Raw genomic sequence first — 55,580 nt, 5'->3', positions numbered from 1 at the left:
ACCGCCAAGACCCGTGTGGGTCGTGGTGAGGCGTCCAAGGGTAAGACCGCAGGCCGTGGTACCAAGGGTACGAAGGCTCGTTACCAGGTTCCGGAGCGCTTCGAGGGTGGCCAGATGCCCCTCCACATGCGTCTCCCGAAGCTCAAGGGCTTCAAGAACCCGTTCCGCACGGAGTACCAGGTCGTGAACCTGGACAAGCTCGCGACGCTCTACCCCGAGGGTGGAGAGGTCACGGTGGCCGATCTGGTCGCCAAGGGCGCCGTGCGCAACAACCACCTCGTCAAGGTCCTCGGACAGGGCGAGATCTCCGTGGCGCTGCAGGTTTCGGTTGACGCCGTCTCCGGCTCCGCCAAGGAGAAGATCGCCGCTGCCGGCGGCACCGTCACCGAACTCGTCTGAGACAACTCGGACAGGGCAGTGACCTGAACACCCGACCGGGGATGCCTCTCATTTGGGGCATCCCCGGTTGGTCGTTCCTAGGGGGGCATGTCCGCCGGTAAGGTGGCGTGCGTTGTTGATGTGGTAAGCCCCGGGCAAGCGCCCGGGTTCCTTTGGCTGTTACGTAACCGTCGATCCTCAAGACCGTCACCTCACGCTTTTGCGCGGGGGTCGCAGGAGGCACCGTGCTCACCGCGTTCGCCCGGGCGTTCAAGACGCCCGACCTGCGCAAGAAGCTGCTCTTCACGCTCGGCATCATCGTGCTCTACCGACTCGGGGCGCACATTCCCGTACCGGGGGTGAGCTACGAGAACGTCCAGACCTGTGTTGACCAGGCCAGCAAGGGCAACAACAGCCTCTTCGGTCTGGTCAACATGTTCAGCGGTGGTGCACTGCTGCAGATCACGATCTTCGCGCTCGGCATCATGCCGTACATCACGGCCAGCATCATTCTTCAGCTGCTGACCGTCGTCATCCCCCGACTCGAAGCCCTCAAGAAGGAGGGGCAGTCGGGCACGGCCAAGATCACGCAGTACACGCGTTATCTGACCGTCGCGCTGGCCATCCTCCAGGGCACCGGCCTGGTGGCGACCGCCCGCAGCGGCGCGCTGTTCAGCGGCTGCCCGGTCGCCGACCAGATCGTCCCGAACCAGTCGATCTTCACGACCATCGTCATGGTGGTCACCATGACGGCCGGCACCGCCGCCGTGATGTGGCTCGGTGAGCTCATCACCGACCGCGGCATCGGCAACGGCATGTCGATCCTGATGTTCATCTCGATCGCAGCCAGCTTCCCCGGCGCCCTGTGGGCCATCAAGCAGAGCGGCAAGCTGGCCGACGGCTGGATCGAGTTCATCACGGTCATCCTCATCGGCTTCGTGATGGTCGGACTCGTCGTCTTCGTCGAGCAGGCCCAGCGCAGGGTTCCCGTGCAGTACGCGAAGCGGATGATCGGGCGCCGGTCGTACGGCGGTACGTCCACTTACATCCCGCTGAAGGTGAACCAGGCGGGTGTGATTCCCGTCATCTTCGCTTCTTCGCTGCTCTACATTCCTGCTCTAATCGTTCAGTTCTCCAACTCCACCTCGGGCTGGGCGACCTGGATTCAGGATCACTTCGTCAAGGGCGACCACCCGTACTACATCGCGACGTACTTCTTGTTGATCGTGTTCTTCGCCTTCTTCTACGTGGCGATCTCGTTCAACCCCGAAGAAGTCGCGGACAACATGAAGAAGTATGGTGGCTTCATCCCGGGTATCCGGGCAGGTCGACCTACTGCCGAGTATCTGAGCTACGTGCTCAACAGGATCACTTGGCCGGGATCGCTGTACCTGGGGCTGATCGCTCTTGTGCCGACGATGGCGTTGGCCGGCTTCGGCGGTGCGAACCAGAACTTCCCGTTCGGCGGGACGAGCATCCTGATCATCGTGGGTGTGGGTCTGGAGACCGTGAAGCAGATCGAGAGTCAGCTCCAGCAGCGCAATTACGAAGGGTTCCTCCGCTGATGCGAATCGTCCTCGTCGGGCCGCCCGGTGCCGGCAAGGGAACGCAGGCTGCGTTCCTTGCCAGGAATCTCTCGATTCCGCACATCTCCACGGGCGACCTCTTCCGCGCCAACATCAGCCGGGGCACCGACCTCGGCAAGCAGGCCCGTGCCTACATGGACGCGGGACAGCTGGTGCCGGACGAAGTCACCATCGCGATGGCCAAGGACCGCATGTCCCAGCCGGACGCCGTGAACGGCTTCCTGCTGGACGGCTTTCCCCGCAATGTGGGGCAGGCCGCGGCGCTCGACAAGATGCTCCTCAGTGAGGGCGTCAAGCTTGACGCGGTTCTTGACCTCGAGGTCCCCGAGGACGAGGTGGTCAAGCGCATCGCCGGCCGCCGTATCTGCCGTAACGACAGCGCGCACGTCTTCCACGTGACGTACAACCCGCCGAAGACCGAGGGCGTTTGCGACGCCTGCGGCGGCGAGCTGTACCAGCGGGACGACGACACCGAGGAGACGGTCCGTACCCGTCTCGAGGTCTACCACACGCAGACCGAGCCGATCATCGACTTCTACCGGGCCCAGGGCCTGGTCGTGACGATCTCCGCGCTGGGCAAGGTCACCGAGGTGACCGAGCGGGCCATGGAGGCCCTCAAGTCCGACGAGGGCTGACCCCCTCCGTCTCACCACTCCACTCAGCCGGCCGCGGCGCCCTCGGGCGCCGCGGCCGACTGTTTGCGCCGTATCGTTGAGTACGGCTCCAACTGTTCCCCTTCGTACGCAGAGAGGCGCCCAGCGATGGTGCAGATCAAGACCCCCGAGCAGATCGCGAAGATGCGCGAGGCGGGCCTCGTGGTCGCTGCCATTCACGCCGCGACGCGAGAGGCGGCCGTCCCCGGCGCCACCACGAAGGACCTCGACGAGGTCGCGCGCAAGGTGATCGCCGACCACGGTGCGAAGTCGAACTTCCTGGGCTACGGCGGATTCCCCGCGACCATCTGCACCTCGGTCAACGAGGTCGTGGTGCACGGCATCCCGGACGAGAAGACCGTCCTCAAGGACGGCGACATCATCTCGATCGACGCCGGCGCGATCATCGACGGCTGGCACGGCGACGCGGCGTACACGGCCTTCGTGGGCACAGGTCACGCTCCGGAGCTGGTCGAGCTCTCCCGGGTGACCGAGGAGTCCATGTGGGCCGGGATCGCCGCGATGAAGGTGAACAACCGGCTCGTCGACATCTCGAAGGCCATCGAGTCCTACATCCGCCGCCAGCCCCGCCCGGCGACCGGCAAGTACGGGATCATCGAGGACTACGGCGGCCACGGCATCGGCACCGAGATGCACATGGACCCGCACCTGCTCAACTACGTCTCGCGGAAGCGAGGCAAGGGCATCAAGCTCGTCCCGGGCGTCTGCCTGGCCATCGAGCCGATGGTGTCGCTGGGCACGGCGCAGACGAAGGTCCTCGCCGACGAGTGGACGGTCCTCACGACCGACGGCACCTGGTCCTCGCACTGGGAGCACTCGATCGCCCTCACGGAGCAGGGCCCGCTCGTCCTGACCTCCCCGGACTGCGGCCGCGCGAGGCTCGCGCACTACGGCGTGGAGGCGGCGCCGGACCCGCTGGGCTGAGGTCCGCAACCGCCCACCGGCCGGACCGTCCCCAGGACTGTCCGGCTGATCCGTGTCTAAGGATCAGGCCAAGTGGGCAAACTTGACGGATTCGTCTTTTGAAGTCTGCTGACGTAGACTGACTCGTCGGCTCTCGTGCATCAGTGTGTCCGTATGTCTGCACACCGGATGAGTGAGAGTCGATCAAGGTAGCCGATTCGAAGGGCGAAGCGTGGCCAAGAAGCAAGGTGCCATCGAAATTGAGGGCACCGTGATCGAGTCCCTCCCGAACGCCATGTTCAAGGTGGAACTCCAGAACGGTCACAAGGTCCTCGCGCACATCAGCGGCAAGATGCGGATGCACTACATCCGCATCCTCCCGGATGACCGGGTCGTCGTGGAGCTGTCTCCGTACGACCTGACGCGTGGCCGGATCGTCTACCGCTACAAGTAGATCTTGCCGCCATCCCGCTTCGGCGTGGTGAGGGCACTGACCCGGAGAACCTGACATCCCATGAAGGTCAAGCCGAGCGTCAAGAAGATCTGCGACAAGTGCAAGGTGATCCGCCGTCACGGCCGGGTCATGGTCATCTGCGACAACCTGCGCCACAAGCAGCGCCAGGGCTGACGCACGACCACCTGCATCTCGCAGCTCTTCGCGCGACGCACGTAAACGTATACGCAGATCCCGTCCAAGCTTCGGCTGACGACACCTCCGGCGGGGGCCGGGGACCCGGGCGTACCACCCACCCTCAGGGGTCGGGTCGGCGTTCGGGAGCGGTTCTGTGGAAGACCCCCGAAATAACAACTGGAGCCATTGAATGGCACGCGTTTCAGGTGTTGACATCCCGCGCGAAAAGCGCGTGGAGGTTGCCCTCACCTACGTCTTCGGTATCGGGCGCACCCGGTCCAAGGAGATCCTCGCCGCCGCCGGCGTGAACCCCAACTCCCGCGTTCGTGACCTGGCCGAAGAGGACCTGGTCAAGATCCGCGAGTACGTGGACGCCAACCTCCGCACCGAGGGTGACCTTCGCCGCGAGATCCAGGGCGACATCCGCCGCAAGATCGAGATCGGCTGCTACCAGGGCATCCGGCACCGTCGCGGTCTGCCGGTCCACGGTCAGCGCACCAGCACGAACGCGCGTACCCGCAAGGGCCCGCGTCGCGCCATCGCCGGTAAGAAGAAGCCGGGCAAGAAGTAGTCCTCAGCGGACGTACTGCGGGTGCCCGGGTCATTCCGGACGTCCGTGGAAACCAGCGGTCTTCGCTGTAGGACCGATCACCTCCCCTCTCCATCTGGAGTCAAGACATGCCCCCCAAGGGTCGTCAGGGCGCAGCCAAGAAGGTGCGTCGCAAGGAAAAGAAGAACGTCGCTCACGGGCACGCCCACATCAAGAGCACGTTCAACAACACCATCGTCTCGATCACGGACCCCTCGGGCAACGTGATCTCCTGGGCCTCCGCCGGCCACGTCGGCTTCAAGGGCTCGCGCAAGTCCACCCCCTTCGCCGCGCAGATGGCCGCCGAGTCGGCCGCCCGCCGCGCGCAGGAGCACGGCATGCGCAAGGTCGACGTCTTCGTCAAGGGTCCCGGCTCCGGCCGTGAGACCGCGATCCGCTCCCTCCAGGCCACGGGCCTCGAGGTCGGTTCGATCCAGGACGTCACCCCGACGCCGCACAACGGCTGCCGTCCGCCGAAGCGTCGCCGCGTCTGAGCCGCTACGGCCGGTGACGGCTGTGCGTCAGTAGCGTCGGATCCGGGCGGTATGTCCCTTCGGGGGTGTGCCGCCCGTATCCTTGTTACATCTGTCGGGCATCAAATAGTGGGTGCCCACGACTGAAGGATCACCACATGCTTATCGCTCAGCGTCCGTCGCTGACCGAAGAGGTCGTCGACGAGTTCCGCTCCCGGTTCGTGATCGAGCCGCTGGAGCCGGGCTTCGGTTACACCCTCGGCAACTCCCTGCGCCGTACCCTCCTCTCCTCGATCCCCGGTGCCGCTGTCACCAGCATCCGGATCGACGGTGTCCTGCACGAGTTCACCACCGTGCCGGGCGTCAAGGAGGACGTGACCGACCTCATCCTCAACATCAAGCAGCTGGTCGTCTCCTCGGAGCACGACGAGCCGGTCGTGATGTACCTGCGCAAGCAGGGTCCCGGCCTGGTCACCGCTGCTGACATCGCCCCGCCGGCCGGTGTCGAGGTCCACAACCCGGACCTCGTCATGGCGACGCTGAACGGCAAGGGCAAGCTGGAGATGGAGCTGACCGTCGAGCGCGGCCGCGGCTACGTCTCCGCCGTCCAGAACAAGCAGGTGGGCCAGGAGATCGGGCGTATCCCGGTCGACTCCATCTACTCCCCGGTGCTCAAGGTCACGTACAAGGTCGAGGCGACCCGTGTCGAGCAGCGCACCGACTTCGACAAGCTGATCGTCGACGTCGAGACCAAGCAGGCCATGCGTCCCCGTGACGCCATGGCGTCGGCCGGTAAGACCCTGGTCGAGCTGTTCGGTCTGGCGCGCGAGCTCAACATCGACGCCGAGGGCATCGACATGGGCCCGTCCCCGACGGACGCCGCGCTCGCCGCCGATCTGGCGCTGCCGATCGAGGAGCTCGAGCTCACGGTCCGTTCGTACAACTGCCTCAAGCGCGAGGGCATCCACTCCGTGGGTGAGCTCGTGGCCCGCTCCGAGGCGGACCTGCTCGACATCCGCAACTTCGGTGCGAAGTCGATCGACGAGGTCAAGGCGAAGCTGGCCGGTATGGGCCTCGCGCTGAAGGACTCGCCTCCCGGCTTCGACCCGACCGCCGCGGCCGACGCCTTCGGCGCGGACGACGACGCGGACGCCGGTTTCGTGGAGACCGAGCAGTACTGATCACCTCCGGCGGGGGCGCCCGGTTTTCCGGGGCGCCCCCGCCGGGGCCGAGGGCTTCGTCCTCGATCGCCGGCCGGGCTCGGACGAGCCCGGCCGGCAAGAACTTCCGTGTGGCGACCGCCGCACGGGAACTGACACCGGTACCTGATACGGCCGGTGCAGCACACAAGGAGAAAAACCATGCCTCAGCCCGCCAAGGGTGCCCGTCTGGGCGGCAGCGCTGCGCACGAGAAGCTTCTTCTCATCAACCTCGCGAAGTCGCTGTTCGAGCACGGCCGCATCACCACGACCGAGGCCAAGGCCCGTCGCCTGCGTCCGGTCGCCGAGCGTTTCATCACCAAGGCGAAGAAGGGCGACATCCACAACCGTCGCCTGGTGCTGCAGTCGATCACGGACAAGGGCATCGTGCACACGCTCTTCACCGAGATCGCCCCGCGGTACGAGAACCGCCCCGGTGGTTACACCCGCATCACCAAGATCGGCAACCGTCGTGGCGACAACGCCCCGATGGCCGTCATCGAGCTCGTCGAGGCCCTGACCGTGGCGCAGGCCGCCACCGGTGAGGCCGAGGCCGCCACGAAGCGCGCCGTGAAGGAAGACGCCCTCAAGAAGGACGAGGCTCCGGCCGAGACCGTCGAGGACGCCAAGCCGGCCGACGCCGCTGAGGAGTCCAAGGACGCCTGAGCGTCCTGAGACCCCGGTACGGGTCCGCACCACCCTTCGGGGCGGTGCGGACCCGTTCTGTTTTGAGAGGATGCGCGGGTGAGTGACGAAGCAGAGCCCGGATTCGTACGGGTGCGGCTGGACCTTTCCTACGACGGCAAGGACTTCTCCGGCTGGGCGAAGCAGACCAGCAGGCGCACCGTGCAGGGCGAGATCGAGGACGCGCTGCGCACCGTGACGCGGTCGTCGGTGACGTACGGCCTGACGGTCGCCGGGCGTACCGATGCGGGGGTGCACTCGCGCGGGCAGGTGGCGCACGTCGACCTGCCGGCCGGGGTGTGGGCCGAACACGAGGAGAAGCTGCTGCGGCGGCTGGCGGGGCGCCTGCCGCCGGACGTACGGATCTGGCGGGCGGCGAAGGCCCCGGCGGGGTTCAACGCGCGCTTCTCCGCGTTGTGGCGGCGTTACGCGTACCGGGTGGGGGACCGGCCGGGCGGGGTGGACCCGCTCCTCCGGGGCCATGTGCTCTGGCACGACCGGCCTCTGGACCTGGACGCGATGAACGAGGCGGCCGCCCTCATGGTGGGGGAGCAGGACTTCGCGGCGTACTGCAAGAAGCGCGAGGGCGCCACGACCATCCGTACGCTGCAGAAGCTGCACTGGGTCAGGGACCCGGAGTCCGGTGTGCTGACGGCGACCGTGCAGGCGGACGCCTTCTGCCACAACATGGTGCGGGCGCTGATAGGCGCGGCGCTGTTCGTCGGAGACGGGCGCCGGCCCGCCGCGTGGCCGGCCGAGGTGCTGGCGGCGAAGGTACGGGACCCGGGGGTGCACGTGGTGCGGCCGCACGGGCTGACGCTGGAGGAAGTGGCCTATCCGGCGGACGAGTTGCTGGCGGCCAGGGCCGTGGAGGCCCGCAACGTCAGGACGTTGCCGGGGGCGGGGTGCTGCTGACCGGCCGTCGGCGCAGGGCCCGCACCAGTCTGGCCAAGCTGTCCACGGCGAGCAGCGTCATCACGGTGGAGCGGAACCAGCCGATGTCCGGCGTCCACCAGGCGTAGACCGCCGTCGAGGTGAAGAGCAGCAGGGCCGCCGTGCGCAGCACCCACCAGCGGGCCGGGTGCGGTTCGGCCTGTGGTGGGGCTTCCGGGTGGACGCCGTCCTTCGTGGTGAGGGTGTCCCGCATGCCCGCGAGGAATCCTCGCCGGGCGAGTACCCGGGCGCCGGGAAGCCCCTCGAGGATCTCCTGCCTGCCGCCGTATCCGGCGGGCAGCGGCGGGAGGCCCAGGGCGGCGACGAGCTCGCTCTGGTGGCGGGCCGGGTCCCCGGCGGCCCGCAGGACGTGGGCCAGGGGGCGCGGGTCGGACAGGCCGTAGACACGGGCGAGCGCGGTGGCCGTCGCGGCCGCCCGGGCGTGGTCGGCGGCGGGCGCGGCGGTCTCCCAGGCGTGGTCCGCCACCTTCCTGCCCCGGTGCAGGAGGGTGAAGCTGCTGCGTTCCGGGGTGCGGTGGAGGACCAGCGCGGGCCAGTCCTCGCCCGTGGTGAAGTTGTCGGCCGCCGCGGTGAGCGGGTCGTCGGGGAGCAGCGCCGCGCGCCTGCCGCGTGCCGGGTCCGGGACTACCTCCACGTAGGTGTGGTGGCTGGCGGCCGGAGCGGTCCGGAGGCTGTGGCCGCAGATCAGGGCGGCCTGGGCCACCTCGGTGGGGCCGGTGGAGGCGATGGCGACCGAGCGCGGGGCCAGCTCGCGCTCCCAGTCCTGGGTGCCGGTGGCCGGGGGCCTTGGGGAGGGGCGGAAGAAGGGCACCTTCATCGCGAGTTCGACGCGGGTGTCGGAGCGGGCCTCCAGGAATTCGGCACGGGCCTCGCCGAAGTAGGTCCACGGGAAGGTGGTGGCGTGCACCCCGAGGCTGCGGAAGGCGGTGAGCGCCTCCTCGTAGCGGTCCATCGACCACAGGACCAGGGCCAGGTGGTTACGGAAGCCGGCGGCCTCCCGGTCTCCGGGGGCGTAGCTGTCCGACAGGGCCTGCGCGCGGGTCACCGCCGCTTCGGCGCGTTCCCTGTACGGGTCGGGGCCGGGCGTCTCCTCGTCGGCGATCAGGTACTCCACGACGGCCTGGAGCGGCAGCGCGTGGAGCCTGGACCCGGGAGGCGCCTGGTCCGCCGCACGCTCGGCGAAGGCGAACATCTCCTCGTGCGAGCCGTACCACTTGGCGCAGAGGTACTGGAGCGCCTGGACGTGGCAGCCCTCGTGGTGCGGGTCCCGGGTGTCCGCCTCGGCCAGATAGGTGTCGAAGACCTCGCGCGGGGCCTGGATGCCCCGCGCCTGGGTCAGCGCGATGCGCCACGGGACCGGGTCGTGGGGGTTGAGCTCGGCGGCGGCGGAGATGACCGGCACGGCGTCCCGCAGTACCGCGTGGAACGCCCGGAACTGGTCGGCCTCGACGTGCCTGGCCCGGGCGCCGGTGCGTATCTGCCAGGCCTGGAAGACGTACTGGTCGGCCTTGACCAGCACGGCGTCGGGGTCCTCGGGGGACACCTCCAGCCAGCTGTCCAGCCAGCCCGGGTGGTGCAGCGAGGCCCGTGCGAGCCGGGAGACGCAGGTGTCCCTGCGCTCCCACTGGGCGTGCTCACGGGTGGCGGCGAGCAGCTCGGCGGCCGGGGCGTGGTCGCCCGACGCGGCGGCGGCGAGGGCGACCCGCAGCGACGGGTCCGGGGCGTCGAGGACCACGGCGTCGTCCGGCGGAAGGTCGGCGCCTATCGCGTCGCTGTGGCGCAGGACGCGCGGGATGGTGAAGAGGGTGGTCAGACGCACGACGGCGGGTCCTCGTTCGAGGGGATGGACGGGACGGTGCGCAGGGGGAGGACCGGCGGGAAGTCAGGCGACGGGGGCGCCCGCGGCCGCGGAGGCCTGGACCTCTCCCCGGTGACGGATCTGGCGGAAGGCGAAGTCGGTCAGGTCGTCACCGACCGCGTACACGTCCTTGGCCGCCGTGGTGACGTTCTTCCCGCTGATGAAGCCGCCGACCGTGAAGTAGGCGTACCTGCCGTAGGAGTTGGCGGTACGCCGGCAGACGGATCCACCGCGGCAGAAGGTGGGGACCCCTGAGCCGCTGAGGGAGGCGAGACCGCCGGACGCCTGCTGGGCGGCCTTCCTGGCCTCCGCCTCGGTGCCGAACACGGCGAGGCCGACGGTGACCGCGATGCCGTCCTTGCTGTACGTGGCGCGGATGACCTGGTCGCAGCCGTTGCCGTCGAGGATCGAACCGAGGGCGCCCTGCGTCGTCGCCGCGCAGTTCGCCGTACGGGCGGTGGCGCCCTTGGCGTAGACGCGGTCGCCCATGGTCAGCTTCCTGCCGGGGAAGAAGGCGTCGACGGTGACGGGGGCCCTGTCCTTCTTCTCGTCGGCTATGTAGTCCTTCGGGTCCGGCGGGGGCGGCGGTGCGACCGAGGAGAAGGAGGGCCCCGGCGCGGAGGTCTCCGAAGGCAGGTCGGCGGGTGCCGGCAGCTCGCTCGCGTTCTTGTCCGACCCTGAGGCGCCGCCGTCGGCCGAGATGACGGCCGTGGCCACGATCGCGGCCACGGCGGCGGTGGCCAGTGCGCCGCCGCCGATCAGCAGCCACTTCTTGCGCCTGCCGCGCGCGGCGGACTCGTCCGCCAGCGCCGCCCAGTCCGGAGTCCGGCTCTCTCCCGGCCCCCAGGAGGGCCCCCCTTGCCCAAAGCTCATGCGGCGAATCCTAGACCGACCGTAATCCGGTTGGGCCAACGGTTCGCCTGCCGTGACAATGCTGTGCATGGGACATCTTGAAGCGGGCCACCTGGAGTACTACCTACCGGACGGACGGGTGCTGCTCGGCGACGCTTCGTTCCGGGTGGCCGATGGCGCCGTCGTCGCGCTCGTCGGCGCGAACGGGGCGGGGAAGACCACCCTGTTGAAGCTGCTCGCCGGGGAGCTCCAGCCGCACGGCGGCTCGGTATCGGTGAGTGGCGGGCTCGGCGTGATGGCCCAGTTCGTGGGTTCGGTGCGGGACGAGCGGACCGTCCGTGACCTGCTGGTCTCCGTGGCCCAGCCCAGGATCAGGGAGGCGGCGCAGGCCGTCGACGCGGCCGAGGAACGCATCCTGAGCGTGGACGACGAGGCCGCGCAGATGGCGTACGCGCAGGCGCTGAGCGACTGGGCGGAGGCGCGCGGGTACGAGGCCGAGACGCTGTGGGACGTCTGCACCATGGCCGCGCTCGGCGTCCCGTACGAGAAGGCGCAGTGGCGTGAGGTGCGCACGCTCAGCGGTGGCGAGCAGAAGCGGCTGGTCCTGGAGGCACTGCTGAGGGGCCCGGACGAGGTGCTGATCCTGGACGAGCCGGACAACTATCTGGACGTCCCCGGCAAGCGGTGGCTGGAGGAGAAGCTCAAGGAGACCCGCAAGACGGTGCTCTTCGTCTCCCACGACCGGGAGCTGCTGTCGCGGGCCGCCCAGAAGATCGTGAGCGTGGAGCCCGGTCCGGCCGGCTCGGACGTCTGGGTGCACGGTGGCGGTTTCGACACGTACCACCAGGCACGCAAGGACCGGTTCGCGCGCTTCGAGGAGCTCCTGCGGCGCTGGGAGGAGGAGCACAAGCGGCTGAAGGCGCTCGTCCTGCGGATGCGGCAGCAGGCAGCGAACAGTCCCGACATGGCGAACCGCTACCACGCGATGCAGACCCGCTTCAAGAAGTTCGAGGAGGCGGGACCGCCGCCGGAGCCGCCCCGCGAGCAGGACATCAGGATGCGGCTGCGCGGCGGGCGGACGGGGGTGCGGGCGGTGACGTGCACCGCCCTGGAGCTGACCGGTCTGATGAAGCCGTTCGACCTGGAGATCTACTACGGGGAGCGGGTCGCGGTCCTCGGCTCCAACGGCTCGGGCAAGTCACACTTCCTGCGGCTGCTGGCGGGCGAGCCGGTCGCGCACACCGGTGAGTGGAAGCTCGGTGCGCGGGTCGTGCCCGGGCACTTCGCGCAGACGCACGCCCATCCGGAGCTCCTCGGCAAGACGCTCGTCGAGATCCTGTGGACGGAGCAGGCCAAGGACCGCGGCGGTGCGATGTCGGTGCTGCGGCGCTACGAACTGGAGCGCCAGGGCGACCAGGCCTTCGAGAGGCTGTCCGGCGGGCAGCAGGCGCGCTTCCAGATCCTGCTCCTGGAGCTCTCGGGCACGACCGCGCTGCTGCTGGACGAGCCGACGGACAACCTGGACCTGGAGTCGGCCGAGGCCCTGCAGGACGGGCTGGAGGTGTACGACGGGACGGTCATGGCCGTCACGCACGACCGCTGGTTCGCGAAGTCCTTCGACCGGTACCTGGTCTTCGGCTCGGACGGGGTGGTGCGGGAGTCCGCGGAGCCGGTCTGGGACGAGCGCAGGGTCCAGCGGGAGCGGTAGGGCTGAGGCGTTTTGACCCGTCGCGGGCGGGGCGGGTACTGTCGGTGGTTGTTATACGTATCGGCTTCGTCGTTCTCACGCGAAGAGCCCTTACGTAGGTTCTCTGGAGCAGTTACCAGTGGCTCGCATACGGGCAGCGTTCCCGGCCTTGTGAGCCCCAGCTGCATGATCGCTTCAGGGGTGCCATGTATCTGGACCTCATCCACTGAAGAAGCGAAGGCTACGAAGTGCGTACGTACAGCCCCAAGCCCGGCGATGTCACTCGCCAGTGGCACATCATCGACGCCGAGGACATCGTCCTCGGCCGTCTGGCCACCACGGCTGCGAACCTCCTCCGAGGCAAGCACAAGGCGATCTACGCCCCCCACATGGACATGGGCGACTTCGTCATCATCATCAACGCCGAGAAGGTTCACCTCTCCGGTAACAAGAAGACCCAGAAGATGGCGTACCGCCACTCGGGCTTCCCGGGCGGTCTCCGTTCGGTGCGCTACGACGAGCTGCTCTCGAAGAACCCCGAGAAGGCCGTCGAGAAGGCCATCAAGGGCATGATCCCCAAGAACACCCTGGGTCGTCAGATGATCTCGAAGCTCAAGGTCTACGCGGGCGACCAGCACCCGCACGCTGCGCAGCAGCCGGTCCCGTTCGAGATCACCCAGGTCGCGCAGTAGTTCCGGCCTCCCCCCTAAGACGTTAAAGAAAGATCTGAGGAGAATCGTGGCCGAGACCACTGCAGAGACGCCCGTCGAGGGCACCGAGGGCGAAGAGACCTTCGCCGAGGTGACCACCTTCGAGTCGGAGGTCCCCGTCGAGGGTGAGTACACCTCCGAGTCGCTCGCCGGCCGCTTCGGCGACCCGCAGCCCGCCGCCGGCCTTGGCCGTCGCAAGAACGCCATCGCCCGCGTCCGGATCGTTCCGGGCACCGGCAAGTGGAAGATCAACGGTCGCACCCTTGAGGACTACTTCCCCAACAAGGTGCACCAGCAGGAAGTCAACGAGCCCTTCAAGGTGCTCGAGCTCGACGGCCGCTACGACGTCATCGCCCGCATCTCGGGTGGCGGCGTCTCCGGTCAGGCCGGTGCCCTGCGCCTCGGCGTGGCCCGCGCGCTGAACGAGGCTGACGTGGACAACAACCGCGCCACGCTGAAGAAGGCCGGCTTCCTCTCCCGCGACGACCGTGCGGTCGAGCGCAAGAAGGCCGGTCTCAAGAAGGCCCGTAAGGCCCCGCAGTACAGCAAGCGCTAAATCGCCTGCTCATCTGCTTTACGCGTTCGCCCCGGCGGCACACCTCGTGCTGCTGGGGCGTTCGTTTATCAGCTCGCGCGGGCGTATAACGGCTTAAGACGCTTGGACGTTTATAGGGTCGGCGGTTTGAGGCGCACCCTTCTTTGTTGTGCCTTGCCTCGTTTCGGCCTGTTTTCAGTACTTTGGTTTTGTGGTTTCGGAGCACCTTCGGAGGACACCAGTGGGACGACTCTTCGGCACGGACGGCGTGCGCGGCGTCGCCAACGCGGACCTGACAGCAGAGCTCGCGCTCGGGCTCTCGGTCGCGGCGGCGCACGTACTCGCCGAGGCGGGCACCTTCGAGGGGCATCGCCCGACCGCTGTGGTGGGCCGTGACCCCCGTGCGTCCGGAGAGTTCCTGGAAGCCGCCGTCGTGGCGGGCCTCGCCAGTGCCGGCGTGGACGTCCTGCGCGTCGGTGTGCTGCCGACCCCCGCCGTCGCGTACCTCACCGGTTCCCTCGGTGCCGACATCGGTGTCATGCTCTCGGCCAGTCACAACGCCATGCCCGACAACGGCGTCAAGTTCTTCGCCCGCGGCGGCCACAAGCTCGCCGACGAGCTGGAGGACCGCATCGAGACGGTCTACGAGCAGCACCGCACCGGCGAGCCGTGGAGCCGTCCGACCGGCGCCGGCGTCGGCCGGGTGACGGACTACACCGAGGGCTTCGACCGCTACGTCGCCCACCTCATCGCCGTCCTCCCGAACCGGCTCGACGGGATCAAGGTCGTCCTCGACGAGGCACACGGCGCCGCGGCCCGTGTTTCGCCCGAGGCGTTCGCCCGGGCCGGGGCCGAGGTCGTCACCATCGGCGCCGAACCGGACGGCCTCAACATCAACGAGGGCTGCGGCTCCACCCACATGGAGCTGCTGCGGGCGGCCGTCGTCGAGCACGGCGCCGACCTCGGCATCGCGCACGACGGTGACGCGGACCGCTGCCTGGCCGTGGACGCGGCCGGTGAGGAGGTCGACGGCGACCAGATCCTGGCCGTGCTCGCCCTCGCGATGCGCGAGTCCGGTCACCTGCGCAAGGACACCGTGGTCGGCACGGTCATGTCGAACCTCGGCTTCAAGATGGCGATGGAGCGGGAGGGCATCCAGCTCGTCCAGACCGCCGTCGGTGACCGCTACGTCCTGGAGTCGATGAAGGCCGAAGGCTTCGCGCTGGGCGGCGAGCAGTCAGGCCACGTCATCGTCCTGGACCACGCGACGACGGGTGACGGCACCCTGACCGGGCTGATGCTCGCGGCCCGGGTCGCCGCCACCGGACGTACGCTCGCCGACCTGGCCGGTGTGATGCAGCGCCTCCCGCAGGTCCTCATCAACGTGCCGGACGTGGACAAGTCGCGCGTGGGCACCTCGCCCGAGGTCGCCACCGCTGTGGCCCGCGCCGAGCACGAGCTGGGCGACACCGGGCGGGTGCTCCTGCGGAAGTCGGGCACCGAGCCGCTCGTACGGGTCATGGTCGAGGCCGCCGACCTGGAGCAGGCGCGCGCCGTGGCCGGGCAGCTGGCCGACGTGGTCAAGTCCGCGCTCGGCTGACACAGCCTCAACCGCCGGAGGGACCCGGCCTCACGGCCGGGTCCCTCCGGCGTTGCGCCGCCCACAGCGCCTTCTGCAGCAGCAGCGTGAGGGTCCCGGCGAGGACGATGCCGGCCAGGTTGGCCAGCAGTTGCGCCGAGGACCCCCAGGTCTGTGCCAGGTCCTGGTAGCTGAAGGCGACCGCGGCGTTGGCGGCGGCCGGCACCGTGGTCACCGAGATCGCCACCCCGATCAGCGCCCCGGACTTCGCCGAGGTCAGCGAGAGGGTCCCCGCGATGCCCGCGAGGAGCGCGACCACGAACGACATCCAGTCCGGGTGCCAGATGAAGCCGGTGTTGGGCCTCTCCGCCTTGACCATGTCCTCGGTGAACAGCCCGAGCAGGTCCATCAGCCAGGCGAAGCCCGCCGTGAGCACCATCGCCGCCGCGAAGCCGCCGATCAGCGCCCACAGGGACCGTGCGACCAGCCGGGGCGCGCGCTGCACCAGGGCCGTCGAGATCCCGGCCAGCGGGCCGAACTCCGGGCCCACCGCCATCGCGCCCACGATCAGCACCGCGTTGTCCAGCATCACTCCGCACGCGGCGAGCATCGTCGCCACGGAGAGGAAGGCGACATAGGTGGCGCTGAAGGTCGACTCCTCGTGGGTCACCTCGCTCAGCTCTTCCCAGAGCACCGCGTCCGCGCCCTCGCCCGGCGCCGCCCGCTCCGCCTCCTCGGCACTCCTGGACAGCGTCAGATCCATGTTCTCGACGGTGATGGAGCCGTCGCTGTCGATGCCCGCCTTCCGCAGCGCGCCGATCAGTTCGTCGCCGGCCTCCCGTGCCACGTCGCACATGACCACATCGCCCACCGGGCTCCGCGCTGCTCCGGTCAGCACCGCGAGGTGCGCGGTGCCCACGGTCCGCTCCAGCAACCGCACCACCTCGTCGGTGCGTTCGGCGGGCACGATGAGGCGCAGATGCAGCACGGGCGCACCCTTTCCCTGGTCAGAGTTTGCGCAGCGAGAGCCGCTGGACCTTGTGGTCGGGCCCTTTGCGCAGCACCAGAGTGGCACGGCCGCGCGTGGGCGCCACGTTCTCCAGCAGGTTGGGCTTGTTGATGGTCCGCCACATGGTGCGCGCGTAGTCCAGCGCCTCCGCCTCGGAGACCTGCGTGTACTTGCGGAAGTACGAGAACGGGTTCTGGAACGCCGTCTCACGCAGCCTGCGGAAGCGGTGCAGGTACCAGTTCTCGATGTCCTCGGCGCGCGCGTCGACGTACACGCTGAAGTCGAAGTAGTCGGCGAGCCCGACCCTGGTCCGGCCGTCCTTGCCGGGCAGCGCGGGCTGCAGGACGTTCAGCCCCTCGACGATCAGGATGTCGGGGCGGCGTACGGTCAGCCGCTCGCCCTGCACGATGTCGTAGATCAGGTGGGAGTAGACGGGCGCCGTCACCTCGTCCTTGCCGGCCTTGATGTCGGCGACGAACCGGGTCAGCGCCCGCCGGTCGTACGACTCGGGGAACCCCTTGCGCGACATGAGGCCCCGCGCTTCGAGCTCCTTCATCGGCAGCAGGAACCCGTCGGTCGTCACCAGCTCCACCCGGGGGTGCTCGGGCCAGCGAGCCAGCAGCGCCTGCAGGATGCGGGCACTGGTGGACTTGCCGACGGCGACGCTGCCTGCGACCCCTATGACGAACGGGGTACCGCGCTGCTCGCCGTGCCCGTTGCCCGCGTCCCCCAGGAAGGTGTTCAGTGCGCCGCGCAGGCCGGAGGTGGCCTGGACGTAGAGGTTGAGCAGCCGGGAGAGCGGCAGATAGACGTCCCGGACCTCGTCGAGGTCGATGACGTCGCCGAGTCCTCTCAGCTTCTCGACCTCCTCGGCGCTCAGCGGCAGCGGGGTCTTGTCGCGCAGAGCACTCCACTCCGCCCGGGTCAGGTCGACGTAGGGCGTCGGCGCGTGCTCGGTGCGGCGGGGACTCCGTGCGGACGAGGTGATCACGTACTCATTGTCGCGGGAGTTCGAACGGAGTGGGGGGTGGGGTCGGTCACGTGGCCGGGCTCGGATTCTCCAGTAGCCGAGCACCGGCTATGCATGTTCGATGACCTCTGCCCGGACGTCCCGGTGCCGAAGAACGCCGGACGCGGATCGGGGCGGTACAGCAGCGAATGGCGCGCGCGGGACAGCACCGGAGTGCCTCTGCGGTGGATCTGGTCACTGCCGCCACTGCTGCCCACCTCGGACTGGCCGTCCTCCATGACGACGTCGACTACCTCACGGTCGCCCGGTACGCACCCGACTTGAGGGAGCACCGCATCCACGACGTGGGCTGAGCAGGGTGGGCCGGGAATTCCCGCCGGTCCCCTTCTGCCGACGCCCCGGCCCCGCTCGGAGTGCCCGGCCGAACCGCTGGTAGCCTGCCGCCCCGCCGTTCGGGCGTGATCGTCCCGGGCGGCGGTTCTCGTATCCGTACGTACGCAGCATCGAGGTGCGCATGAAAACTGGCAGAACCGGCGCCGTCGCCGCAATCGCGGGGGCGGCCGTCGCTCTCTCCACCTTCGCGGCTCCCGCGGCGCAGGCCGCGGACACCGGGATCACCGTGTCGAGGATCGTCGTCAACGGGGGCAAGTCCGTCATCGTGGGCACCTCCGACGAGAAGGCCCCGCCCGTGACCTTCCGGATCACGCTCCCCACCGGGTACAGCACGGCTGACTGGTCCGCCTGGGACGCGGCGCCGTACCTCTACCACGGCACCACCGCGGTCAAGTGAGCGGCTGAGGGCCGTCCCCGGCACCCGCGCGGCAGTCGGGCCGCGGACTTCACCGACTGTCCGGACGCTCGCTGAGCCGGGTCCGGAGCGCCCTGGCCATCCGGTCCGCCCGATCGGCCGTCACCCGCTCGGGCTCCGGGGCCCGTAGCAACTCGAAGACCCCGGGCCCACGTTGCTCCTGCGGCAGATCCGCCGCGCGCGGCACGATGTGGAAGTGCACGTGGGCGAAGCCCTCGGCTTCGGCGAACTGGACGACATACGTCTTGTCGCAGCCGGTCACGCTGCGAAGCGCCCGGGAGAGGCCGACCTGCCACCTCCCCAGTGTGGAGGCCTCCGCGTCGGTGAGGTCGTGAAGGGCCGTGACGTGGCGGCGGGGCAGCAGCACCAGCCAGCCCGGGAGCGCTGTGTTGAAGGCGTGGGCCACCCGCCAGTGCTGGTCGAAGGCGAGGCATTCCCGGGGTGGAAGTTCGTCGAACCGTGCTTCCTTGTCGCACGGGTAGCACTCGGGAGTCGTCATGGACCGAAAGCGTAGATGTGTTCGGCCGGGAATACGCAGGTCACCGCAGCCTGCCCCTCCGCCGCTCGAGGAGCGCGCCCAGCCTGACCGGGGGCCGGTGTCCGCACCCCTGCAGCGGACACCGGCCCCCGGCCGGGCGGAACTGGACCGCACGGATCAGGGCCGGGCGTGGATGTCCGCCGCGTGGCGGTCGTAGAGCCCGGCGAAGAGCTCCGGATCGTCGATGGACCGGGCGATCATCTCGGCGTCGTCCGGCAGGGCAGGTGGCGGTGGTCGTTGTCCGGGCACGGAGCCTCCAGCGGTCCGGTCGGCGAGGTTGCCATCCGCTTGTTGCCCGCAGCGGGCGGAAAGGTTCACGGGGCCGGCGGGCCCGGACCGGCAGCCCCGGCCGACAGGGTGGCAGACACTTTTGGCGCAATGGCCGGCACTTCCGCGCCGCCCCGACCGGGGACGCCAGCCTTATGGTGGCGATATGTGCGGAATCGTGGGTTACGTCGGGGCGCAGTCGGCGCAGGATGTCGTTGTCGCGGGGCTGAAGCGGCTGGAGTACCGGGGGTACGACTCCGCGGGGGTCGCCGTCCTCGCGGACGGGGGGCTTGCCTCCGCGAAGAAGGCGGGGAAGCTCCTCAACCTGGAGAAGGAGCTCAAGGACCGGCCGCTGCCGGCCGGGAACACCGGGCTCGGGCACACCCGTTGGGCCACGCACGGCGGGCCCACCGATGCGAACGCCCACCCGCATCTCGACAACGCGGGCAGGGTCGCCGTCGTGCACAACGGGATCATCGAGAACTTCGCGGCGCTTCGTGAGGAGTTGACCGGGCGTGGCCATGACCTGGCCTCCGAGACGGACACCGAGGTGGTCGCCCATCTGCTCGCCGAGGCGTACTCCTCCGGCGGTGACCCGGCCGAGGCCATGCGGCAGGTGTGCCGTCAGCTGGAGGGCGCGTTCACGCTGGTCGCCGTACACGCGGACGAGCCCGATGTGGTGGTGGGGGCCCGGCGGAACTCGCCGCTGGTGGTGGGCGTGGGGGACGGGGAGATGTTCCTGGCCTCCGATGTGTCCGCCTTCATCGCGCACACGCGGGACGCGATCGAGCTGGGCCAGGACCAGGTGGTCGAGCTGCGCAGGGACGGGGCGACGGTCACCGGTTTCGACGGCGGGCCGGCCGACGTACGCGAGTACCACGTGGACTGGGACGCGTCGGCCGCCGAGAAGGGCGGTTACGCCTCCTTCATGCTCAAGGAGATCGCCGACCAGCCCAAGGCCGTGGCCGACACGCTGCTCGGGCGGGTCGACGGCTCGGGCAGCCTCCACCTCGACGAGGTGCGTATTCCGCAGAGCGTGCTCCGCGAGGTCGACAAGGTCGTCGTCATCGCCTGCGGGACCGCCTTCCACGCAGGGATGATCGCCAAGTACGCCATCGAGCACTGGACCAGGCTGCCGTGCGAGACGGAGCTCGCCAGCGAGTTCCGCTATCGCGATCCGATCCTGGACCAGCGCACCCTCGTCGTAGCCATCTCGCAGTCGGGCGAGACGATGGACACACTGATGGCGGTACGGCATGCCCGGGAGCAGGGGGCGAAGGTCCTCGCCATCTGCAACACGAACGGCTCGACGATTCCGAGGGAGTCGGACGCCGTCCTCTACACGCACGCCGGGCCCGAGGTCGCCGTCGCCTCCACCAAGGCGTTCCTGACACAGCTCGTCGCCTGCTACCTGGTCGCGCTGTATCTGGGGCAGGTGCGCGGCACCAAGTGGGGCGACGAGATCCGCACCGTCGTGCGCCAGCTCTCCGAGATGTCCGGCGCGGTGGACCGTGTTCTGGGAACCATGGAGCCGGTACGCGAACTGGCCCGCTCCCTGTCCGCACACGACACCGTGCTCTTCGTGGGCCGGCACGTGGGCTACCCGGTGGCCATGGAGGGCGCCCTGAAGCTCAAGGAGCTCGCGTACATGCACGCGGAGGGCTTCGCCGCCGGGGAGCTCAAGCACGGGCCGATCGCGCTGATCGAGGAGGGCCTTCCGGTCGTCGTGATCGTGCCGTCCCCGCGCGGCCGTTCGGTGCTGCACGACAAGATCGTGTCGAACATCCAGGAGATCAGGGCGCGTGGCGCCCGTACCGTCGTCATCGCCGAGGAGGGCGACGAGGAGGTCGTCCCGTACGCCGATCACCTCATCACGATCCCGGTTACGCCTACGCTGCTTCAGCCGCTGGTCGCCACGGTGCCGTTGCAGGTGTTCGCCTGCGAGCTGGCGACCGCCCGGGGCAACGAGGTGGACCAGCCGCGCAACCTGGCGAAGTCCGTGACAGTCGAGTGAGTGAGTGAGCGCGTGATCATTGGGGTCGGGATCGATGTGGCGGAGATCGAACGCTTCGGCGCCGCGCTGGGGCGTACGCCCCAGCTCGCCGAGCGGCTCTTCCTGGAGCGGGAGCTGCTGCTCCCGGGCGGGGGGCGCCGGGGGATCGCCTCGCTGGCGGCCAGGTTCGCCGCCAAGGAGGCCCTGGCCAAGGCGCTCGGCGCGCCGGGCGGGCTGCTCTGGACCGACGCCGAGGTGTGCGTCGAGGACAGCGGCCGGCCCCGGCTCGAGGTGCGTGGCACCGTCGCGGCGCGGGCGGCCGAACTCGGCGTGCGCAGCTGGCACGTCTCGCTGAGCCACGATGCGGGGGTGGCGTCGGCCGTGGTGATCGCGGAGGGTTGAGGGTATGCGACATGCCTACAGCGTCGAGACCGTACGGGCCGCCGAACAGGCGCTGATGGCACGGCTGCCGGAGGGGGCGCTGATGGCGCGCGCCGCCGCCGGGCTCGCGGTGGCCTGCGGTGACCTGCTCCGGCGCAACGGGCGGGTGTACGGCTCCCGGGTGCTCCTCCTCGTCGGCAGCGGCGACAACGGCGGCGACACGCTGTACGCGGGGGCCCGGCTGGCCCGGCGCGGAGCGGGAGTGCGGGCGGTCCTGACCACGCCGGACAAGGTGCACCGGGCCGCGCTCGACGCCCTGCTGGCGGCGGGCGGGCAGGTCATCGACGGCCCGGACCTCGGTGCCTTCGGCCCGGTCGACCTCGTCGTCGACGGCATCACCGGGATCGGCGGACGCGGTGGTCTGCGGCCCGGGGCGGCGGAGCTGGTCCGCGCGGTCACCACGGGCCACGCGCCGGTGCTCGCGGTGGACCTGCCGAGCGGGGTCGAGGCGGACACCGGCCAGGTGCTCGGCGCCGCCGTACGGGCGGACGCGACGGTCACCTTCGGTACGTACAAGCCGGGGCTGCTCATCGACCCGGCCGCCGAACACGCGGGCGCGCTCCGGCTCGTCGACATCGGCCTGGGGGCGGAACTGCCCGCACGGCCCGACCTGGAGGCGCTCCAGTACGCCGACGTGGCAGCCCTGCTGCCCGTGCCCGGCGCCGAGAGCGACAAGTACCGGCGCGGGGTCGTGGGAGTGGCCGCCGGCTCGGAGCGTTACCCGGGCGCGGCCGTGCTCGCGGTCGCGGGGGCGCTGCGCGGAGGCGCGGGGGCCGTGCGCTACACGGGCCCCGGGGCCGACGCGGTGATCGCGCGCTTCCCGGAGACGCTGGTGCACCCCGGGCCGCCGTCGAAGGCCGGCCGGGTGCAGGCCTGGGTCGCCGGGCCCGGCCTCGGCGACTCCTCGGCGTCGGCGTCGGCGGTGGCCGATGTGCTGGCCGCCGACGTCCCGGTGCTGGTCGACGCGGACGGGCTGCGGCTGATGGACGCCGGGGACGTACGGGCGCGTACCTCCGCCACCGTCCTCACCCCGCACGCCGGCGAGGCCGCCGCGCTGCTCGGCGTGGAGCGCGCGGAGGTCGAGGCGGGACGGCTCGCCGCCGTACGGGAGCTCGCCGCGCGCTACCGCTGCACGGTGTTGCTGAAGGGTTCGACGACTCTCGTCGCCGAACCCGGGGACACAGCCGTGCGGGTGAACCCGACCGGCACGTCCTGGCTGGCCACGGCGGGCAGTGGCGATGTGCTGTCCGGGCTGACGGGTTCGCTGCTGGCCGCCGGTCTCGCACCGCTCGACGCCGCGTCGGTGGGCGCCTACCTGCACGGGCTCGCGGCGCGCCGGGCCTCGGACGGGGCACCGGTCGCCGCACAGGACGTCGCCGACGCCGTACCGGAGGCCTGGCGGGACGTGCGGGCCTGATCCACGCTGGAAGCGGAGGCCGGAGCGGCGGAACGGACGGTGATCGGTCGTGGGCAGCGGCAGCGGCATTCGCGTACGAAGGGTGTACGACCCGCCGGAGGACGACGACGGCACCCGCGTCCTGGTCGACCGGCTCTGGCCGCGCGGGATCTCCAAGGAGCACGCGGCGGTCGACCTGTGGGCCAAGGACGCGACACCGTCGAAGGAACTCCGCACCTGGTACCACGAGGACCGTTCCGGCAGCCGGCACGACGTCTTCGTGGAGCGCTACCGCACCGAGCTCGGTGACTCCGCGCACACCGAGGCCGTCGAGGGACTCCTCGCCCTGCTGCGGCGGGGTGGCCCCGTCACGCTCCTCACGGCCGTGAAGGACGTCCCGGCCAGCCATGTACCGGTTCTCGTCGACCATCTGGAGCACGCCCTCGACCACCGCTGACCGCCTCACCGGGCACAGAGGTCGAGGGCACAGACGTACGGCTCTGAGACACTGGGCGCGATGAACGAGACAGCGACCCTGAGAGCCCGTGCCGAGATCGACCTCGCCGCGCTGCGCGCCAACGTGCGCGCCCTGCGCGCGCGGGCGGCCGGGGCACAGCTCATGGCCGTGGTGAAGTCCGACGCGTACGGGCACGGAGCGGTGCCCTGCGCCAGGGCGGCGCGCCAGGCCGGTGCGGCCTGGCTGGGCACCGCCACCCCGCAGGAGGCGCTCGCCCTCCGGGAGGCCGGTATCGGCGGCCGGGTGATGTGCTGGCTGTGGACGCCCGGCGGCCCCTGGCGTGAGGCGGTCGAGGCGGACATCGATGTCTCGGTGAGCGGCATGTGGGCCCTCGACGAGGTCGTCGCCGCCGCCACGGAGGCAGGAATTCCGGCCCGGGTCCAGCTCAAGGCCGACACGGGCCTCGGGCGCAACGGCTGCCAGCCCGCGGACTGGCCGGCGCTCGTCACGGCCGCCCGCGCCGCCGAGGAGGCCGGCGTCCTGCGCGTCACCGGCCTCTGGTCCCACTTCGCCTGCGCCGACGAGCCCGGCCACCCGTCGATCGCCGCCCAGCTGGACGTCTTCCGCGACATGGTGGCTTACGCGGAGAAGGAGGGCGTCCGGCCCGAGGTACGGCACATCGCCAACTCCCCGGCGACGCTCACGGTGCCCGAGTCCCACTTCGACCTCGTCCGCACCGGCATCGCGATGTACGGCATCTCGCCCAGCCCCGAGCTGGGCACCCCGGCCGACTTCGGGCTGCGGCCCGTCATGACGCTCGCCGCCTCAGTGGCGCTGGTCAAGCAGGTGCCCCCGGGGCACGGGATCAGCTACGGGCACCACTACACGACCCCCGCCGAGACCACGCTCGCCCTGGTGCCGGTCGGCTACGCGGACGGCATCCCGCGCCATGCCTCGGGACGGGGCCCCGTCCTCGTCGGCGGCGCCGTCCGCAGGATCGCGGGCCGGGTCGCGATGGACCAGTTCGTGGTCGACCTCGAGGGCGAGGCCCTGGAAGCGGGCGCGGAGGCGGTGCTCTTCGGACCGGGGGACCGGGGCGAGCCGAGCGCGGAGGACTGGGCGCAGGCGGCGGACACGATCGCGTACGAGATCGTCACGCGCATCGGCGCCCGCGTCCCGCGCGTCCATCTCCACGAGGACTCCGCCCGGGGCTGAGCGCCATCCCGGCAGGACGGCCACGACCACGACGACGAAGGGGCACAGCACGGTGAGCGATACCAGCGCGGAAGACGTGATGGCGACGGCGGCCGTCGCGGCGGCCGGCTGGCGCCGGGCGGGCGTCGCCGGGGCGGCGATAGGTGTCATCGCCGCGGGCGCGGCCGCGGGCGTCGCCGTCGAACGGCTCACCGTGGGCCGGGGCATGCGGAAGAAGGCCCGTCTCGCGCTGGACGCCTCCGGCCCGTACGGCTCACTCCGCGGGCAGCCCGGCAGGGCGGTCGCGGACGACGGCACCGAGCTGTACTACGAGGTCGACGAGACCGAACCGGACTGTGGTTCGGGCCGTGCGGGCGGCTCCGGTACGGGAAGCCCCGCGGGCCGCGGACCGCGCAGGCGCCGGCTCTTCGGCAGCAAGGACCCCGCGCCCCTGACCGTCGTCTTCAGCCACGGCTACTGCCTCGGCCAGGACTCCTGGCACTTCCAGCGGGCGGCGCTGCGCGGCCTGGTCCGCACGGTCCACTGGGACCAGCGCAGCCACGGCCGCTCCGAGCGGGGCAGGGCGCAGGCCGAGGGCGTACCGGTCGGCATCGATCAGCTCGGCCGCGATCTCAAGGCGGTCCTCGACGCCGCGGCGCCCGAGGGCCCGCTGGTGCTGGTCGGGCACTCCATGGGCGGCATGACGATGATGGCGCTCGCCGACCGGTATCCGGAGCTGGTCCGGGACCGGGTGGCCGCGGTCGCGTTCGTGGGGACGTCGAGCGGGAAGCTCGGCGAGGTGAATTTCGGGCTGCCGGTGGCGGGCGTGAACGCGGTGCGCCGGGTGCTGCCCGGAGTGCTGAAGGCGCTCGGCTCGCAGGCGGAGCTGGTGGAGCGCGGGCGGCGGGCGACCGCCGATCTGTTCGCGGGGCTGATCAAGCGGTACTCGTTCGGATCGCGGGACGTGGACCCGGCGGTCGCGCGGTTCGCGGAGCGGCTCATCGAGTCGACCCCCATCGACGTGGTCGCCGAGTTCTACCCCGCCTTCACCGAGCACGACAAGAGCGGGGCCCTGCCGGCCTTCCGCGGGCTGCCGGTGCTGATCCTCGCCGGTGACAAGGACCTGGTGACTCCCAGCTCGCACAGCGAGGCCATCGCGGACGAGCTGCCGGAAGCGGAGCTGGTCATCGTGCCGGACGCCGGTCATCTGGTGATGCTGGAGCACCCCGAGACGGTCACCGACCGGCTCGCCGACCTGCTCGTGCGGATCGGAGCCGTTCCGGCCGGGGCGCGCTGATCCTCTACCGTTGGTCGGCATGGAAGCAGCGCACAACGGCCCGGTGGCCGACACGGCCGAACCGGGCAACGCACCCGGCACCGTCACCCTGGACGTCGCCGTCGAGTCCCCCGAAGAGATGAAGGAGCTCGGCCGCCGGATCGCCGGTGTGCTGGCCCCCGGCGACCTGGTGATGCTCACCGGTGAGCTCGGCGCGGGCAAGACGACTTTGACCCGGGGCCTCGGCGAGGGCCTCGGGGTGCGCGGTGCCGTGACCTCGCCGACCTTCGTGATCGCCCGGGTCCATCCGCCGCTGGGCGAGGGGCCCGCCCTGGTCCATGTCGACGCGTACCGCCTGGGCGGCGGTCTCGACGAGATGGAGGACCTGGACCTCGACGTGTCGCTGCCCGAGTCGGTGATCGTCGTGGAGTGGGGCGACGGCAAGGTCGAGGACCTGTCGGCTGACCGGCTGCGGGTCGTGATCGACCGTGCGGTCGGCGACACGGACGACGAGCGCCGCACGGTCACCCTGGTGGGGATCGGCGCGCGCTGGGCGGGGCTGGGCGCGGAGCTGGCCGTGCGCTGAGAGCGGGCCGCGCCGACCTGGTGGGACGGCTTGTGCGCCCCCTGCTCCCCGACTTCGTTCCGACACTTTCCGACAGGCCGTCGGCAAAATGTTGCGCCGGGGAGCCCCGTCGTGGTCACATGGGATGCAGGGATTGGTTAGGTCTGCCTAACCATGTCTCTCGCCGAAGCCCGAGGAGGCATCCATGCCGGCACCCGAGCGTGAAGCGCACCCGCAGTCGCAGGCGGAGCCACCGTCGGTGTCAGCGGTGTCGATGAAGGACCTGCTCGCCTCCTGCGCGGCAGCGACGGCGGTGTCGACGCCACCCCGCGGCGAGCACACCGACGAGCGCGAGGCCGAGGCCGACGACACCGACGACATGCGGCCCGCCGAGGGGCGCGACGCGGCCTGACCCGCGGCCGGAAGTGCGGCAGGACTCCGGCAGGACTCCCTACGGGACGACGACGACCTTGGCTCCGACCGTGGCGAAGGTCCACAGCGCGTCGCCGTCGGCGCGCTTCATCCGCACCCCGCCGGTCCTGGCCGTGGGGTCGGGGCTCGCCATCGAGTCGTCCTGGGCGGCGCTGAAGCCCACCACCACGCCGTCGACGCTCGCGAAGCGCACCACGTGCTCGATCAGGACACCGTCCGAGCCCTTGATGCTGCCGGAGCGCGAGGTCACCCGGTACACGCCGGGCAGCGGGCTCACGGTGCTCGGCATGACGGTGAACGTACGGAGCGCCTTCTCCCCGCCGTCCACGATCCACACCCGGCGGTCCTTCAGCGCGTACACGACCCGTGCCCCCGCGTCGGAGTCCTCGGGGACCGCGAGCGGTTCCTTCGTGGCCTTCGGCTTCGCCGAGGAGGGGGAGGCGGACGGCGCGGAGGCCTTCCCCGAGGGGGCGGCGACCGAGTCCGGCGCGTTGGCCGCCGCCTGGTAGGCGAGGAAACAGACCGCGGCCACCGCCGCGGCAGTGAGCCCGGCCACGATTCCCGAGCTGCCCCTTGCCACCGTGAGGTCCCCTTTCACATGCGCCTGTCGCATGTCGTACAAGCATTTACGTCGTACACGCGTATACCCGGCGACGGTACCAGCAGCGGAAGGGGAGCCCGGGACCCCGCACGGGCCGCCGTGGGCGGGTCGGCGGAGCCGTAGGCTGTTTGTGTGCTGCTGCTCGCCATGGATACCGCCACGCCCGCCGTCACCGTCGCCCTTCACGACGGGTCATCCGTCGTCGCCGAGACCGGACAGGTCGACGCCCGGAGGCACGGGGAACTGCTGCTGCCCGCCGTCGACCGGATCCTCGCCGAGGCGGGGACGAAGCTCGACGCCGTGACCGGCGTGGTCGTCGGGGTCGGCCCCGGCCCCTACACCGGGCTGCGCGTCGGCCTCGTCACCGCCGCGACGTTCGGCTCCGCCCTGTCCGTGCCGGTGCACGGGCTGTGCACGCTCGACGCGCTCGCGTACGCCGCCGGCCTGGACGGTCTCGAAGGCCCGTTCGCCGTCGCGACCGACGCGCGCCGCAAGGAGGTCTACTGGGCGCGCTACGAGGACTACCGCACCCGGGACGGTGACCCCTGTGTCGACCGGCCCGCCGAGGTCGCGGACCGGCTCGCCGGACTGCCCGTCGCCGGCGCGGGCGCCCTGCTCTACCCCGAGGCCTTCCCGGACGCCCGCGGCCCGGAGCACGTCTCCGCCGGCGCGCTCGCCTCCCTCGCGGCCGAACGCCTGGCCGCCGGGGCCGGGCTGCTCCCGCCGCAGCCGCTCTACCTGCGCAGGCCCGACGCCCAGGTCCCGAAGAACTACAAGGTGGTCACCCCCAAGTGACCACCGCGACCGCTGTGCTCCGTGAGATGCGGTGGTGGGACATCGCCCCCGTCCTGGAGCTGGAACACGAGCTGTTCCCGGACGACGCCTGGTCGGCCGGCATGTTCTGGTCCGAACTGGCCAGGGCCCGCGGACCCCGGGCCACCCACCGCTACGTCGTCGCCGAGAACCCCGCCGACGGCCGGATCGTCGGCTACGCGGGCCTGGCATCGGCCGGCGACCTCGCCGACGTCCAGACGATCGCGGTCAGCCGTGACCAGTGGGGTGGCGGCCTCGGCTCCGAGCTCCTGACCGACCTGCTCCGGCACGCCACCGCCTTCGAGTGCACCGCCGTGCTCCTGGAGGTCCGTGTCGACAACACCCGCGCCCAGAAGCTCTACGAACGTTTCGGGTTCGAACCCATCGGCTTCCGCCGTGGCTACTACCAGCCGGGCAACATCGACGCACTCGTCATGCGCCTGACCGTACAAGGAACAGAGACAGACTGATGGCTGACGAACCCCTCGTACTCGGTATCGAGACCTCCTGCGACGAGACCGGTGTCGGCATCGTGCGCGGGACGACGCTCCTCGCCGACGCCGTCGCGTCCAGCGTCGACACGCACGCCCGCTTCGGCGGTGTCGTGCCGGAGATCGCTTCCCGTGCCCACCTGGAGTCCATGGTCCCCACCATCGAGCGCGCCCTGAAGGACGCCGGGATCAGCGCCCGCGACCTCGACGGCATCGCGGTCACGGCCGGCCCCGGGCTCGCCGGGGCGCTGCTCGTCGGCGTCTCGGCCGCCAAGGCGTACGCGTACGCGCTGAACAAGCCGCTGTACGGGGTGAACCACCTGGCCTCGCACATCTGCGTCGACCAGCTGGAGCACGGTCCGCTGCCCGAGCCGACGATGGCACTGCTGGTCAGCGGCGGGCACTCCTCGCTCCTCCTGGCCCCGGACATCACGAACGACGTACGGCCCCTGGGCGCCACCATCGACGACGCGGCGGGCGAGGCCTTCGACAAGATCGCCCGGGTGCTGGACCTCGGTTTCCCCGGCGGCCCCGTCATCGACCGGCTCGCGCGGGAGGGCGACCCGAAGGCGATCGCCTTCCCGCGCGGGCTGAGCGGCTCGCGCGATCCCGCGTACGACTTCTCGTTCTCCGGGCTCAAGACGTCCGTGGCGCGCTGGATCGAGGCGAAGCGGGCGGCCGGCGAGGACGTGCCCGTACGGGACGTGGCGGCCTCCTTCCAGGAGGCCGTGGTGGACGTACTCACCCGCAAGGCCGTCCGGGCCTGCAGGGACGAGGGCGTCGACCACCTGATGATCGGCGGCGGCGTCGCGGCCAACTCGCGGCTCCGGGCCCTAGCCCAGGAGCGGTGCGACAAGGCCGGCATCCGGCTGCGGGTCCCGAGACCCGGACTGTGCACGGACAACGGGGCGATGGTCGCCGCGCTCGGCGCGGAGATGGTGGCGCGCAACCGCCCGGTGTCGGACCTGGGTCTCTCGGCGGACTCCTCGCTGCCGGTCACGGAGACCCATGTGCCGGGGGCCCACAGCCACGGCCACGACCATGTGCACGAGATCAGCAAGGACAACCTCTACTCATGACCGTCGCCCTGATGTGGGAGGCACGCGCCGCCGAGGGCCGCGGCGCGGAGCTGCTGGAGTGGGCCCGTGCCCGGGCCGCCGAGCTGGCCCGGGAGCCGCTGCGCAGCGAGCTGCTGCGCGCCCCGCAGGACCGGGTCCTCGTGCTGACCTGGTGGGACGCGGAATACGACGAGCTGTCCGAGCTGCCGGAGCTGCCCGAGCCGGACGCCGGGATGATCACCCGCCCGGTGCACCGGTGGCGCTTCGAGTCCCTCGGTCCGGCGGGCGGCTGACGGGTGCCCGCGCGGCGCGTGTCCCGATGAGTATCCGGCGCGCGGCCCGTCCACCTCGCACAGCGGAACGACGACGTTCCGCGGTGCGGGGAGAGAGACCATGCAGAAGATCAGGCCCTGTCCGTGGTTCGACGACCAGGCCCGGGAGGCCGCGGAGTTCTACGTGTCGGTCTTCGGCGGGGACTCGCGCGTCGGCGACGTCACCTACAGCACCGAGGCCACCCCGGGGCGGACCGGCACCGTGCTGACGGTGGAGTTCGTGCTCGCCGGCCAGGAGTACCTCGCGCTCGACGTCGGTCCGCAGTTCACGTTCGACGAGGCCGTCTCGCTGAGCGTGGACTGCGAGGACCAGCAGGAGGTCGACAGGCTGTGGGCGAAGTTCACCGAGGAGGGCGAGGAGAGCATGTGCGGGTGGCTGAAGGACAAGTACGGCCTGTCCTGGCAGATCGTCCCGCGCGTACTGCCCGAGCTGATCGGCGGCCCCGACCGGGCCAGGGCGGACCGGGTGATGAAGGCGCTGATGGGGATGCGGAAGCTGGACGTCCAGGCCCTGCAGAGCGCCTGAGGCGCACGCCGTGCGTGGGCGGGGGAACGGGCGCACCCTGGAAGCAGGACTCCCGGGAGGTGACCGACATGATGGAGACCACGGTCGGATGGCACATCGAGCTGGAATTCGAGGAGGACACGCACAGGACCCGCGCGGCCGCGATGGTGCGGCTGAGTGACGGGACCGAGATGCGGGCCCACGGATACGCCAGCCGCCACCCCTCCGACGCGGAGCAGCCCAGGGTCGGCGAGGAGATCGCCGGCGCCCGAGCGCTCAACGAACTGGCGATGAAGCTGCTCACCAAGGCGCACGACGAAATCGACGAGGCGTCCGGCAGGACCTCGTACCCGCTCACCTGATTCCCACGACCGCTCCACCATCGGTGGGCGGCGCGCGGCCTCGGTAATGTCTGGGCCATGCCCAGCCGTTCACTCCTGCCGCCGCCGCCCCCGCCTGCGGAGATACGCACCTGGCCCGACCGCGAGACCCTGCTGAGGGACCGGGCGGTGGTTCTCGACGAGCTGGTGAAGATGTTCGTCGGGCCCGCGCGGCTCGGAGTCCTGTGGATGTGGGCGGGGACCGCCGCGCTCGGCTGGTCGCTGGTGGGGGCGGCGCTGCTCATGTTCGAGGACGCATACGACCCCCTCGGCGTGGCCCCGGGGGTCATCTGCCTCGCCGTGGGCGCGGTCGTCCTGATCCCGGCGGCCGTGCTCCTGGCCGTCGGCGTGGCGAGGGACCTGCGGGTGCACGCGCTCCTCGTGCAGTGGGGCGGACTGGACCGCGACCCGGTGGGGGACATGCCCCTGCGCAGGCCGGGGGCGAGCCTCGCCTGGCTGCTGACGTCGTTCACGCTCTGCGCGACGGGTCTGTTCGGCTGCGTGGCCGTCCCGGCGACGGCGAGGGCGGGCCAGGAGACGTACGGCCTGGTGGCCTGGCTGATGGGGCTCGGGCTCATCGCATGGCTGGCCGGACTGACCGGCCTCGTCAAGGCGTTCGCCCACCGCCGCTGGGTGCTGCGGGTGCTCGTCGGGGCGCCGGAGGACCCGCCGGTCACGGCGGGCGGCTGATCAGGCCCCCTTCACGGGCTGCCCGACAAGCATCGTCGGGGCCCCGGCCACCCGGGTCAGGAAGACGGTGGCCGCGTGCGGCCCCTGGAGCTTCATCTTCCGCCGCAGTTCCTCCGGTTCGACCGCGGAGCCGCGCTTCTTGACGGTCAGGACACCTACCTGACGCTCCCTCAGCAGCGCCTTCAGCTTCTTCATGTTGAAGGGCAGCTGGTCGGTGATCTCGTACGAAGCAGTGGCGTCGGACTCGTACGGCGCGTCGCTCGTGACGTAGGCGATCGTCTCGTCGATCAGCCTGCCCTCGCAGCGCTCGACGATCTCGGCCACCAGATGGGAGCGGATCACGGCGCCGTCCGGCTCGTGCAGATACCGGCCGACGGGGCCGACCGGAGGGGCGGGGAGCGGGCCGTCGGAGGTGAGGGTCGTCCCTGACGGGAGCAGCGTGGCGCGGAAGCGGCCGGGGGTGAAGCCCTCGCCGAACCAGAGCACGGCCTCCTTCACGTCGCCGCCGTCCGAGATCCACTCTGCCTCGGCCCGAGGTCCGATCGCCTCGTGGGGGACGCCGGGGGCGATCTTCAGTGCGGCGCGGGGCGCCTTCAGCGCCGCGCCGGTCGCCCAGGAGAGCGGCGGCGAGTAGGCCTCGGGGTCGAAGATCCTGCCCCGCCCGCCGCGCCGCGCCGGGTCGACGAAGACGGCGTCGTACGGGGAGGTGTCGATATCGGTGACGTCGGCGCACCGCACCTCGACGAGGTCCTGGAGGCCGAGAGCCTCGGCGTTGGCGCGGGCGACCTGGGCGGTGAGCGGGTCGCGGTCCACGGCCAGGACAGTGATGCCCGCCCGGGCCAGTGCGATCGCGTCGCCGCCGATGCCGCAGCACAGGTCGGCCACGCTGCGTACTCCGAGCTCCGCGAACCGCCCGGCGCGGTGGCCGGCGACCGAGGTGCGGGTCGCCTGTTCCACGCCGTCGGGCGTGAAGAACATGCGGTACGCGTCCGCGGCCTCGAACTTCGCCACCGCGCGCTGCCGCAGCCGCGCCTGACCGAGCGCCGCCGACACGAGGGCGGCGGGGTGCGTGCGGCGCAGCCGGGTCGCGGTCGCCAGTTCCCGTGCGGGGTCGTGGTCGCGCAGCTCGTCCAGGAGCGCGGTGCCCTCGGGGGTGCGCAGGGCGGCGAAGGCGGCGAGCGGGTCGGCGGGGCCGGCCTGACCGGCGGGGGGAAGGGCGTTCACGGGTCCATTGTGAGCCAGCCGGGGGATGCGGCGGGCCCGCCGGATGTGTCGTGGGAGGAGGCCGGTGACGCGGTGGCAGGATGCGGCGCCATGCAGCTAGTACGACAAAAAGAAAAATCTGCCATGAAGTGCCGCAGAACGGCCTGTGCGGTTCTGGCCGCACTGCTGATGGGCGCCGCCGCCTCCGGATGCGCCGACGGTGAGGGCCAAGGAGCCGGCGGCCCGGGGAAGCCGGCCGCCGGGCAGCAGGGGGCCGCCGTCGCGCAGGCGCCCGCCGCCAAGGCCGAGCGGCTGAAGCGGGAGCGGGCCGCCCGCGTCGCCGCCGCGAAGAAGTGGGGTCTGGCGAAGGTCCCGCTCGTCGCCCCCGCGCCTCCCGCGGTGAAGCCGCGCATCACCACCCGCGAGGGCTTCGAGGTGGAGGGCGGGGAGACGCTGCCACCGGTCTTCACCACCGTGCCGACCAAGGAGCGGGTCGTCTTCCTGACGATGGACGACGGGGCGGAGAAGGACCCCGAACTGCTGCGGATGATGACCGAGCTGAAGATCCCGTACAGCGCCTTCCTCAGCGACTACGTGGTGAGTGACGACTACGGGTACTTCAAGGACATGCAGGCCAGGGGGGTCACCCTCAACAACCACACGATCAACCACCGTTATCTCCCGGGGCTCTCGAAGGCCGAGCAGCGGCGGGAGATCTGCGGTGAACAGGACAAGATCGAGAAGTACTTCGGGAAGCGGCCCACCCTCTTCAGGCCGCCGTACGGCAACTACAACGGCGACACCCTGCGCGTCGCCGCGTCCTGCGGCATCAAGGCCGTGCCCCTGTGGGCCGCCGAGGCGTTCCCCGACCACATGGAGTGGCGCGAGCAGGACCGGGACCTGCACCCCGGCGACATCATCCTCACCCACTTCCGTGGGGACGAGGACTGGGAGGGGTCGATGACCGACATGATCCGCCAGGTCATGAAGACGGTCACGGACAAGGGGTACTCCGTGGCCAGGCTGGAGGACTACGTCTGACGGGACCGCGTCCGGCGTGGATACGGGGCGCCCCGCGCGATCCCTCCGTCACCGGAACACCGCGGCGGCCTCCCGCGTTGTCCGGCGTGAGCGGTCACGCGACGCCACGCCAGGGTGGTGAATTGGCACTCCGCTTGACCGAGTGCTAATCGCGGTCATAGTCTCTGTGCTGGCACTCACCGATGGAGAGTGCCAGCACAACCGCGCGACAGGGCAGGTCCGGCACCCGCGACGACGGATCGGTCTGGTCGCCAACCACAGACTGTTAAACCCCGTGAGATCTCCGAAGGGGGAGACCGGATCGTGTCGACCACCAGCTCCAAGGTTGCGATCAAGCCGCTCGAGGACCGCATTGTGGTCCAGCCGCTCGACGCCGAGCAGACCACGGCTTCCGGCCTGGTCATTCCGGACACCGCCAAGGAGAAGCCCCAGGAGGGCGTCGTCCTGGCCGTGGGCCCGGGCCGCTTCGAGAACGGCGAGCGGCTTCCGCTCGACGTCAAGACCGGCGATGTCGTTCTGTACAGCAAGTACGGCGGCACCGAGGTGAAGTACAACGGCGAGGACTACCTCGTCCTCTCGGCGCGCGACGTTCTCGCGATCGTCGAGAAGTAATTCACTTAACGTTTGCTTCCGTTCTGCGCCCCTGGCCCCCTGCGAAAACTAGCCGGGCGGCGAGGGGCGCAGTTCGTTTGAGAGGACAGCTCAGCCCATGGCGAAGATTCTGAAGTTCGACGAGGACGCCCGTCGCGCCCTTGAGCGCGGCGTCAACAAGCTTGCCGACACGGTGAAGGTGACGATCGGTCCGAAGGGCCGCAACGTCGTCATCGACAAGAAGTTCGGCGCACCCACCATCACCAACGACGGTGTCACCATCGCGCGCGAGGTCGAGCTCGACGACCCGTACGAGAACCTCGGTGCCCAGCTGGTGAAGGAGGTGGCGACCAAGACCAACGACGTAGCGGGTGACGGCACCACCACCGCCACCGTGCTCGCCCAGGCCCTGGTCCGCGAAGGCCTGCGCAACGTCGCCGCGGGCGCGTCCCCGGCCGCCCTGAAGAAGGGCATCGACGCAGCCGTCAAGGCGGTGTCCGAGGACCTCCTCGCGACCGCCCGCCCGATCGACGACAAGGCCGACATCGCCGCCGTGGCCGCGCTCTCCGCGCAGGACCCGCAGGTCGGCGAGCTCATCGCGGACGCGATGGACAAGGTCGGCAAGGACGGTGTCATCACCGTCGAGGAGTCCAACACCTTCGGTCTGGACCTGGAGTTCACCGAGGGCATGGCCTTCGACAAGGGTTACCTGTCGCCGTACATGGTGACCGACCAGGAGCGTATGGAGGCCGTCCTCGACGACCCGTACATCCTGATCCACCAGGGCAAGATCGGCTCCATCCAGGAGCTGCTCCCCCTCCTGGAGAAGGTCATCCAGGCGGGTGCCTCCAAGCCGCTGCTGATCATCGCCGAGGACGTCGAGGGCGAGGCGCTCTCCACCCTCGTCGTCAACAAGATCCGTGGCACCTTCAACGCCGTCGCGGTGAAGGCCCCGGGCTTCGGTGACCGCCGCAAGGCCATGCTCGGCGACATCGCCACCCTCACGGGTGCGACCGTCATCGCCGAGGAGGTCGGCCTCAAGCTCGACGGCGCCGGTCTCGACGTGCTGGGCACCGCCCGCCGCGTCACCGTCTCGAAGGACGACACGACCATCGTCGACGGCGGCGGCGACTCCGCCGACGTCAAGGGCCGCGTCAACCAGATCAAGGCCGAGATCGAGTCCACGGACTCCGACTGGGACCGCGAGAAGCTCCAGGAGCGCCTCGCGAAGCTGGCCGGCGGCGTGTGCGTGATCCGTGTCGGTGCCGCCACCGAGGTGGAGCTCAAGGAGAAGAAGCACCGTCTGGAGGACGCCATCTCCGCGACCCGCGCCGCGGTCGAGGAGGGCATCGTCTCCGGTGGTGGCTCCGCTCTGGTCCACGCCGTCAAGGTCCTCGAGGGCAACCTCGGCAAGACCGGCGACGAGGCCACAGGTGTCGCGGTCGTGCGCCGCGCCGCCGTCGAGCCGCTCCGCTGGATCGCGGAGAACGCGGGCCTCGAGGGCTACGTCATCACCTCGAAGGTCTCCGAGCTCGACAAGGGTCAGGGCTTCAACGCCGCGACCGGCGAGTACGGCGACCTGGTGAAGGCCGGCGTCATCGACCCGGTCAAGGTCACCCGCTCCGCCCTGGAGAACGCCGCGTCCATCGCGTCGCTGCTGCTCACGACCGAGACCCTGGTCGTCGAGAAGCCGGCCGAGGAAGAGGCCGACGCCGGTCACGGCGGCCACGGCCACTCCCACTAGTACGCTCCGTACGCCGCCGAGGCCCGGTACCCCCGTCGCGGGGGCACCGGGCCTCGGTGTCTTCCGGAAACCCCGGACCTTGCGCCTACTTCGGCCCGTACGTCCGGCCCGCGCGGGAGGTGACTCCGCCCAGGAGGCTGCGGGGCGTCAGCTTCACCAGGCCCATCAGGGCCTTGTAGCGCGGGTCCGGAATCGACACGGACCTGCCCCGGGCCAGGTCCTCCAGGGCCGTGGCCACCAGCTTGTCCGCGTCGAGCCACATCCAGTCCGGGATGTTGCCCGTGCCCATTCCGGCCCGCTCGTGGAACTCGGTCCGTACGAAGCCCGGGCACAGCGCCATCAGCCGCACCCCCGAACCCGCGAGGTCCTTCGCCGCGCCCTGGGTGAACTGGACGACCCATGCCTTCGACGCCCCGTACGTCCCCCGAGGCAGGAAGGCCGCTACGGAGGCCACGTTGACCACTCCGCCACGACCGCGCTCCCGCATCGAGCCGGCGGCGGCCGAGGTCAGCCGCAGGACGGCCTCGCAGTGGACCTTCAGCATCGTCAGCTCGTCGGCCACGGACACATCCAGGTAGCGCCCCTTGTTCCCGAAGCCGGCGTTGTTGACCAGCAGGTCGACCGGGCTCACACGGTCCGTCAGCCGTGCGGCGACCGCCTCGATCCCGGCGTCCGTGGACAGGTCGGCCGTCAGCACCTCGGCCTCGATGCCGTGTCCGTCGTGCAGCTCCGTGGCCTGGGCCCGCAGCCGCTCCGTGTCGCGGGCCACCAGCACCAGATTGTGCCCGTCACCCGCGAGCCGCCGTGCGAAGGCGGCACCGATCCCCGCCGTCGCGCCCGTAATCAGTGCAGTCGTCATAGGCGGCACGTTAGCGCCCGCCCGCGCCGCCGCCGGACGTGCCTCCCCTCCGCCACCGGTCAGCCGGGGTGGGGTACCGCGAGAGGCGCGGGCCGTCCGGGGCCCCTCGTCCGGATCATGCCGGGCTCGCGTGCCCCGTCACCGCTCCCCGATCCAGCCTGATCCGAACGAAAGACCCTAGGAGACGGGGTTCCGCTGAGCCGCGTACGCCCGCGCCGCGCGCAGTGTCTCGGGGTGCAGCGCGTCACCGGCTTCGAGCAGGCGCGGCAGCAGCTCCCGCTCCGTGGTCGTCGCACGGAACTCCATGGCCGCCGTGATGTCGTGGTCGGGCACGTGCACCACCTCGACCGGGTCACCGGAACGGATCGTCCCCGGTTCGATCACCCGGAGATACGCGCCCGTGGCTCCCTCGCGCGTGAACCGCTTCACCCAGCCGCGCTCGCCCAGGTGGCCCGCGAACGTACGGCACGGAATGCGGCCGGAGGTCACCTCCAGGACCAGCTCGTCGCCGATCCGCCAGCGCTCCCCGATCCGCGCCCGGCTCACGGTCAGGCCAAGGGTCGTCAGGTTCTCGCCGAACGCACCGTTGGGCAGGGGGCGGCCGAGCTCCTTCTCCCAGGCGTCGAGCTCCTCGCGGGCGTACGCGTACACCGCCTGGTCCGTCCCGCCGTGGTGCCGGAGATCGCACACCGCGTCGCCGGTCAGGCCGCTGCCGCCGCTGCCCTTGGGTCCGGGATCGGCCACCGGCACCGGGCCCGCGGACGGCTGTTTGCCGATCCCGGTGAGGCCGTCGGCCGCGTCGGAGTGTGCGGAGGGTGTGGGACGGCCGAGATTCACGGAGAGCACCTTCATAAGCGCACAGGCTAGCGGCCGGCACTCAAAGCCGCGCATGAATATTCGACCGGTCCTGCAAGAGCCGCTTATGGTTGAAGGGTGATCGAAGCCCGTCATCTCCGTGTCCTGCGCGCCGTGGCCACCACCGGTTCGTTCTCCGCCGCCGCGCGGGAGCTGGGCTGCACCCAGCCTGCCGTCAGCCAGCAGATGAAGGCACTGGAGGCCTCCGCGGGGACTCCGCTGCTGATCCGTACGGGACGCGAGATGCGCCTCACCCAGGCGGGTGAGGCGCTGGTGCGCCATGCGTCCGGCATCCTCGCGGGGCTGACCGCCGCGGAGGAGGAGGTCGCCGCGATCGCCGGGCTGCGGGCCGGCCGGGTCCGGCTCGTGTCGTTCCCGAGCGGCAGCTCCACCCTGGTCCCCGGCGCACTCGCCGCGCTGCGCGCCGCGCACCCCGGCACCCAGGTCTCGCTCGTCGAGGCGGAACCGCCGCGCTCGGTGGAGATGCTGCGCGACGGCGACTGCGACATCGCGCTGGCGTTCCGCTACGGGACGGCCGGGGGCGAATGGGACGACCTCGTCGTGCGCCCGCTGCTCAAGGACCGGCTGACCGGACTGGTCCCCGAGGGGCACCGGCTCGCGGGGGCGGGAGCGGTGGGCATCGGGGAGCTGGCCGACGAGCCGTGGATCGCCGGCTGCCCGCGCTGCAGACGGCAGCTGGTGGAGGTCTGCGAGGACTCCGGATTCACCCCTCGGATCGACTTCGCCACGGATGACTACCCGGCGGTGATCGGCCTGGTCGGAGCGGGGCTGGGTGTCGCCGTCCTGCCCGAGCTGGCCCTCGAGTCCGTACGGCGCAAGGGGGTCCGCACCGTGATGGTCGAGCCGGCCGTGGAGCGTGAGATCGTCGCCCTCACCCTGCCCGACCTCGCCCGGGTGCCCGCGGTGGCGGCGACCATGGACCAGCTGTCCCTGGCGGCCCCACGCTGACCCGACGAGCCCGCCGCGCCCGGTTCGGCAGGTCCTGCGGCGGGCGCGCCAAGAGCGGGGAAACGTTTCTGCGTTCGATGGTTCAGGAGCGGGTCAGGTGCGGTCCGCCTCCGGTGCCGGTCCTGAGTGGGCGGAGATCAGACGGTTGCGGGCGCGGCCCATGAGCTCCTCACGCTCGTCCTCGGTCAGGCCGCCCCACACGCCGTAGGGCTCCCGTACCGCCAGTGCGTGCGCCGCGCACTCGGCGCGCACCGGGCAGCGCATGCAGACCTCCTTCGCAGAGGTCTCACGGGCGCTCCGGGCCGCTCCTCGTTCCCCTTCGGGGTGGAAGAACAGCGAACTGTCTACCCCGCGGCAGGCGGCCAGCAGCTGCCAGTCCCACAGGTCCGCGTTGGGTCCGGGAAGGCGGGAGAAATCTGCCATTGCGTGTCCCCTCGAAACCTTGCTGGTTCGGAAACGGCATCGTCGACCGTTGTCGCTCGTCTATTGCTCGTCGATGACCGGAGTCCCGACCGTACATCTACGGTGTTAGTAGATGTAAATATGACTGATTGCGAATCTAGCCCCAGACGCCAACAAAAGTGAAGAAAACCCGCTAAATGGGGCAGGTTGCCGCCGCAGGCGGTCAGCCGGGGGGCGAATGAACCCGTGTCGCTCTTCTCCGTGTGCGACCCCTCACTTAGAGTGCCGAACCGGATGCTTTGGCCCGTAACTCTTTCGAGTGACCGTCGTTGTTGAGGGGGAGGCGGTTGACGGAGAACGAGCTCGGGCAGATGTCCGAGGGGGTCAACCGCACAGGTGACGACTTGTATCAGCCTGGAGGCACAAGGTGACGCGCATCAGCTGCGGAGGACGGTCATGACATCCGTCCTCGTCTGCGACGACTCCCCGCTTGCCCGAGAAGCGCTCCGCCGCGCGGTTGCGACCGTGCCCGGTGTCGAGCGTGTGACGACGGCGGCCAACGGCGAGGAAGTCCTCCGCCGCTGGGGGGCCGATCGTTCGGATCTGATTCTGATGGACGTGCGCATGCCCGGTCTGGGGGGTGTGGAGACGGTCCGGCGGCTGCTCTCGGCCGACCCCGGCGCCAGGATCATCATGCTGACCGTCGCCGAGGACCTGGACGGCGTCGCGCTCGCGGTCGCCGCCGGGGCCCGGGGGTATCTGCACAAGGACGCCTCGCGCGCCGAGCTGCGCGCGACCGTGACCCAGGCGCTCGCCGATCCGACGTGGCGGCTCGCCCCGCGCCGGCTGCGGTCCGCCGAGATGGGTGCGGCGCCGACCCTCACCGCTCGGGAGATCCAGGTGCTCGAAGGGATGAGCCACGGCCGCTCCAACGCGGAGATCGGGCGCGAGCTGTTCCTCTCCGAGGACACGGTGAAGACGCACGCCCGTCGGTTGTTCAAGAAGCTCGGGGCCTCGGACCGCGCGCACGCCGTCGCGCTCGGATTCCGCTGGGGCCTGGTCCGCTGATGCCGCGGCGCGGCCGATAGCCGTGCGATCCCGTCCGTACACAGGCGGACGGGGCGGCGGTGCGGCGGACCCTGCGGCCGGCCCTCCCCACCAGCGTCATGTGACGCTTCCCGGCCGATGCCGCATCCTTGGGGTGTGGAGTTCCTCCGGGAACATTCGGTCGAGCGGAAGGGGAGGGCGCAGGGGATGACATCCGGCGCACCCGCTCAGAACGCTGGAGCACGTGCTCGCAGCGCCGACGACGCGCGGGCCGACGAACACGCCGCCCGCTCCGACGGGCCTGTCGGCCGTGCCGGTGCGCCCTCGGATAACGCTTCGGTGCACAACCCGGGACGCGATGCATCGGATCGGACGCCGTCAAGGCACCATGGTCCGATGCGCGAGGACGGGACGACGGTGATCGGTGCTCTGGTGCACCGTGCCGTCGACGGCGACGCGCAGGCCACGCACGACCTGCTGGCACACGTCCACCCCCTCGCCCTGCGCTACTGCAGGTCACGGCTGAACCGGTTGCCCGGTGACGCCCGTCACTTCGTGGAGGACCTCGCGCAGGAGGTCTGCGTCGCGGTGCTGATGGCGCTGCCGCGTTACAAGGACACCGGCAGACCGTTCGAAGCCTTCGTCTTCGCCATCGCGGGTCACAAGGTCGCCGACCTCCAGCGCGCCGCGATGCGGCACCCCGGGTCGACGGCGGTGCCCTCCGACGAGATGCCGGAGCGGCCCGACGACTCACTCGGCCCGGAGGAACGCGCGCTGCTCAGCAGCGATGCGGCCTGGGCCAAGAAGCTTCTCGCCAACCTGCCGGAGAACCAGCGCGAGCTGCTGGTGCTCCGGGTCGCGGTCGGGCTGACCGCCGAGGAGACCGGGCAGATGCTCGGGATGTCTCCCGGCGCGGTCCGGGTCGCCCAGCACCGTGCGCTGAGCAGGCTGCGGGCCCTCGCGGGCCAGTAGGGACGGTTCCTCGAGGCTCTCCCGGTGTGGAGGAAGCCACAGAACCGTCAGGTGATCTTGATCGTGGAATGAGACACCCCGCGAGCCCGTTAGCATGGACATCCGCACCGATCAAGACCATTTGGGGAAGGTGTCATGACTGCAAACGTCGACGGAGTGCCTGAGAAGTTCGCAACGCTCGGGCTGACATACGACGACGTGCTACTGCTGCCGGGCGCCTCCGCGGTCCTGCCCAACGCGGTCGACACCTCGTCCCTCATCTCGCGCAACGTGCGGGTGAACATCCCCCTGCTGTCGGCTGCCATGGACAAGGTGACCGAGGCCCGGATGGCCATCGCCATGGCCCGCCAGGGCGGCGTCGGCGTGCTGCACCGCAACCTCTCGATCGCGGACCAGGTGAACCAGGTCGACCTGGTCAAGCGGTCCGAGTCCGGGATGGTCACCGACCCGATCACCGTGCATCCCGACGCCACACTCGGCGAGGCGGACGCGCTCTGCGCGAAGTTCCGTATCAGCGGGGTGCCGGTCACCGACCCCGCGGGGAAGCTCCTCGGCATCGTGACCAACCGTGACATGGCCTTCGAGTCGGACCGGACGCGCCAGGTGCGCGAGGTCATGACGCCCATGCCGCTCGTCACCGGCCGGGTCGGCATCTCCGGCGTGGAGGCCATGGAGCTGCTGCGCCGCCACAAGATCGAGAAGCTGCCGCTGGTCGACGAGGCGGGCATCCTCAAGGGCCTCATCACGGTCAAGGACTTCAAGAAGGCCGAGCAGTACCCGAACGCCGCCAAGGACGCCGAAGGCCGTCTGCTGGTCGGCGCCGCGGTCGGTGCCAGCCCCGAGGCGCTGGACCGTGCGCAGGCGCTCGCGTCCGCGGGTGTCGACTTCCTGATCGTCGACACCTCGCACGGACACAACAGCAACGCCCTCGACTGGATGGCGAAGATCAAGTCGAGCGTCGCCGTCGACGTCATCGGCGGCAACGTCGCCACCCGCGACGGCGCCCAGGCGCTGATCGACGCGGGTGTCGACGGCGTGAAGGTCGGCGTCGGACCGGGCTCGATCTGCACCACCCGCGTGGTCGCCGGTATCGGAGTTCCGCAGGTCACCGCGATCTACGAGGCCGCGCTCGCCGCCCGTGCCGCGGGTGTGCCGGTGATCGGCGACGGCGGCCTCCAGTACTCCGGCGACATCGGCAAGGCGCTGTCGGCGGGAGCGGACAGCGTGATGCTGGGCAGTCTCCTCGCGGGCTGCGAGGAGTCCCCGGGTGAGCTGATGTTCATCAACGGCAAGCAGTTCAAGTCGTACCGCGGCATGGGTTCGCTGGGCGCCATGCAGTCCCGCGGACAGGGCCGTTCCTACTCCAAGGACCGTTACTTCCAGGCCGAGGTGGCCTCGGACGACAAGCTCGTACCCGAGGGCATCGAGGGGCAGGTGCCCTACCGCGGCCCGCTGGCCAACGTCCTCCACCAGCTGGTCGGCGGACTCCGCCAGACCATGGGGTACGTCGGCGCCGCTTCCGTCGACGAGATGGAGAGCAAGGGCCGCTTCGTCCGGATCACCTCGGCGGGACTCAAGGAGAGCCACCCGCACGACATCCAGATGACGGTCGAAGCACCGAACTACAGCAGGAAGTAAGACATCAACGCAGGTGAGGGGCGGACCGGAGTTCCCGGGACCGCCCCTCATGTGTGTGTCGGGGATACTGGTCAGCGCAGACGTAGAGGAAAGGCCACACCATCGTGACTGAGATCGAGATCGGGCGCGGCAAGCGCGGCCGCAGGGCATACGCGTTCGACGACATCGCCGTCGTGCCGAGCCGACGTACCCGTGACCCGAAGGAGGTCTCGATCGCCTGGCAGATCGACGCCTACCGCTTCGAGCTGCCCTTCCTGGCCGCGCCGATGGACTCCGTGGTCTCCCCGCAGACCGCCATCCGCATCGGTGAGCTCGGCGGCCTCGGTGTCCTCAACCTCGAGGGGCTGTGGACCCGGCACGCCGACCCGCAGGCGCTCCTCGACGAGATCGCCGAGATGCCCGCCGAGGCCGCCACCCCGCGGCTCCAGGAGATCTACTCCGCCCCCATCCAGGAGGAGCTGATCGGGCAGCGCATCAAGGAGGTGCGCGACTCCGGTGTCGTCACCGCCGCCGCGCTGTCGCCGCAGCGCACCGCGCAGTTCTCCAAGGCCGTCGTCGACGCGGGTGTGGACATCTTCGTCATCCGCGGTACGACGGTCTCCGCCGAGCACGTCTCCAGCGCGGCCGAGCCGCTGAACCTGAAGCAGTTCATCTACGAGCTGGACGTCCCGGTCATCGTCGGCGGCTGCGCCACGTACACCGCCGCCCTGCACCTGATGCGCACCGGTGCAGCCGGTGTCCTCGTCGGTTTCGGCGGCGGCGCCGCACACACCACGCGCAACGTCTTCGGCATCCAGGTCCCGATGGCGACCGCGGTCGCCGATGTGGCCGGGGCCCGCCGCGACTACATGGACGAGTCCGGCGGCCGGTACGTCCACGTCATCGCGGACGGCGGTGTCGGCTGGTCCGGCGACCTGCCCAAGGCCATCGCCTGCGGCGCCGACGCCGTGATGATGGGCTCCCCGCTGGCCCGCGCCACGGACGCGCCCGGCCGCGGCCGGCACTGGGGCATGGAGGCCGTCCACGAGGACGTGCCGCGCGGCAAGCTGGTCGACCTGGGCTCCGTCGGCACGACCGAGGAGGTCCTGACCGGCCCCTCGCACAGCCCCGACGGCTCGATGAACATCTTCGGCGCGCTGCGCCGCGCGATGGCCACCACGGGCTACAGCGACCTCAAGGAGTTCCAGCGCGTCGAGGTGACGGTGGCGGACTCGCAGCACCGCCGCTGATCTCCCCGCGCGGTACGCAGGACGGCCCGGACCAGAGGAATGGTCCGGGCCGTCCTGCGCGTGCCGGGGTGTCAGCCGGCCTTCCTGGCACCGCCGAACGCGGCGACCGGACCGAGGAGGAGGAAGAGGTACGTCATGAAGTCGGACAGTTCCTTCCAGGCGTTGACGAGGTCGCCGAAGCGGTCGAAGAACACCTCGGAGAAGCCGACTCCGTTGGCCTCCGCGACGAGCATGGCCATGCCGATGAGCTGTCCGAAGAAGACCGCGACCAGGGAGAACACGACACTGGCGCCGAGGACGGCGGGGTTCGCTCCGCCGACCTTGCTCGCGGCGAAGCCGACCAGGAAGCCGACACCGATCGCCGCGTAGCCGACCTCGCGCTCGATGGATCCGGCGAGGACGCCGTACAGGATGGCGGCCACGATCGCGGCGCCCAGGGCGGCCAGCACACCGAGGCCCACCTGGTTGCGGGCCGCCGGCGGTGCGGGCGGGAAGGGGCCGCCGGCGAACTGGCCGGGCTGCTGACCCGCGAACGGGTTGCCCGTCGGCGCGCCGGGCTGCTGGCCCGCGTAGGGGTTGCCGGGCTGCGCGGGCTGCTGCTCCGACGCGTACGGGTTGCCGTCGGCCGGCTGGCCGCCGTAGGGCTGCGACGGGTTCGGCGGCTGCACGGGCTGGCTCATATGGGTGTTCCCCCCTGAACGGTGCGCACGGATGTGCGAGAAGTGACGCCGCAGGCTAGCAGCCCGCGCCGACACGGCCCACCGGAATGCCGGCGGGCTCGTCCGGGGCGCGCTACAGCCGGTGCGCGGCGCCCGCCGGGGTGGCTCCGCGGGTGTCCAGGAGCAGTTGGGCCTTCACCGCGAGGCCCTGGAGGTCGTACGTGCGGTGGTGCTGGAGCAGCACCGTCAGATCGGCTCCGGCGGCTGCCTCGTAGAGCGAGTCGGCGCGCGGGACGGGCAGGTCGCGCACCCGCCAGTCCAGGACGAGGGGGTCGTGGTAGCCGATCTGGGCACCCATGTCCATCAGCCGGGTCGCGATCTCGCGGGCGGGCGAGGCCTCCTGGTCGGCGAGGTCCGGCTTGTAGGTGACACCGAGGAGCAGGACCCTGGCACCCCGGACGGACTTGCCGTGTTCGTTCAGGAGGGTCGCACAGCGCTGGATCACATAGCTCGGCATGCGGTCGTTGATCTCCTTGGCCAGAGAGACCATGCGCAACGGGTGCCCCGGCGTACGGCTGTTGTACGGGAAGTAGCCGGGGTCCACCGGGGCGCCGTGGCCGCCGACACCGGGGCCCGGACGGAAGGGTTCGAAGCCGAACGGTTTCGTCTCGGCGCACCTGATGACGTCCCAGAGGTCGACGCCGAGGTCGTGGCAGAGCACCGCCATCTCGTTGACCAGGGCGATGTTGACGTGCCGGAAGTTGGTTTCGAGGACCTTCGTCATCTCCGCCTCGCGCGGCCCGCGTGCCCGGACGACCTTGTCCGTGAGCCGACCGTAGAAGGCGGCGGCCGACTCGGTGCACGCGGGGGTCAGGCCGCCGATGACCTTCGGGGTGTTCCCGTACACATGGGTGCGGTTGCCGGGGTCGAGCCGGCCGGGGGAGTGGGCGAGGTGGAAGTCGCGTCCGGCGCGCAGCCCGGAGCCCTCCTCCAGCAGGGGACGGACGACGTTCTCGGTGGTGCCGGGCGGTACGGCCGACTCCACCAGGACCGTGGTGTGCGGCCGCAGCCGGGCGGCGAGTGCCCGGGCCGCGTCGGTCACGGCGCCGAGGTCGAGGGTGCGGTCCGGCCCGAGAGGGGTGGGGGCGCAGATCGCGGCGGTGCGTACCCGGCCCAGCTCGGCCGGGTCGGCGGTGGGCCGGAAGCCGCCCGAAACCATCCGGCGGATGTCGGAGGCGCTCAGGGATCCCTCGACCGGCGTACGGCCCGCGGAGAGTTCGGCGAAGGGGCGTGGGTCGGTGTCGTAGCCGACGGTGTGGATTCCCACGCCGACGGCTGCTTGGGCGAGAGGCAGGCCGATGTGACCGAGTCCGATGACGGCGAGGTCTGCGGGCATGTGGGCCGTCCTTTCCCTAAGGCCAAGGGGCAGAAAGTGCAACTGCTGTGGACAGCGCAATGTCAGACTAGGCGTAAATATGACCTATATGTCGCATTCTGTGACGCGTGTGAGGCGGGTGTTGTCCACAGGCGGTGGCTGAAGTCGTGGAGCGCGGACAGAATCGGAGGGTGGGCACGGGCGCCCGGCCCCGGGCCGGAACCTGCTCCGTGCCGTACGACCCCCGACGCACCGGGACTACCGGGAGGCAGCAGTGAGGACAGCGACACTGGGACCCGCGGAGCGCGCCGAAGCGCTGACCGCGATGGCCGAGCGCGAACTGGACGTGCTGGTCGTGGGAGCGGGCGTGGTCGGCGCCGGGACCGTGCTGGACGCGGCCACCAGAGGACTCTCGACCGGACTGGTCGAGGCGCGCGACTGGGCGTCCGGCACGTCCAGCAGGTCGAGCAAGCTGATCCACGGAGGGCTCCGCTATCTGGAGATGCTGGACTTCGCGCTCGTCCGGGAGGCGCTGAAGGAGCGCGGACTCCTGCTGGAGCGGCTGGCGCCGCACCTGGTGAAGCCCGTCCCCTTCCTCTACCCGTTGCAGCACAAGGGCTGGGAGCGGTTCTACGCGGGCTCGGGCGTCGCGTTGTACGACGCGATGTCGGTGTCCTCGGGCCACGGCCGCGGGCTGCCCGTGCACCGGCACCTCTCCCGGCGCCGCGCCCTGCGGGTCGCCCCCGCACTCAAGAAGGAATCCCTGGTCGGAGCCCTGCAGTACTACGACGCCCAGATGGATGACGCGCGCTATGTGGCGACCCTGGTGCGCACGGCCGCGGGCTACGGGGCGCACGTGGCCAACAGGGCGCGGGTGACCGGCTTCCTGCGGGAGGGCGAGCGGGTCGTCGGTGCCCGCGTGCGGGACGTGGAGGGCGGCGAGGAGTACGAGGTCAGGGCCAAGCAGGTGGTCAACGCGACCGGGGTGTGGACGGACGACACCCAGGCGCTGATCGGCGAGCGCGGACAGTTCCACGTCAGGGCGTCGAAGGGCATCCATCTCGTCGTCCCCAAGGACCGCATCCACTCCTCGACCGGGCTCATCCTGCGCACCGAGAAGTCCGTGCTCTTCGTGATCCCGTGGGGACGCCACTGGATCATCGGCACGACCGACACCGACTGGGACCTGGACAAGGCTCATCCGGCCGCGTCGAGCGCCGACATCGACTACCTGCTCGAGCGCGTGAACTCGGTGCTGAACACCCCGCTGGGCAGGGACGACGTCGAGGGTGTCTACGCCGGACTCCGCCCCCTGCTGGCCGGCGAGTCGGACGCCACGAGCAAGCTATCGCGCGAGCACACCGTGGCCCACCCGGCGCCCGGGCTCGTCGTCGTGGCGGGCGGCAAGTACACGACGTACCGGGTGATGGCGAAGGACGCCGTCGACGAGGCGGTGCACGGCCTCGACCAGCGGGTGGCGGACTGCGTCACCGAGGACACCCCGCTGCTGGGTGCCGAGGGCTACCGCGCCCTGTGGAACGCCCGTGCGAGGATCGCCGCCCGGACCGGTCTGCACGTCGCCCGGGTCGAGCACCTGCTCAACCGCTACGGCTCCATGGCCGAGGAACTCCTGGAGCTCGTGAAGGCCGATTCCTCCCTCGGCGAGCCGCTGGCGGGCGCCGAGGACTACCTGCGGGCCGAGGTCGTCTACGCCGCTTCGCACGAGGGCGCGCGGCACCTCGACGACGTCCTGACCCGGCGTACCCGCATCTCCATCGAGACCTTCGACCGCGGCACCCGCTGTGCCCGCGAGTGCGCGGACCTGATGGCGCCGGTGCTCGGCTGGGACACGGACCAGGTCGAACGCGAGGTGGAGCACTACCGCAAGCGGGTGGAGGCGGAGCGCGAGTCCCAGCGGCAGCCGGACGACCTGACGGCGGACGCGGCGCGGCTGGGGGCACCCGACATCGCGCCGCTCTGAACGACGTTCGGTGACTCCCCGGAGCGGGGCAGGGCAGGGCGGGGCCTGGCCGGGCCGGGCCCCGCCTGCGGCTGAACTCCGCACCCCGTGGGTCCGCTTCGGGGCGCGCGGGACAGAGCACCTGCCGTACGGGCCGTCCCCGTGCCGGGTGTGCGGAGCCCTGCTCTGCCGCGCCGACAGGGGACGTCGCGGAGCAACGTAAGAGGCGACGCCGGGGCTCTGCCCTCCACGACGAACCGGGGGAGGTAGGGCGATGCGGTCGTGAGGTGTGGTTCGCTTGGCGGGCTCGCGCTTCCCAGGGTGAGTGGAGTCAGCACCGGCGGGGCGGCGGGCAGCGCCCCGAAATACCGGCGTGGCAGGGGGTTCCTTGCTCCGGCCGTGCCACGGCCGACCCCGGACCCGGCACCACGACCGGTCCCGGGGTGAGGGACAATGAACGCTCTGCCAGGGCGGGTTGATCGCAGAGGGGACGCATGTCGGAGGCGGAGCAGTCACGGGAGCCCCAAGGGGACAAGGACGGACGTCTCCTCGCGGGGCGGTACCGTCTCGGGGAGGTGCTCGGCCGGGGCGGCATGGGCACGGTCTGGCGTGCTGCGGACGAGACGCTGGGGCGCACGGTCGCGGTCAAGGAACTGCGCTTCCCGTCGGCCATCGACGACGACGAGAAGCGGCGCCTCATCACACGCACCCTGCGTGAGGCGAAGGCGATCGCGCGGATCCGGAACACCAGCGCGGTCACGGTCTACGACGTGGTCGACGAGGACGACCGGCCGTGGATCGTCATGGAACTCATCGAGGGCAAGTCCCTCGCCGAGGTGATCCGTGAGGACGGGACGCTGACGCCGAGGCGCGCGGCGGAGGTCGGCCTCGCCATCCTCGACGTGCTGCGCTCGGCGCACCGCGAGGGCATCCTGCACCGCGATGTGAAGCCGTCCAACGTGCTGATCTCCGAGGACGGCCGTGTCGTCCTCACGGACTTCGGGATCGCCCAGGTCGAGGGTGACCCCTCCGTGACCTCGACGGGCATGCTCGTCGGCGCCCCCTCCTACATCTCGCCCGAGCGGGCCCGCGGTCACAAGCCGGGTCCGCCCGCCGACCTGTGGTCGCTCGGCGGGCTGCTGTACGCGAGCGTCGAGGGCCGACCGCCGTACGACAAGGGCTCGGCCATCGCCACGCTGACAGCGGTGATGACGGAGCCCGTCGAACCCCCGGCGAACGCGGGCCCGCTGGAGGAGGTCATCTACGGCCTGCTGGCGAGGGACCCCGACGAACGGCTGTCCGACGCCGGAGCGCGCGTCCTGCTCAACGCGGTGATCAACGCTCCGGAACGGCCCGCCGCACCGCCGGCCGACTCCACCCAGGTCATGGCGCTGCCCACGATCGGTGACGCGAAGAGCGACAAGGGCGGCAGGAGCGGCAGGAACGACCCGAGGGGCGGTGGCAGGAAGGCCGCCGCGGCCGCAGCCGTCGTGCCCACCCCGGCGGGCGAGGGCGGCGGCCCGGGGGGTGCCGCAGGCTCCGGGATGGCCACCGGCGGGTCGGCCACCGGCGGGTCCGCCCCTGCGGGCCGGACTCCCGGCCCCTCCTCCGCGAACGCAGCGGCCGGCATGACCGCGATCGCCGAGAGCACCCGGGACCGGCTGCGCGGCGCGCTGCGGTCCGTGCGCAACGCGAAGTCTCCGGCGGCCGCCGGTGCCGTTCCTCCGGTGCCCTCGCGGGCGCCCGGTACCCCGGCAGCCACGGCATCGGTGTCCGGGGCCGCCACGCCTCCCGGCCGGCCGGCCGGGACCCGCGCGTCGATCACCGATGTCGTGCCCCGCCGCACGCTGGCGGTCATCGCCGGTGTCGTCGTGCTCGCCGTCCTCGGTACGGTCCTCGCGATCACGCTCGGCGAGGACGAGACGGGCAACGAGGGCGGTTCCAAGGGCGGCACCGCCGCGTCGGCCGGTGCGACCGCCGGCGGCGACGCGGCCACCGGCGGAGGCGCGGGCAAGGACGAGGACACCGGGACCCAGGACGGCGGCAAGGACGGCCAGGGGGAGGACAAGGGCGAGGCGTCCGGCGACGCTTCGCCGCCCCCGGAGACCGAGCCGACCCCCGACCCGGACGCGCTGCCCGCCGGATACAGGACGGTCACGAACAAGCAGTTCCACTTCTCGGTGGCGATGCCCGGCACCTTCAAGTTCGACGGCATAGCGGGACAGAACTCGGGTGCCATCTACAACGCCGACGGCGGGTTCCCGCGCATTCAGATCGACTACAACTCCTCGCCGAAGGACGACGCGGCAGCAGCCTGGGCCGCGGCGGTCGCGGCGACCAGGAGCCTGAGCAACGGCTACAAGCACCTCGGGATAAAGAAGGTCGAATACAACGGCTACCCGACCGTCGCCGACTGGGAGTTCACCCGCACCCAGCGGGGCGTGCCGGTCCATGTGCTCAACCGGGGCTTCAAGGTCGACGCCACCCACGGCTACTCGATCATGATCAGCTGCAAGGCGGACGCATGGGACGGCGAGGAGTGCCGGACGCTGCGCGAGACGGCGTACGCCACGTTCGAGCCGACCGACTGACCCGCTCGGGCGGCCGTCCGGGCGGCCGGGTTGCCGAGACCCGGCCGCGCGGCCGGGACTTGCCACGTATTGTGAGAGACCGAAAGCCGTACGCTGCCGGAATGGTGGGTCAATTGCACAGCAAGTGACCGCGATTGACGGAATCATGCGATCTTTGGTGACCGGGGGACAGCGCGCTCTGGGGAGGCGTCGTGGACGACTACGCGGGTCGGGTGCTTGCCGACCGCTACCGCCTTCCGCTGCCCCCGTCCGATGCGTACGAACTGGCGGAGACCCGGGCCTTCGACACGTACAGCGGGCAGGAAGTCCTGGTGCGGCAGGTCCCGCTGCCGGAGGTCGTGGACGCGGAGGTGCTCGACGCCGAGGGGCTGCCCTCGGCCGGGCGCGCCACCGGGCGCACGGTGCGGCGGCCCACCGACCCCGCGGTACGGCGGGCGATCGAGGCCGCGCAGGCGGCGGCGCAGGTGCCCGACCACCCGCGCCTGGACCAGGTCTTCGACGTGTTCGCCGAGGAGGGATCGCTCTGGATAGTGAGCGAGCTGGTCGCCGCCCGTCCGCTCGCCGCGCTCCTCGCGGAGCGGCCCCTCAACCCCTACCGTGCCGCCGAGATCGGCTCCGACGTGCTCACGGCGCTGCGGGTGCTGCACGCGCACGGCTGGACGCACCGCAACATCACGGTCCGCACGGTGCTGGTCTGCGACGACGGCCGTGTGGTGCTGACGGGACTCGCGGCCGGCGCGGCCGAGGAGGCACTGTGCGGATACGTTCCGGCGCCGCAGCCCGGCGACGAGGAGGACGTCTACGGGCCTCCGGCCGTCGAATCGGGCCCCACCGGACCCTACGAGCCCCCGGCGGCCGAGCGCGGTCCCTCAGGGCCGTACGAGAGCCCGGCCGTGGAGTCCGGCCGGTACGAGAACCCGATGGCGTACGAGCCGGGCGGTGCTCCGGCCGGGCCTGATCCGCTGTCCGCTCCGGAGGCCCTGCCCGCCCCCAGGGCGGCCACCCACGGTGTGCCGGACCCCGGCGCCCGAGCCGAGATCGAGGTCGCGCGCCAGGCGCCCCCCGTCCTGCCCGCGGCGCAGCCCGGCGCGGGAAGCGCGGCGCAGCTGCGTGCCGCCCGCGCCGGCGCCATTGCGGCCTACCGGGCCGGTGCCCGGGCCGCGGCCGCCCGTGCCGGTGAGGACCGGGACGGCGAGGACCACGCCATCGATGACGGGCCCGGCGCGGACGAGCGGGACGGGCGGGACGGGCCGGTCGCTCCTCCCGTCGCCGGACGGCCGCAGCTGACCAACACCTGGGGCAGGGCGGCCGACGATCCGTATCCGTACGACGAGGACGAGGACGACGAGGACGACGACGAACCCCCCGGGCCACCCGGCCGCCGTGTGCACCTCGCCGGCACCTGGGGCGACGGCCCCGGCGCCGGCCGGCCGGTGCCCGCAGGCGGCTCCGGAGGGCGTGGCGGTTCCGGTGAGGACGCGCTGCGCGCCGACTCCCGGCGCCTCGGCAGCGGGCCCCCGGAGCGCCAGGACCGGCTGCCGCAGCCGGTGGCCGCCCGGACACCCGCCGGAGGCTGGGACGAGGTCGTCGCCGGAAGGGGCGCCACCCCCGCCTACCGGGGCCCGGCCACCCCCCTCGCCGCCGAGCGCGCACGCCAGGCCCGTATCGCCGTCGTCGGCGCGGTCACCGAGCGTTGGGCGCCCGAGCAGGCAGGGCCCGTCCACGACAACTGGCAGCTCGCCCCGCCCATCGGGCCCTCCACCGATCTGTGGGCGCTGGGCGCCCTGCTCTACCGTGCCGTGCAGGGGCACGCCCCTTATCCGGAGGAGAACGCCGCGGAGCTCGTCCAGATGGTCTGCGGTGAGCCGCCGGCCTTCGCGGAGGAGTGCGGCCCGCTGCGGCCCGTCGTCGAATCGCTGCTGCGTCAGGACCCCACCGAGCGGCCCGACTTCGAGGAGCTGCGCGGCTGGCTGCGCTCCCTCGTGCGTTCGGCCCCCGAGCCGGAGGCCGGCGCCGACATCGTCACGATGCCGCCCGCGGACGCCACCCGCCTCCCCGTCGTGCGCCGCCGGGGCGAGCTGGTGCGCCGCCGTTGGGGGCGCGGCGGCGCGGCGCACGGCCGGCACCGTCAGGGAAAGCCGCAGCGCCGCGACAGGCAGCAGGCGTACGAACAGCCTCCTGCCTACGAACAGCCTCGGGCCTACGAACAGCCCCCGGCCCGCGAGAAGCCACCGCGCGCACTCCGCGAACCCAAGGGGCCCAAGGTGCTGCGCCAGCCGCAGCCCGGGGGCCGGGCACCGCGGCGGCTCGGACGGCTGCTGCTGGTGCTGATCCTGCTGGCGATGGCGGCCGCCATCGCCTACGCCATGCTGTTCATGCCCGAGCAGGGGTCCGGGACGGGGACGGGGGCAGCACCCTCGGGCTCCGCCGCACCTGAGGACCCGGATCCCGGCAGCGGTCCGTCCTCCCGCCCGTCGGGCTCCACGGAGCCGACGGGCTCCCCGGGTGCGGAGAAGCCGCAGACCAGCGGCTCCGCAGCCGACCTCGCACCGGGCTACACGCTGCGCAAGGACCCCGAAGGCTTCGAGATCGGTGTGCCGGAGGACTGGCAGCGCAGTCCGGCCAACGCGGACCGTCAGATCCGTTACGGCAGTGACGGGTTCAGCGTGCTCGTCGTGCCCGGCCGGGACACCGTCAAGGCCAACGGCAGTGACCCGCTGGACTACCAGCGGACCGCGCAGCCCGAGTTGCAGCCCTTCCGGGAGTCCAGCTGGGCCACCTCCACAGGTCTGCGCCGCGTGGACATCGGACGACAGAGCATGGCGGAGGGGCAGTTCACCTGGCAGGAGAGCGGCGGCCGTGAAGTGTACGTGCGTAACCTGGTCATGATCGTGGACGGCAGATATCACATCGTGCAGGTCATCGGCCCGGAGAACGAGCGGGACAAGATCTCCGACATCTACCGTCAGGCCATGTCCTCCTACCGCGCGAGCTCCTGACGGGGCGACAGCGCGGAGCGACAAGCATCACAGTGCCGTCCTGTGAGCGGTGCGCGGTTACGTGGCACAGCCTCCCGTCCGTAACCTGTCGTCCCAAGGAACGGGGCGAGGACACACGTGGAACACGTACAGGGAACGGACGCGGGGACCCTACTGGCCGGGCGTTACCGTCTGGGGGACGTCCTGGGCCGCGGTGGCATGGGCAAGGTGTGGCGCGCCGAGGACGAGGTGCTGCACCGCACCGTCGCCGTCAAGGAGTTGACGGCCGGACTGTACGTCGCCGAGGCGGACCGGGCCGTGCTGCACGCCCGCACGCAGAAGGAGGCGCGCGCCGCGGCACGGATCACGCATCCGGGAGTCGTCACCGTCCACGACGTCATCGAGTACGACAACCGCCCGTGGATCGTCATGCAGTACGTCGACGGCCCCTCCCTCGCCGACGCGACGAAGGAGTCGGGCGAGATCGAGCCGCGCGAGGCCGCCAGGATCGGGCTCCACGTGCTGAGCGCCCTGCGGGCCGCCCACGATGCCGGTGTCCTGCACCGGGACGTGAAGCCGGGCAACGTCCTGCTCGCCCGGGACGGCCAGGTCCTGCTGACCGACTTCGGGATCGCCGCCATAGAGGGCGACTCCACCATCACCAGGACGGGCGAACTGGTGGGCTCCATCGACTATCTGGCACCCGAGCGGGTACGCGGCGGCGACCCGGGCCCCGCGTCCGACCTCTGGTCGCTGGGTGCCACGCTCTACACGGCGGTCGAGGGAAGCTCGCCCTTCCGCCGCACGTCCCCCATCTCCACCATGCAGGCCGTCGTCACGGAGGAACCGCCCCCGCCGCTGCACGGCGGCGCGCTGGCGCCCGTGATCACCGCGCTGCTGCGCAAGGACCCCGCGGACCGTCCGTCGGCCCAGGAGACGGAGCGCATGCTGCTGGACGCGATGGAGGGGCGCAGACCCCGTGCCGCGCAGGCGCACGTGCCGACGCAGCGGGTCTCCGGGGACGACCTGCGCGACTACTGCTCCACACCGGACGGTTCCACCGCCCGGCTCCCGCAGTCCCAGCCCCAGTGGCAGTCCCCGCCGCCCGTGGTCCCGTACGCCTCGGCGCCCAACGCCCGGCGCGGACCGGGCCGTTGGCGCACCGTCCTGCTGGTCGTCGCGGTGGCCGCCCTGATCGGCGGGGCGGCGGGCCTGGTCGCGATGAAGGCGGAGGGCGGCGGGGCCACGAGCGGCGGCTCGGCAGGCCCGGCTCCTTCCGCCTCCGGGGACCGGACGGACGGCCCCACCGAGAGGGACGACGAGCCCGTCTCGAACGAGGTCCCCGACGGCTGGAAGCGGATCACCGCCCCCGAGGGCTTCAGTCTCGCCGTACCCGAGGGCTGGGAGCGGCTGACGGGCAGCGAACAGATCGACTACACCCCGGACGGCGGTGCGCACAGCCTCCGCATCAGCCTCGATCCGCAGCCGGACTTCGACAACTCGTACGCGCACATGCGGAGCATCGAGAAGGATCTGTCCGTGCGCCTGCCGGCCTACGATCGCCTGACGCTGGAGGAGAACGTCTTCCGTGACCGCTCCGGCTCCCGCTGGGAGTTCACCTGGGTCGAGTCCAAGGACCACCCGGGTCCGCGCCACGGCATCGACCAGATGTACTTCGCCGAGGCGGGCGGACCGGAGTACGCGCTCTACATGACCGGGCCCGAGGCGGACCAGGCCGAGACCCGGAGGATCTTCGAGACGATGCTGCGGAGCTGGGAGCCACCGGAGCAGATGGGCTGAGGGTTCGCGCGGCTGTGCGTGCCGTGCGCGCGGCTGTGCGTGCCGTCCGCGCCGAAGCGGCCGAGCGGCTTCGAAGATTCACGATTCCTGCCGCCCGATCCCGCGAACAGTGAAGGATCGCCCCTGATCAGCAGTTATGCAGCCAGTGATCACTGGCTG

Annotated in this window: 56 protein-coding genes and 1 pseudogene (1 of these 57 running past the window's edge); 44 read left to right on the top strand and 13 right to left on the bottom strand. The window is 71.0% G+C overall.

What is annotated here, in order from left to right; all coding sequences use genetic code 11:
• The 11 genes from rplO to truA form a co-directional block, all read left to right on the top strand.
• Positions 1-399: the 3' portion of a 50S ribosomal protein L15 gene (gene rplO / locus BFF76_RS12880; protein WP_014047794.1), read on the top strand. 57 nt of this gene lie to the left of the window's left edge; 399 of the gene's 456 nt are visible here — the last part of the coding sequence; its start codon lies beyond the left edge, outside the window; it ends in the stop codon at positions 397-399.
• Between the two features lie 224 nt (positions 400-623).
• Positions 624-1,943, top strand: coding sequence for a preprotein translocase subunit SecY (secY, locus tag BFF76_RS12875; RefSeq protein ID WP_031096392.1), 1,320 nt, complete (start codon positions 624-626; stop codon positions 1,941-1,943).
• Entirely contained in the window at positions 1,943-2,599 is a 657-nt protein-coding gene (locus BFF76_RS12870) for an adenylate kinase (protein WP_053930273.1), read from the top strand. Before secY ends, BFF76_RS12870 begins: the two co-directional genes overlap by 1 nt.
• Positions 2,600-2,725: 126 nt before the next feature.
• Positions 2,726-3,562, top strand: coding sequence for a type I methionyl aminopeptidase (gene map, locus BFF76_RS12865; protein ID WP_031096397.1), 837 nt, complete (start codon positions 2,726-2,728; stop codon positions 3,560-3,562).
• 211 nt (positions 3,563-3,773) lie between these two features.
• Positions 3,774-3,995: a translation initiation factor IF-1 gene (gene infA, locus BFF76_RS12860; RefSeq protein ID WP_003956442.1), complete on the top strand. Its 222-nt coding sequence runs from the start codon at positions 3,774-3,776 to the stop codon at positions 3,993-3,995.
• A 60-nt stretch (positions 3,996-4,055) separates the two neighbouring features.
• Positions 4,056-4,169, top strand: a complete 114-nt coding sequence (rpmJ, locus tag BFF76_RS12855) for a 50S ribosomal protein L36 (protein ID WP_003956441.1) — start codon at positions 4,056-4,058, stop codon at positions 4,167-4,169.
• A 193-nt stretch (positions 4,170-4,362) separates the two neighbouring features.
• The gene (gene rpsM / locus BFF76_RS12850) at positions 4,363-4,743 is read left to right on the top strand and encodes a 30S ribosomal protein S13 (RefSeq protein ID WP_031096399.1); all 381 of its coding nucleotides are present in this window, start codon (positions 4,363-4,365) and stop codon (positions 4,741-4,743) included.
• A 107-nt stretch (positions 4,744-4,850) separates the two neighbouring features.
• Complete coding sequence (gene rpsK, locus BFF76_RS12845; RefSeq protein ID WP_003956432.1) at positions 4,851-5,255, top strand: 30S ribosomal protein S11; 405 nt, start codon at positions 4,851-4,853, stop codon at positions 5,253-5,255.
• 137 nt (positions 5,256-5,392) lie between these two features.
• Entirely contained in the window at positions 5,393-6,415 is a 1,023-nt protein-coding gene (locus tag BFF76_RS12840) for a DNA-directed RNA polymerase subunit alpha (protein ID WP_024491600.1), read from the top strand.
• A gap of 180 nt (positions 6,416-6,595) precedes the next feature.
• Positions 6,596-7,099, top strand: coding sequence for a 50S ribosomal protein L17 (gene rplQ, locus BFF76_RS12835; RefSeq protein WP_031096406.1), 504 nt, complete (start codon positions 6,596-6,598; stop codon positions 7,097-7,099).
• Positions 7,100-7,177: 78 nt separating this feature from the next.
• On the top strand, positions 7,178-8,032 hold the full coding sequence (gene truA, locus BFF76_RS12830) for a tRNA pseudouridine(38-40) synthase TruA (protein WP_065848252.1): 855 nt from the start codon (positions 7,178-7,180) through the stop codon (positions 8,030-8,032).
• On the opposite strand, the gene BFF76_RS12825 is transcribed toward truA, so the two are convergent.
• Both BFF76_RS12825 and BFF76_RS12820 read right to left on the bottom strand, forming a co-directional pair.
• Positions 8,001-9,890: a hypothetical protein gene (locus BFF76_RS12825; protein ID WP_065848251.1), complete on the bottom strand. Its 1,890-nt coding sequence runs from the start codon at positions 9,888-9,890 to the stop codon at positions 8,001-8,003. The genes truA and BFF76_RS12825 overlap by 32 nt on opposite strands.
• Positions 9,891-9,953: 63 nt before the next feature.
• Positions 9,954-10,802, bottom strand: a complete 849-nt coding sequence (locus tag BFF76_RS12820; RefSeq protein ID WP_053930276.1) for a hypothetical protein — start codon at positions 10,800-10,802, stop codon at positions 9,954-9,956.
• Between the two features lie 58 nt (positions 10,803-10,860).
• Here BFF76_RS12820 and BFF76_RS12815 point away from each other — a divergent pair, with 58 nt between their 5' ends.
• From BFF76_RS12815 to glmM, 4 genes are all read left to right on the top strand, one after another.
• Complete coding sequence (locus BFF76_RS12815) at positions 10,861-12,489, top strand: ABC-F family ATP-binding cassette domain-containing protein (RefSeq protein ID WP_199831574.1); 1,629 nt, start codon at positions 10,861-10,863, stop codon at positions 12,487-12,489.
• A gap of 227 nt (positions 12,490-12,716) precedes the next feature.
• The gene (gene rplM / locus BFF76_RS12810; protein ID WP_031096418.1) at positions 12,717-13,160 is read left to right on the top strand and encodes a 50S ribosomal protein L13; all 444 of its coding nucleotides are present in this window, start codon (positions 12,717-12,719) and stop codon (positions 13,158-13,160) included.
• Positions 13,161-13,206: 46 nt separating this feature from the next.
• Entirely contained in the window at positions 13,207-13,734 is a 528-nt protein-coding gene (gene rpsI / locus BFF76_RS12805; RefSeq protein ID WP_031096420.1) for a 30S ribosomal protein S9, read from the top strand.
• Positions 13,735-13,954: 220 nt separating this feature from the next.
• Positions 13,955-15,313, top strand: a complete 1,359-nt coding sequence (glmM, locus tag BFF76_RS12800) for a phosphoglucosamine mutase (protein ID WP_031096422.1) — start codon at positions 13,955-13,957, stop codon at positions 15,311-15,313.
• A gap of 7 nt (positions 15,314-15,320) precedes the next feature.
• Here the strand turns inward: glmM and BFF76_RS12795 are convergent, their stop codons facing one another.
• Together BFF76_RS12795 and coaA are read right to left on the bottom strand one after the other, a co-directional pair.
• Positions 15,321-16,280, bottom strand: a complete 960-nt coding sequence (locus tag BFF76_RS12795; RefSeq protein WP_031096424.1) for a DUF389 domain-containing protein — start codon at positions 16,278-16,280, stop codon at positions 15,321-15,323.
• 19 nt (positions 16,281-16,299) lie between these two features.
• Positions 16,300-17,292 carry a type I pantothenate kinase gene (gene coaA / locus BFF76_RS12790; RefSeq protein ID WP_065848250.1) on the bottom strand — a complete coding sequence of 331 codons (993 nt, stop codon included), beginning with the start codon at positions 17,290-17,292 and terminating at the stop codon, positions 16,300-16,302.
• 203 nt (positions 17,293-17,495) lie between these two features.
• On the opposite strand from coaA, the gene BFF76_RS34430 reads away from it, so the two are divergent.
• Together BFF76_RS34430 and BFF76_RS12780 are read left to right on the top strand one after the other, a co-directional pair.
• Positions 17,496-17,624, top strand: coding sequence for a PIN domain-containing protein (locus BFF76_RS34430; protein WP_267882496.1), 129 nt, complete (start codon positions 17,496-17,498; stop codon positions 17,622-17,624).
• Positions 17,625-17,785: 161 nt separating this feature from the next.
• A complete protein-coding gene (locus BFF76_RS12780) occupies positions 17,786-18,061 on the top strand; it encodes a hypothetical protein (RefSeq protein WP_031096428.1) in 276 nt (91 codons plus the stop codon).
• A gap of 49 nt (positions 18,062-18,110) precedes the next feature.
• Here BFF76_RS12780 and BFF76_RS12775 read toward each other — a convergent pair whose 3' ends face one another.
• Positions 18,111-18,578 carry an HIT family protein gene (locus BFF76_RS12775; protein WP_065848249.1) on the bottom strand — a complete coding sequence of 156 codons (468 nt, stop codon included), beginning with the start codon at positions 18,576-18,578 and terminating at the stop codon, positions 18,111-18,113.
• Positions 18,579-18,746: 168 nt separating this feature from the next.
• Positions 18,747-18,818 (bottom strand): annotated as a pseudogene (locus BFF76_RS34660) (RNA polymerase subunit sigma-70); the annotation flags it as partial.
• 232 nt (positions 18,819-19,050) lie between these two features.
• On the opposite strand from BFF76_RS34660, the gene glmS reads away from it, so the two are divergent.
• The 8 genes from glmS to BFF76_RS12735 all read left to right on the top strand — a co-directional run bounded on the left by glmS (position 19,051) and on the right by BFF76_RS12735 (position 26,618).
• Positions 19,051-20,898 (top strand): glutamine--fructose-6-phosphate transaminase (isomerizing), encoded by a 1,848-nt coding sequence (gene glmS / locus BFF76_RS12770; protein ID WP_031096432.1) that lies wholly within the window; start codon positions 19,051-19,053, stop codon positions 20,896-20,898.
• A 12-nt stretch (positions 20,899-20,910) separates the two neighbouring features.
• The gene (locus BFF76_RS12765) at positions 20,911-21,279 is read left to right on the top strand and encodes a holo-ACP synthase (protein WP_031096433.1); all 369 of its coding nucleotides are present in this window, start codon (positions 20,911-20,913) and stop codon (positions 21,277-21,279) included.
• A gap of 4 nt (positions 21,280-21,283) precedes the next feature.
• Positions 21,284-22,735, top strand: a complete 1,452-nt coding sequence (locus tag BFF76_RS12760; RefSeq protein ID WP_053930279.1) for a bifunctional ADP-dependent NAD(P)H-hydrate dehydratase/NAD(P)H-hydrate epimerase — start codon at positions 21,284-21,286, stop codon at positions 22,733-22,735.
• A 49-nt stretch (positions 22,736-22,784) separates the two neighbouring features.
• Complete coding sequence (locus BFF76_RS12755) at positions 22,785-23,171, top strand: DUF488 domain-containing protein (protein WP_053930280.1); 387 nt, start codon at positions 22,785-22,787, stop codon at positions 23,169-23,171.
• Positions 23,172-23,231: 60 nt separating this feature from the next.
• Complete coding sequence (alr, locus tag BFF76_RS12750) at positions 23,232-24,386, top strand: alanine racemase (protein ID WP_031096436.1); 1,155 nt, start codon at positions 23,232-23,234, stop codon at positions 24,384-24,386.
• 52 nt (positions 24,387-24,438) lie between these two features.
• Positions 24,439-25,662 (top strand): alpha/beta fold hydrolase, encoded by a 1,224-nt coding sequence (locus BFF76_RS12745; RefSeq protein WP_031096437.1) that lies wholly within the window; start codon positions 24,439-24,441, stop codon positions 25,660-25,662.
• A gap of 19 nt (positions 25,663-25,681) precedes the next feature.
• On the top strand, positions 25,682-26,227 hold the full coding sequence (gene tsaE, locus BFF76_RS12740) for a tRNA (adenosine(37)-N6)-threonylcarbamoyltransferase complex ATPase subunit type 1 TsaE (protein WP_031096438.1): 546 nt from the start codon (positions 25,682-25,684) through the stop codon (positions 26,225-26,227).
• A 184-nt stretch (positions 26,228-26,411) separates the two neighbouring features.
• Entirely contained in the window at positions 26,412-26,618 is a 207-nt protein-coding gene (locus tag BFF76_RS12735) for a hypothetical protein (RefSeq protein WP_031096439.1), read from the top strand.
• Positions 26,619-26,657: 39 nt separating this feature from the next.
• Here BFF76_RS12735 and BFF76_RS12730 read toward each other — a convergent pair whose 3' ends face one another.
• Positions 26,658-27,251 (bottom strand): L,D-transpeptidase, encoded by a 594-nt coding sequence (locus BFF76_RS12730; protein ID WP_078850685.1) that lies wholly within the window; start codon positions 27,249-27,251, stop codon positions 26,658-26,660.
• 135 nt (positions 27,252-27,386) lie between these two features.
• On the opposite strand from BFF76_RS12730, the gene tsaB reads away from it, so the two are divergent.
• From tsaB to BFF76_RS12695, 7 genes are all read left to right on the top strand, one after another.
• Positions 27,387-28,034, top strand: a complete 648-nt coding sequence (gene tsaB, locus BFF76_RS12725; protein WP_065848257.1) for a tRNA (adenosine(37)-N6)-threonylcarbamoyltransferase complex dimerization subunit type 1 TsaB — start codon at positions 27,387-27,389, stop codon at positions 28,032-28,034.
• The gene (gene rimI / locus BFF76_RS12720) at positions 28,031-28,522 is read left to right on the top strand and encodes a ribosomal protein S18-alanine N-acetyltransferase (RefSeq protein ID WP_053930282.1); all 492 of its coding nucleotides are present in this window, start codon (positions 28,031-28,033) and stop codon (positions 28,520-28,522) included. Before tsaB ends, rimI begins: the two co-directional genes overlap by 4 nt.
• A complete protein-coding gene (tsaD, locus tag BFF76_RS12715) occupies positions 28,522-29,622 on the top strand; it encodes a tRNA (adenosine(37)-N6)-threonylcarbamoyltransferase complex transferase subunit TsaD (RefSeq protein ID WP_031096446.1) in 1,101 nt (366 codons plus the stop codon). The genes rimI and tsaD overlap by 1 nt, the downstream gene beginning before the upstream one ends.
• Positions 29,619-29,894, top strand: a complete 276-nt coding sequence (locus BFF76_RS12710; RefSeq protein ID WP_031096448.1) for a hypothetical protein — start codon at positions 29,619-29,621, stop codon at positions 29,892-29,894. Before tsaD ends, BFF76_RS12710 begins: the two co-directional genes overlap by 4 nt.
• 100 nt (positions 29,895-29,994) lie before the next feature.
• On the top strand, positions 29,995-30,459 hold the full coding sequence (locus BFF76_RS12705; RefSeq protein WP_053930283.1) for a VOC family protein: 465 nt from the start codon (positions 29,995-29,997) through the stop codon (positions 30,457-30,459).
• 68 nt (positions 30,460-30,527) lie between these two features.
• Positions 30,528-30,800 carry a DUF1876 domain-containing protein gene (locus BFF76_RS12700; RefSeq protein WP_031096452.1) on the top strand — a complete coding sequence of 91 codons (273 nt, stop codon included), beginning with the start codon at positions 30,528-30,530 and terminating at the stop codon, positions 30,798-30,800.
• 57 nt (positions 30,801-30,857) lie between these two features.
• Entirely contained in the window at positions 30,858-31,508 is a 651-nt protein-coding gene (locus BFF76_RS12695) for a hypothetical protein (RefSeq protein WP_053930284.1), read from the top strand.
• On the opposite strand, the gene BFF76_RS12690 is transcribed toward BFF76_RS12695, so the two are convergent.
• Positions 31,509-32,732, bottom strand: a complete 1,224-nt coding sequence (locus BFF76_RS12690) for a THUMP-like domain-containing protein (protein WP_065848248.1) — start codon at positions 32,730-32,732, stop codon at positions 31,509-31,511.
• 123 nt (positions 32,733-32,855) lie between these two features.
• Here BFF76_RS12690 and BFF76_RS12685 point away from each other — a divergent pair, with 123 nt between their 5' ends.
• The 3 genes from BFF76_RS12685 to groL all read left to right on the top strand — a co-directional run bounded on the left by BFF76_RS12685 (position 32,856) and on the right by groL (position 36,087).
• On the top strand, positions 32,856-33,752 hold the full coding sequence (locus tag BFF76_RS12685) for a polysaccharide deacetylase family protein (RefSeq protein ID WP_244167269.1): 897 nt from the start codon (positions 32,856-32,858) through the stop codon (positions 33,750-33,752).
• Between the two features lie 303 nt (positions 33,753-34,055).
• Entirely contained in the window at positions 34,056-34,364 is a 309-nt protein-coding gene (gene groES, locus BFF76_RS12680) for a co-chaperone GroES (RefSeq protein ID WP_030579741.1), read from the top strand.
• A 97-nt stretch (positions 34,365-34,461) separates the two neighbouring features.
• Entirely contained in the window at positions 34,462-36,087 is a 1,626-nt protein-coding gene (groL, locus tag BFF76_RS12675) for a chaperonin GroEL (RefSeq protein ID WP_053930286.1), read from the top strand.
• An 85-nt stretch (positions 36,088-36,172) separates the two neighbouring features.
• Here the strand turns inward: groL and BFF76_RS12670 are convergent, their stop codons facing one another.
• Both BFF76_RS12670 and BFF76_RS12665 read right to left on the bottom strand, forming a co-directional pair.
• Positions 36,173-36,946: an SDR family NAD(P)-dependent oxidoreductase gene (locus BFF76_RS12670; protein WP_031096460.1), complete on the bottom strand. Its 774-nt coding sequence runs from the start codon at positions 36,944-36,946 to the stop codon at positions 36,173-36,175.
• Between the two features lie 177 nt (positions 36,947-37,123).
• Positions 37,124-37,798, bottom strand: a complete 675-nt coding sequence (locus BFF76_RS12665; protein WP_053930288.1) for an MOSC domain-containing protein — start codon at positions 37,796-37,798, stop codon at positions 37,124-37,126.
• Between the two features lie 81 nt (positions 37,799-37,879).
• Between BFF76_RS12665 and BFF76_RS12660 the strand changes: the two genes are divergently transcribed.
• Positions 37,880-38,770, top strand: coding sequence for a LysR family transcriptional regulator (locus BFF76_RS12660; protein WP_053930289.1), 891 nt, complete (start codon positions 37,880-37,882; stop codon positions 38,768-38,770).
• Positions 38,771-38,863: 93 nt separating this feature from the next.
• On the opposite strand, the gene BFF76_RS12655 is transcribed toward BFF76_RS12660, so the two are convergent.
• Entirely contained in the window at positions 38,864-39,193 is a 330-nt protein-coding gene (locus BFF76_RS12655; RefSeq protein WP_053930290.1) for a WhiB family transcriptional regulator, read from the bottom strand.
• Between the two features lie 435 nt (positions 39,194-39,628).
• Here BFF76_RS12655 and BFF76_RS12650 point away from each other — a divergent pair, with 435 nt between their 5' ends.
• From BFF76_RS12650 to BFF76_RS12635, 4 genes are all read left to right on the top strand, one after another.
• On the top strand, positions 39,629-40,240 hold the full coding sequence (locus BFF76_RS12650; RefSeq protein WP_003948568.1) for a response regulator transcription factor: 612 nt from the start codon (positions 39,629-39,631) through the stop codon (positions 40,238-40,240).
• Positions 40,241-40,615: 375 nt separating this feature from the next.
• Positions 40,616-41,191 carry a sigma-70 family RNA polymerase sigma factor gene (locus BFF76_RS12645; RefSeq protein WP_030123887.1) on the top strand — a complete coding sequence of 192 codons (576 nt, stop codon included), beginning with the start codon at positions 40,616-40,618 and terminating at the stop codon, positions 41,189-41,191.
• Positions 41,192-41,326: 135 nt separating this feature from the next.
• Positions 41,327-42,829, top strand: a complete 1,503-nt coding sequence (gene guaB / locus BFF76_RS12640; protein WP_031096473.1) for an IMP dehydrogenase — start codon at positions 41,327-41,329, stop codon at positions 42,827-42,829.
• A gap of 104 nt (positions 42,830-42,933) precedes the next feature.
• Complete coding sequence (locus BFF76_RS12635; RefSeq protein ID WP_031096475.1) at positions 42,934-44,058, top strand: GuaB3 family IMP dehydrogenase-related protein; 1,125 nt, start codon at positions 42,934-42,936, stop codon at positions 44,056-44,058.
• A 71-nt stretch (positions 44,059-44,129) separates the two neighbouring features.
• Here the strand turns inward: BFF76_RS12635 and BFF76_RS12630 are convergent, their stop codons facing one another.
• Positions 44,130-44,738, bottom strand: coding sequence for a hypothetical protein (locus BFF76_RS12630; RefSeq protein WP_065848247.1), 609 nt, complete (start codon positions 44,736-44,738; stop codon positions 44,130-44,132).
• A 112-nt stretch (positions 44,739-44,850) separates the two neighbouring features.
• Positions 44,851-46,113, bottom strand: a complete 1,263-nt coding sequence (locus BFF76_RS12625; protein WP_031096477.1) for a nucleotide sugar dehydrogenase — start codon at positions 46,111-46,113, stop codon at positions 44,851-44,853.
• Between the two features lie 253 nt (positions 46,114-46,366).
• Here BFF76_RS12625 and BFF76_RS12620 point away from each other — a divergent pair, with 253 nt between their 5' ends.
• From BFF76_RS12620 to BFF76_RS12605, 4 genes are all read left to right on the top strand, one after another.
• Positions 46,367-48,073 carry a glycerol-3-phosphate dehydrogenase/oxidase gene (locus BFF76_RS12620; RefSeq protein WP_031096479.1) on the top strand — a complete coding sequence of 569 codons (1,707 nt, stop codon included), beginning with the start codon at positions 46,367-46,369 and terminating at the stop codon, positions 48,071-48,073.
• 473 nt (positions 48,074-48,546) lie between these two features.
• Complete coding sequence (locus tag BFF76_RS12615; protein WP_065848246.1) at positions 48,547-50,643, top strand: serine/threonine-protein kinase; 2,097 nt, start codon at positions 48,547-48,549, stop codon at positions 50,641-50,643.
• 191 nt (positions 50,644-50,834) lie between these two features.
• The gene (locus tag BFF76_RS12610; RefSeq protein WP_065848245.1) at positions 50,835-53,642 is read left to right on the top strand and encodes a protein kinase; all 2,808 of its coding nucleotides are present in this window, start codon (positions 50,835-50,837) and stop codon (positions 53,640-53,642) included.
• Between the two features lie 117 nt (positions 53,643-53,759).
• A complete protein-coding gene (locus BFF76_RS12605; RefSeq protein WP_065848244.1) occupies positions 53,760-55,421 on the top strand; it encodes a serine/threonine-protein kinase in 1,662 nt (553 codons plus the stop codon).
• Positions 55,422-55,580: the final 159 nt, after the last annotated feature.

The sequence above is a fragment of the Streptomyces mutomycini genome, from assembly GCF_001700505.1.
Lineage (GTDB): Bacteria > Actinomycetota > Actinomycetes > Streptomycetales > Streptomycetaceae > Streptomyces > Streptomyces mutomycini.
Note: the sequence above shows the minus strand (reverse complement) of the source record. Positions and strands in the feature narration are given on the sequence as shown.

Bases quoted from the DNA above. Each gene is read 5' to 3' on its own strand.
- BFF76_RS12870 (WP_053930273.1), top strand. From the start codon at position 1,943: ATGCGAATCGTCCTCGTCGGGCCGCCCGGTGCCGGCAAGGGAACGCAG.
- map (WP_031096397.1), top strand. From the start codon at position 2,726: ATGGTGCAGATCAAGACCCCCGAGCAGATCGCGAAGATGCGCGAGGCG.
- rpmJ (WP_003956441.1), top strand. From the start codon at position 4,056: ATGAAGGTCAAGCCGAGCGTCAAGAAGATCTGCGACAAGTGCAAGGTG.
- rpsM (WP_031096399.1), top strand. From the start codon at position 4,363: ATGGCACGCGTTTCAGGTGTTGACATCCCGCGCGAAAAGCGCGTGGAG.
- rpsK (WP_003956432.1), top strand. From the start codon at position 4,851: ATGCCCCCCAAGGGTCGTCAGGGCGCAGCCAAGAAGGTGCGTCGCAAG.
- BFF76_RS12840 (WP_024491600.1), top strand. From the start codon at position 5,393: ATGCTTATCGCTCAGCGTCCGTCGCTGACCGAAGAGGTCGTCGACGAG.
- rplQ (WP_031096406.1), top strand. From the start codon at position 6,596: ATGCCTCAGCCCGCCAAGGGTGCCCGTCTGGGCGGCAGCGCTGCGCAC.
- BFF76_RS12820 (WP_053930276.1), bottom strand. From the start codon at position 10,802: ATGAGCTTTGGGCAAGGGGGGCCCTCCTGGGGGCCGGGAGAGAGCCGG.
- BFF76_RS12815 (WP_199831574.1), top strand. From the start codon at position 10,861: ATGCTGTGCATGGGACATCTTGAAGCGGGCCACCTGGAGTACTACCTA.
- BFF76_RS12780 (WP_031096428.1), top strand. From the start codon at position 17,786: ATGAAAACTGGCAGAACCGGCGCCGTCGCCGCAATCGCGGGGGCGGCC.
- BFF76_RS12775 (WP_065848249.1), bottom strand. From the start codon at position 18,578: ATGACGACTCCCGAGTGCTACCCGTGCGACAAGGAAGCACGGTTCGAC.
- glmS (WP_031096432.1), top strand. From the start codon at position 19,051: ATGTGCGGAATCGTGGGTTACGTCGGGGCGCAGTCGGCGCAGGATGTC.
- BFF76_RS12760 (WP_053930279.1), top strand. From the start codon at position 21,284: ATGCGACATGCCTACAGCGTCGAGACCGTACGGGCCGCCGAACAGGCG.
- alr (WP_031096436.1), top strand. From the start codon at position 23,232: ATGAACGAGACAGCGACCCTGAGAGCCCGTGCCGAGATCGACCTCGCC.
- tsaE (WP_031096438.1), top strand. From the start codon at position 25,682: ATGGAAGCAGCGCACAACGGCCCGGTGGCCGACACGGCCGAACCGGGC.
- BFF76_RS12735 (WP_031096439.1), top strand. From the start codon at position 26,412: ATGCCGGCACCCGAGCGTGAAGCGCACCCGCAGTCGCAGGCGGAGCCA.
- BFF76_RS12730 (WP_078850685.1), bottom strand. From the start codon at position 27,251: ATGCGACAGGCGCATGTGAAAGGGGACCTCACGGTGGCAAGGGGCAGC.
- tsaB (WP_065848257.1), top strand. From the start codon at position 27,387: ATGGATACCGCCACGCCCGCCGTCACCGTCGCCCTTCACGACGGGTCA.
- tsaD (WP_031096446.1), top strand. From the start codon at position 28,522: ATGGCTGACGAACCCCTCGTACTCGGTATCGAGACCTCCTGCGACGAG.
- BFF76_RS12710 (WP_031096448.1), top strand. From the start codon at position 29,619: ATGACCGTCGCCCTGATGTGGGAGGCACGCGCCGCCGAGGGCCGCGGC.
- BFF76_RS12705 (WP_053930283.1), top strand. From the start codon at position 29,995: ATGCAGAAGATCAGGCCCTGTCCGTGGTTCGACGACCAGGCCCGGGAG.
- BFF76_RS12700 (WP_031096452.1), top strand. From the start codon at position 30,528: ATGATGGAGACCACGGTCGGATGGCACATCGAGCTGGAATTCGAGGAG.
- BFF76_RS12695 (WP_053930284.1), top strand. From the start codon at position 30,858: ATGCCCAGCCGTTCACTCCTGCCGCCGCCGCCCCCGCCTGCGGAGATA.
- BFF76_RS12685 (WP_244167269.1), top strand. From the start codon at position 32,856: ATGAAGTGCCGCAGAACGGCCTGTGCGGTTCTGGCCGCACTGCTGATG.
- groL (WP_053930286.1), top strand. From the start codon at position 34,462: ATGGCGAAGATTCTGAAGTTCGACGAGGACGCCCGTCGCGCCCTTGAG.
- BFF76_RS12670 (WP_031096460.1), bottom strand. From the start codon at position 36,946: ATGACGACTGCACTGATTACGGGCGCGACGGCGGGGATCGGTGCCGCC.
- BFF76_RS12665 (WP_053930288.1), bottom strand. From the start codon at position 37,798: ATGAAGGTGCTCTCCGTGAATCTCGGCCGTCCCACACCCTCCGCACAC.
- BFF76_RS12655 (WP_053930290.1), bottom strand. From the start codon at position 39,193: ATGGCAGATTTCTCCCGCCTTCCCGGACCCAACGCGGACCTGTGGGAC.
- BFF76_RS12650 (WP_003948568.1), top strand. From the start codon at position 39,629: ATGACATCCGTCCTCGTCTGCGACGACTCCCCGCTTGCCCGAGAAGCG.
- BFF76_RS12645 (WP_030123887.1), top strand. From the start codon at position 40,616: ATGCGCGAGGACGGGACGACGGTGATCGGTGCTCTGGTGCACCGTGCC.
- guaB (WP_031096473.1), top strand. From the start codon at position 41,327: ATGACTGCAAACGTCGACGGAGTGCCTGAGAAGTTCGCAACGCTCGGG.
- BFF76_RS12630 (WP_065848247.1), bottom strand. From the start codon at position 44,738: ATGAGCCAGCCCGTGCAGCCGCCGAACCCGTCGCAGCCCTACGGCGGC.
- BFF76_RS12625 (WP_031096477.1), bottom strand. From the start codon at position 46,113: ATGCCCGCAGACCTCGCCGTCATCGGACTCGGTCACATCGGCCTGCCT.
- BFF76_RS12615 (WP_065848246.1), top strand. From the start codon at position 48,547: ATGTCGGAGGCGGAGCAGTCACGGGAGCCCCAAGGGGACAAGGACGGA.